Source organism: Massilia mucilaginosa (assembly GCF_011682145.1).
GTDB lineage: Bacteria > Pseudomonadota > Gammaproteobacteria > Burkholderiales > Burkholderiaceae_D > Telluria_A > Telluria_A mucilaginosa.
The window spans coordinates 55,524-111,349 of the sequence record NZ_WHJH01000015.1 but is presented as its reverse complement, the minus strand read 5'-3'; the positions used below and the strand labels follow the sequence as shown (position 1 = coordinate 111,349).

General features: G+C 65.7%; 51 protein-coding genes and 1 pseudogene (1 of these 52 only partly in view). 23 read left to right on the top strand and 29 right to left on the bottom strand.

The window, feature by feature from the left end:
* Positions 1-97 precede the first annotated feature (97 nt).
* The 3 genes from F2P45_RS14905 (at position 98) to F2P45_RS14895 (ending at position 3,259) form a co-directional block, all read left to right on the top strand.
* The gene (locus F2P45_RS14905) at positions 98-1,096 is read left to right on the top strand and encodes a formylglycine-generating enzyme family protein (RefSeq protein WP_166876342.1); all 999 of its coding nucleotides are present in this window, start codon (positions 98-100) and stop codon (positions 1,094-1,096) included.
* Positions 1,097-1,125: 29 nt separating this feature from the next.
* Positions 1,126-2,259: a sensor histidine kinase gene (locus tag F2P45_RS14900; RefSeq protein WP_166876339.1), complete on the top strand. Its 1,134-nt coding sequence runs from the start codon at positions 1,126-1,128 to the stop codon at positions 2,257-2,259.
* A gap of 511 nt (positions 2,260-2,770) precedes the next feature.
* Entirely contained in the window at positions 2,771-3,259 is a 489-nt protein-coding gene (locus F2P45_RS14895; protein ID WP_166876336.1) for a hypothetical protein, read from the top strand.
* Between the two features lie 21 nt (positions 3,260-3,280).
* Here the strand turns inward: F2P45_RS14895 and F2P45_RS14890 are convergent, their stop codons facing one another.
* Positions 3,281-4,867 (bottom strand): methyl-accepting chemotaxis protein, encoded by a 1,587-nt coding sequence (locus F2P45_RS14890; RefSeq protein ID WP_166876333.1) that lies wholly within the window; start codon positions 4,865-4,867, stop codon positions 3,281-3,283.
* A 272-nt stretch (positions 4,868-5,139) separates the two neighbouring features.
* On the opposite strand from F2P45_RS14890, the gene F2P45_RS14885 reads away from it, so the two are divergent.
* The gene (locus F2P45_RS14885; RefSeq protein WP_166876331.1) at positions 5,140-5,571 is read left to right on the top strand and encodes a cupin domain-containing protein; all 432 of its coding nucleotides are present in this window, start codon (positions 5,140-5,142) and stop codon (positions 5,569-5,571) included.
* A 20-nt stretch (positions 5,572-5,591) separates the two neighbouring features.
* The gene (locus tag F2P45_RS14880; protein ID WP_229505093.1) at positions 5,592-6,662 is read left to right on the top strand and encodes a redoxin family protein; all 1,071 of its coding nucleotides are present in this window, start codon (positions 5,592-5,594) and stop codon (positions 6,660-6,662) included.
* Here F2P45_RS14880 and F2P45_RS14875 read toward each other — a convergent pair.
* Both F2P45_RS14875 and F2P45_RS14870 read right to left on the bottom strand, forming a co-directional pair.
* On the bottom strand, positions 6,641-7,996 hold the full coding sequence (locus F2P45_RS14875) for an ATP-binding protein (RefSeq protein ID WP_370663255.1): 1,356 nt from the start codon (positions 7,994-7,996) through the stop codon (positions 6,641-6,643). The genes F2P45_RS14880 and F2P45_RS14875 overlap by 22 nt on opposite strands.
* Positions 7,993-8,733 carry a response regulator gene (locus F2P45_RS14870; RefSeq protein WP_166876325.1) on the bottom strand — a complete coding sequence of 247 codons (741 nt, stop codon included), beginning with the start codon at positions 8,731-8,733 and terminating at the stop codon, positions 7,993-7,995. Before F2P45_RS14870 ends, F2P45_RS14875 begins: the two co-directional genes overlap by 4 nt.
* 218 nt (positions 8,734-8,951) lie before the next feature.
* Between F2P45_RS14870 and F2P45_RS14865 the strand changes: the two genes are divergently transcribed.
* Entirely contained in the window at positions 8,952-9,353 is a 402-nt protein-coding gene (locus F2P45_RS14865; RefSeq protein ID WP_166876322.1) for a RidA family protein, read from the top strand.
* An 18-nt stretch (positions 9,354-9,371) separates the two neighbouring features.
* Here F2P45_RS14865 and F2P45_RS14860 read toward each other — a convergent pair whose 3' ends face one another.
* The 12 genes from F2P45_RS14860 to F2P45_RS14805 form a co-directional block, all read right to left on the bottom strand.
* Positions 9,372-10,259, bottom strand: a complete 888-nt coding sequence (locus F2P45_RS14860) for a LysR family transcriptional regulator (protein WP_166876320.1) — start codon at positions 10,257-10,259, stop codon at positions 9,372-9,374.
* Between the two features lie 108 nt (positions 10,260-10,367).
* Positions 10,368-10,817 (bottom strand): hypothetical protein, encoded by a 450-nt coding sequence (locus tag F2P45_RS14855; RefSeq protein ID WP_166876317.1) that lies wholly within the window; start codon positions 10,815-10,817, stop codon positions 10,368-10,370.
* Between the two features lie 12 nt (positions 10,818-10,829).
* Positions 10,830-11,513: a hypothetical protein gene (locus tag F2P45_RS14850; RefSeq protein ID WP_166876315.1), complete on the bottom strand. Its 684-nt coding sequence runs from the start codon at positions 11,511-11,513 to the stop codon at positions 10,830-10,832.
* Between the two features lie 64 nt (positions 11,514-11,577).
* A complete protein-coding gene (locus tag F2P45_RS14845; protein WP_223164748.1) occupies positions 11,578-11,931 on the bottom strand; it encodes an acetolactate decarboxylase in 354 nt (117 codons plus the stop codon).
* Between the two features lie 127 nt (positions 11,932-12,058).
* Positions 12,059-13,519 carry a sigma-54-dependent transcriptional regulator gene (locus F2P45_RS14840; protein WP_166876313.1) on the bottom strand — a complete coding sequence of 487 codons (1,461 nt, stop codon included), beginning with the start codon at positions 13,517-13,519 and terminating at the stop codon, positions 12,059-12,061.
* Position 13,520: 1 nt separating this feature from the next.
* Positions 13,521-14,219, bottom strand: coding sequence for a two-component system response regulator KdpE (kdpE, locus tag F2P45_RS14835; protein ID WP_166876310.1), 699 nt, complete (start codon positions 14,217-14,219; stop codon positions 13,521-13,523).
* The gene (locus F2P45_RS14830) at positions 14,212-16,914 is read right to left on the bottom strand and encodes a DUF4118 domain-containing protein (RefSeq protein ID WP_166876308.1); all 2,703 of its coding nucleotides are present in this window, start codon (positions 16,912-16,914) and stop codon (positions 14,212-14,214) included. The genes kdpE and F2P45_RS14830 overlap by 8 nt, the downstream gene beginning before the upstream one ends.
* Before the next feature lie 20 nt (positions 16,915-16,934).
* Positions 16,935-17,513, bottom strand: coding sequence for a potassium-transporting ATPase subunit KdpC (gene kdpC / locus F2P45_RS14825; RefSeq protein ID WP_166876305.1), 579 nt, complete (start codon positions 17,511-17,513; stop codon positions 16,935-16,937).
* 13 nt (positions 17,514-17,526) lie between these two features.
* On the bottom strand, positions 17,527-19,626 hold the full coding sequence (kdpB, locus tag F2P45_RS14820; RefSeq protein WP_166876302.1) for a potassium-transporting ATPase subunit KdpB: 2,100 nt from the start codon (positions 19,624-19,626) through the stop codon (positions 17,527-17,529).
* Between the two features lie 19 nt (positions 19,627-19,645).
* On the bottom strand, positions 19,646-21,427 hold the full coding sequence (kdpA, locus tag F2P45_RS14815) for a potassium-transporting ATPase subunit KdpA (protein WP_166876299.1): 1,782 nt from the start codon (positions 21,425-21,427) through the stop codon (positions 19,646-19,648).
* Positions 21,427-21,513, bottom strand: coding sequence for a K(+)-transporting ATPase subunit F (gene kdpF, locus F2P45_RS37255; protein ID WP_166876405.1), 87 nt, complete (start codon positions 21,511-21,513; stop codon positions 21,427-21,429). Before kdpF ends, kdpA begins: the two co-directional genes overlap by 1 nt.
* 199 nt (positions 21,514-21,712) lie before the next feature.
* A complete protein-coding gene (locus tag F2P45_RS14805; protein WP_166876298.1) occupies positions 21,713-22,435 on the bottom strand; it encodes a TorF family putative porin in 723 nt (240 codons plus the stop codon).
* Between the two features lie 132 nt (positions 22,436-22,567).
* Between F2P45_RS14805 and F2P45_RS36210 the strand changes: the two are divergent.
* Positions 22,568-23,777, top strand: a pseudogene (locus F2P45_RS36210) (serine hydrolase domain-containing protein).
* Between the two features lie 161 nt (positions 23,778-23,938).
* Positions 23,939-25,726 (top strand): tetratricopeptide repeat protein, encoded by a 1,788-nt coding sequence (locus F2P45_RS14790; RefSeq protein ID WP_166876290.1) that lies wholly within the window; start codon positions 23,939-23,941, stop codon positions 25,724-25,726.
* 97 nt (positions 25,727-25,823) lie between these two features.
* Here F2P45_RS14790 and cueR read toward each other — a convergent pair whose 3' ends face one another.
* Both cueR and F2P45_RS14780 read right to left on the bottom strand, forming a co-directional pair.
* A complete protein-coding gene (gene cueR / locus F2P45_RS14785; protein WP_166876402.1) occupies positions 25,824-26,213 on the bottom strand; it encodes a Cu(I)-responsive transcriptional regulator in 390 nt (129 codons plus the stop codon).
* Between the two features lie 5 nt (positions 26,214-26,218).
* Complete coding sequence (locus F2P45_RS14780; protein WP_166876287.1) at positions 26,219-28,408, bottom strand: heavy metal translocating P-type ATPase; 2,190 nt, start codon at positions 28,406-28,408, stop codon at positions 26,219-26,221.
* A gap of 138 nt (positions 28,409-28,546) precedes the next feature.
* Between F2P45_RS14780 and F2P45_RS14775 the strand changes: the two genes are divergently transcribed.
* Genes F2P45_RS14775 through F2P45_RS14750 form a run of 6 tightly spaced genes read left to right on the top strand, consistent with a single transcriptional unit; the run spans position 28,547 to position 32,823 of the window.
* On the top strand, positions 28,547-28,744 hold the full coding sequence (locus F2P45_RS14775) for a heavy-metal-associated domain-containing protein (protein ID WP_166876284.1): 198 nt from the start codon (positions 28,547-28,549) through the stop codon (positions 28,742-28,744).
* Between the two features lie 44 nt (positions 28,745-28,788).
* Complete coding sequence (locus tag F2P45_RS14770; RefSeq protein ID WP_166876281.1) at positions 28,789-29,145, top strand: hypothetical protein; 357 nt, start codon at positions 28,789-28,791, stop codon at positions 29,143-29,145.
* A gap of 56 nt (positions 29,146-29,201) precedes the next feature.
* On the top strand, positions 29,202-29,546 hold the full coding sequence (locus F2P45_RS14765; RefSeq protein WP_166876278.1) for a hypothetical protein: 345 nt from the start codon (positions 29,202-29,204) through the stop codon (positions 29,544-29,546).
* Positions 29,547-29,548: 2 nt separating this feature from the next.
* The gene (locus F2P45_RS14760) at positions 29,549-30,958 is read left to right on the top strand and encodes a TolC family protein (protein ID WP_166876275.1); all 1,410 of its coding nucleotides are present in this window, start codon (positions 29,549-29,551) and stop codon (positions 30,956-30,958) included.
* 13 nt (positions 30,959-30,971) lie between these two features.
* Positions 30,972-32,366, top strand: coding sequence for a multicopper oxidase family protein (locus tag F2P45_RS14755; RefSeq protein WP_166876272.1), 1,395 nt, complete (start codon positions 30,972-30,974; stop codon positions 32,364-32,366).
* A gap of 28 nt (positions 32,367-32,394) precedes the next feature.
* Positions 32,395-32,823: a nuclear transport factor 2 family protein gene (locus F2P45_RS14750; protein ID WP_166876269.1), complete on the top strand. Its 429-nt coding sequence runs from the start codon at positions 32,395-32,397 to the stop codon at positions 32,821-32,823.
* 1 nt (position 32,824) lies between these two features.
* Here the strand turns inward: F2P45_RS14750 and F2P45_RS14745 are convergent, their stop codons facing one another.
* The 6 genes from F2P45_RS14745 to F2P45_RS14720 form a co-directional block, all read right to left on the bottom strand.
* Entirely contained in the window at positions 32,825-33,346 is a 522-nt protein-coding gene (locus F2P45_RS14745; protein WP_166876267.1) for a GNAT family N-acetyltransferase, read from the bottom strand.
* Positions 33,347-33,386: 40 nt separating this feature from the next.
* A complete protein-coding gene (locus F2P45_RS14740; RefSeq protein WP_187367174.1) occupies positions 33,387-34,280 on the bottom strand; it encodes an SMP-30/gluconolactonase/LRE family protein in 894 nt (297 codons plus the stop codon).
* A gap of 7 nt (positions 34,281-34,287) precedes the next feature.
* A complete protein-coding gene (locus F2P45_RS14735) occupies positions 34,288-35,655 on the bottom strand; it encodes an MFS transporter (RefSeq protein WP_166876264.1) in 1,368 nt (455 codons plus the stop codon).
* A gap of 86 nt (positions 35,656-35,741) precedes the next feature.
* Positions 35,742-37,322, bottom strand: coding sequence for an aldehyde dehydrogenase (NADP(+)) (locus F2P45_RS14730; RefSeq protein ID WP_166876262.1), 1,581 nt, complete (start codon positions 37,320-37,322; stop codon positions 35,742-35,744).
* 35 nt (positions 37,323-37,357) lie between these two features.
* Positions 37,358-38,269: a 5-dehydro-4-deoxyglucarate dehydratase gene (kdgD, locus tag F2P45_RS14725; RefSeq protein ID WP_166876260.1), complete on the bottom strand. Its 912-nt coding sequence runs from the start codon at positions 38,267-38,269 to the stop codon at positions 37,358-37,360.
* A 202-nt stretch (positions 38,270-38,471) separates the two neighbouring features.
* Entirely contained in the window at positions 38,472-39,227 is a 756-nt protein-coding gene (locus tag F2P45_RS14720; protein WP_166876257.1) for a FadR/GntR family transcriptional regulator, read from the bottom strand.
* A 96-nt stretch (positions 39,228-39,323) separates the two neighbouring features.
* Here F2P45_RS14720 and F2P45_RS14715 point away from each other — a divergent pair, with 96 nt between their 5' ends.
* Complete coding sequence (locus F2P45_RS14715; RefSeq protein ID WP_166876254.1) at positions 39,324-39,590, top strand: YkgJ family cysteine cluster protein; 267 nt, start codon at positions 39,324-39,326, stop codon at positions 39,588-39,590.
* Positions 39,591-39,728: 138 nt separating this feature from the next.
* On the opposite strand, the gene F2P45_RS14710 is transcribed toward F2P45_RS14715, so the two are convergent.
* The gene (locus F2P45_RS14710; protein ID WP_229505091.1) at positions 39,729-40,196 is read right to left on the bottom strand and encodes a hypothetical protein; all 468 of its coding nucleotides are present in this window, start codon (positions 40,194-40,196) and stop codon (positions 39,729-39,731) included.
* 147 nt (positions 40,197-40,343) lie between these two features.
* Here F2P45_RS14710 and F2P45_RS14705 point away from each other — a divergent pair, with 147 nt between their 5' ends.
* On the top strand, positions 40,344-40,658 hold the full coding sequence (locus F2P45_RS14705; RefSeq protein ID WP_166876087.1) for a hypothetical protein: 315 nt from the start codon (positions 40,344-40,346) through the stop codon (positions 40,656-40,658).
* Positions 40,659-41,036: 378 nt separating this feature from the next.
* On the top strand, positions 41,037-43,682 hold the full coding sequence (locus F2P45_RS14700) for a TonB-dependent receptor (RefSeq protein WP_166876249.1): 2,646 nt from the start codon (positions 41,037-41,039) through the stop codon (positions 43,680-43,682).
* Positions 43,683-43,762: 80 nt separating this feature from the next.
* Here the strand turns inward: F2P45_RS14700 and axe2C are convergent, their stop codons facing one another.
* From axe2C to F2P45_RS14675, 5 genes are read right to left on the bottom strand one after another with little or no spacing between them, the layout of a single operon-like run.
* The gene (axe2C, locus tag F2P45_RS14695) at positions 43,763-44,812 is read right to left on the bottom strand and encodes a bifunctional acetylxylan esterase/glucomannan deacetylase AxeC2 (RefSeq protein ID WP_166876246.1); all 1,050 of its coding nucleotides are present in this window, start codon (positions 44,810-44,812) and stop codon (positions 43,763-43,765) included.
* A gap of 3 nt (positions 44,813-44,815) precedes the next feature.
* Entirely contained in the window at positions 44,816-45,559 is a 744-nt protein-coding gene (locus F2P45_RS14690) for a GDSL-type esterase/lipase family protein (RefSeq protein WP_166876243.1), read from the bottom strand.
* Positions 45,560-45,565: 6 nt separating this feature from the next.
* Entirely contained in the window at positions 45,566-46,774 is a 1,209-nt protein-coding gene (locus F2P45_RS14685; RefSeq protein ID WP_187367173.1) for a glycoside hydrolase family 27 protein, read from the bottom strand.
* A 19-nt stretch (positions 46,775-46,793) separates the two neighbouring features.
* Entirely contained in the window at positions 46,794-48,131 is a 1,338-nt protein-coding gene (locus F2P45_RS14680; protein ID WP_166876240.1) for a glycoside hydrolase 5 family protein, read from the bottom strand.
* Between the two features lie 6 nt (positions 48,132-48,137).
* A complete protein-coding gene (locus tag F2P45_RS14675; protein WP_166876237.1) occupies positions 48,138-50,378 on the bottom strand; it encodes a glycoside hydrolase family 3 C-terminal domain-containing protein in 2,241 nt (746 codons plus the stop codon).
* A gap of 369 nt (positions 50,379-50,747) precedes the next feature.
* On the opposite strand from F2P45_RS14675, the gene F2P45_RS14670 reads away from it, so the two are divergent.
* The 6 genes from F2P45_RS14670 to recQ form a co-directional block, all read left to right on the top strand.
* Positions 50,748-51,767 carry a LacI family DNA-binding transcriptional regulator gene (locus F2P45_RS14670; RefSeq protein ID WP_166876234.1) on the top strand — a complete coding sequence of 340 codons (1,020 nt, stop codon included), beginning with the start codon at positions 50,748-50,750 and terminating at the stop codon, positions 51,765-51,767.
* A 106-nt stretch (positions 51,768-51,873) separates the two neighbouring features.
* The gene (locus F2P45_RS14665) at positions 51,874-53,082 is read left to right on the top strand and encodes an AGE family epimerase/isomerase (protein WP_166876230.1); all 1,209 of its coding nucleotides are present in this window, start codon (positions 51,874-51,876) and stop codon (positions 53,080-53,082) included.
* A 1-nt stretch (position 53,083) separates the two neighbouring features.
* Entirely contained in the window at positions 53,084-54,028 is a 945-nt protein-coding gene (locus tag F2P45_RS14660; RefSeq protein WP_166876227.1) for a carbohydrate kinase family protein, read from the top strand.
* A gap of 26 nt (positions 54,029-54,054) precedes the next feature.
* Positions 54,055-54,801 carry a YoaK family protein gene (locus F2P45_RS14655; RefSeq protein WP_166876225.1) on the top strand — a complete coding sequence of 249 codons (747 nt, stop codon included), beginning with the start codon at positions 54,055-54,057 and terminating at the stop codon, positions 54,799-54,801.
* 139 nt (positions 54,802-54,940) lie between these two features.
* On the top strand, positions 54,941-55,774 hold the full coding sequence (locus tag F2P45_RS14650; protein ID WP_166876395.1) for an undecaprenyl-diphosphate phosphatase: 834 nt from the start codon (positions 54,941-54,943) through the stop codon (positions 55,772-55,774).
* Positions 55,771-55,826: the 5' portion of a DNA helicase RecQ gene (gene recQ, locus F2P45_RS14645; RefSeq protein ID WP_370663257.1), read on the top strand. The gene runs 1,771 nt beyond the window's last position; 56 of the gene's 1,827 nt are visible here — the first part of the coding sequence; it begins with the start codon at positions 55,771-55,773; its stop codon lies off the right edge, out of view. Before F2P45_RS14650 ends, recQ begins: the two co-directional genes overlap by 4 nt.

Here is a 55,826-nt window from a genome sequence, read left to right as displayed (position 1 = left end):
GATTCGTCGCCGCGCCTGTCGATCCGTCGCGGCGGGCATGCGCGCGCGCTCGCCCCCTGCCATCCTGCGTGCATCTCAACCCACCCTCAGGCACGCCATGTTCAAGCGACCCACCCTGGCCGTTTCCCTTCTCCTTCTCGCCAACGCCGCCGTGGCGGCGCCGATCGAACCGCAGATGGTCACGATCAAGGGCGGCGAATTTCTGATGGGCAGCGTGCGCACCGCCTATACGCAACCGGTGCGCAGCGTCGCGCTCAAGGCGTTCAGGATCGGAAAATATGAAGTCACCGCCGCCGAATTCCAGCGTTTCGTCGAGGCCACCAAATACAAGGCGCCGCGCATGTGCCTGCAAATGGCGTCGAAGCGCTGGTTCACCAGCGTACCCAACGAGTTCGTCGACGGCGCCACCCTGCAGTCGCTCAGCAAGTTCGAACCGGCCACTTGCATCGGCTGGAACGGCGCCCAGGCCTACGTCGCCTGGCTGGCCAAAGAGACCGGCAAACCATACCGCCTGCCGAGCGAAGCGGAATGGGAATACGCCAGCCGCGCCGGCAGCAGCGGCCGCTACTTTTTCGGCAACGAGGAAACCGCCGCCTGCCGCTACGCCAACCTGGCCGACCGCTCCGCCGAGGCGGCCATCCGGCGCGACTTCGACGGCCTCGAATCGCGCGAGCACGTGGGCGTGATGCCGTGCGACGACAAGGCCGGCTACGCCAGCATCGTCGGCATGTACGAAGCGAACGCCTTCGGCCTGCACGACACGCTCGGCAATATCGCGGAATTCGTCCAGGATTGCGATCACGAGACCTACGCCGGCGCGCCCGCCGACGGCAGCGCCTGGGTCGATCCCGCCTGCAAGGCGCGCGTGGTGCGCGGCGGCAGCTGGCACTGGCGCGGCTATCACGCCAGCCACCGCGGCGCCATGCCGGCCGACTTCATCGGTGCGCTGGAAGGCTTCCGGGTGGCGCAGGATAGCGGCGGCCCGGCCGGCGCCGATGCCGCCCCCGGCCCCTTCGACCTCGAACTGGCCGAGGCGCAGAAGAAGGAGCGCGCGCGCCGCGCCGCGCTGGCCGAGATCGCGCGCCCGAAAAGCTGAGCCGGCGAAGCTGCTACACTCTTTTCCCCATGGATATCCGCCCCACCTTACAGCAAGCCTTGCGCAATTTTCCGATCCTGAAAAAGCGCCGCGAGGAGCCATGGTGGGCACGCCTGCTGGCCGCCATCGGACTCGCGCTCGCGGTGACGCTGGTGCTGATGCTGGTGTCGGTGTTCCTGATGGCGAAGGCCGAGCTGGCTTGGTGGATCAGCTCGCTCTCCAACAATCTCCTGTTCGGCACCTGCGCCGCCGCCAGCATGCTGCTGCTCATGCGCGCCTGCGAATGGCTGCTGCCGGATGCGTGGATCGAGGCCCTGTCCGCCATGCAGGGCTGGGGCCCCGTCGCACTGATGAGCGCGATCCTGTTCGCCGGCGCCGCGCTCGGCGTGCGCGCCGGCTACGCCGTGCTGGGGCAGGTGTACGCGGTCAATGTCTGGCACAAACTGGCGGCCGCGCCCATGGTGCAGCTCAAGTTCGCCATTTTCGCGCTGCTGATCCTGGCCGCCAACTGGGTCTGGTGGCAATTCCGCGCCAAGGAAAAGGCGCTGGCGCAGCAAGCCGCCGAATCGCAGTTGCGCATGCTGCAGGCGCAGATCGAGCCGCACTTCCTGTTCAATACCCTGGCCAATGTACAAAGCCTGATCGCCACCGACGCCGCGCGCGCGCAGCTGATGCTGGAATCCTTCACCGACTACCTGCGCGCCAGCCTCGGGCAGATGCGCGCGAGCGACAGCAGCCTTGGCGCCGAGCTGGAAACGGCCCACAACTATCTGCTGCTGATGCAGATCCGGATGGGCAGCCGCCTGGCGTTTTCCATCGACGCCAGCGACGCCGCGCGCCAGGCGCTGATGCCGCCCCTGCTGTTGCAGCCGCTGGTCGAAAACGCCGTGCAGCACGGCGTCGGCCCCAGGCTGGAAGGCGGCCACGTGCGCATCAGCGCAGCGGTGCGCGAGGGCGTGCTCGAGATCGTGGTCGATGACGATGGCGTCGGCCTCGGGCACGCGCGCCGCAGCGCCGGCAATGGCGTGGCGCTGATCAATATCCGCGCGCGCCTGGAGACCGGTTTCGGCACGCGCGCCGCGCTGCTCATCGCACCGCTGGCGCAAGGAACGCGGGCGACCATGAGCATGCCGTTCCGGGCGGCGTTCCAGCAAGCCGGCTAGCGCGTCGCGTAGTGCGCTGCCATGCGTCGTGGCCGCGCAGTGTCGATGAATTCCCTACGGTTCGGAAAAGGGCGGGACGCTCTTTTCCTCCCCCGGCTTCAGTCCCCGGACGTGCTCAAAGATTTTTACATACGAGCGGTCAGCAAGCATCCTGGCGGTGCCAATTGGTTCTGGGGATGGCGTCATCACCGTCGTCTTTCCGTGCTGATTTTCAACTGGGAGCACGCGCTCCTGACATCCTGATATCGTTTGAATAGCGCAGAGTGCAATCGACGTCAGCACTAAAAAATTCTCATTGACCTTTCCTGGGTGACCGTACTGGTGTCGGCTGGCGCTCTTCCTGTTGTATCGAGAACATTAGTGGGTACCGCCCATTTGAGCACACTGGGCAGCACGCAGTTTACACGCGATGACAATTTTCTCCGTCCAGGAGCAGCGAGCGCGGATAAGCCTCGTGCAAACGACATTGCCATCACCGAGTTCCACTGACACGCACGAGCCGAGGCGAGCAATGAACCATCCCGTCGAATGTCCGCTTACCTGCGGCCGCTACCACCTCAATTTTGTTGCCACGATGAAGTTGCTACTGCTTGTTGCGATGTGTTGCTTAAGCGCTTCTGTCGCTCAAGCCCAAACTGTTCCCGCTACGCTGAACTTGAGTGAAACAGTGACCGCCGATGTCGTGCCTGGCATGCGTTCCCTCGATTTAACGTTCAGCGTCGCCGGCGCCGACACCCTTGGATTCGCCCTGATCGTTCCGGTGCAGGGCACTACCTTCACCTTGCTTGATCCGGGCGGGAACCCGGTACTATCCTCCAGCGATGCTCGCCTGAGCTTCGAGCCCGGTAGCGAGCGCTTCCCGCCGTTGTCGGGAGGTGTGTTTCAACTGAACGCGTTAGCTGCCCCGGCAGATGGCAACTGGACCATCCGCCTCCAGTTTCCACCCGCACCGACCAAGATGGTTGTCCGGGCGACCATTTTCACGCGCTCGCGCTATTGAAAGCACATGCCGCAAAAGTGACTACTGAGCACCAATCAGCAGCGGCCGCGCCGCATCGGCCTGCCTTCCGGTCTGGAAATACGCCACCATGCGCGCCAGTTCGCGCGCCTGCCCGCGCATCGCGCCCGACGCCGCCGCCGCTTCGTCCACCAGGCTGGCGTTCTGCTGGGTCACGCCGTCCATCGCCCGGATCGCGCTGCTGACCTGGCCGATGCTGTGCTCCTGCCCGCTGGTGGCCATGCTGATCGCGCCCATGATCGTGGTCACCTTCTGCACCCGCAGCATGATCTCGTCCATGGTGGCGCCGGCCGCTTGCGCCAGCTCGCTGCCGTTGACGATCTTGGCCGACGAATTGCCCAGCAAGGTATGGATATCGCGCGCCGCCGCCGCCGAACGCTGCGCCAGGCTGCGCACTTCCGAGGCCACCACCGCAAAGCCCCGGCCCTGCTCGCCCGCGCGCGCCGCCTCCACCGCGGCGTTGAGCGCCAGGATGTTGGTCTGGAACGCAATGGCGTCGATCACGCTGGTGATGTCGGCGATTTTCTTGCCGAAGTCGTTGATGTGCGTCATCGTGTGCATGACTTCGGCCACCACCCGGCTGCCCTCGCGCGCCACGCTTTCGGCCGATTCCGCCAGCGCGTTGGCCAGGCGCGCGTTGGCGCTGTTCTGGCGCACGGCGTCGGTCAGCGTTTCCATCGACGAGGCCGTTTCTTCCAGCGCGGCCGCCTGCTGCTCGGTGCGCCCCGACAGTTCAAAATTGCCTTCCGCAATCTCGCGCGATGCCAGGTCGATCGCCAGCGCGCCTTCGTGCACCTTGCCGACCGTGCTGGCCAGGCGCGCCGACATGTCGGAGAGCGCGGTAAACAACTGGCCGATTTCATCGGCGCGCGCATGCTCGATCGACATGCGCAGGTCGCCTTGCGCCACGCGCTCGGCCAGCCCCACCGCGCGTTTCAGCGGCGCCACGATGCCGCGCGTGAGCATCCACGACAGCAGGGCCGCCACGGCCAGCGCGGCCAGCCCGAGTCCGACCAGCAGGTTGCGGCTGCGGTGGAACTGCAGCACCGAGGCCGCCGCCAGCGCCTGCGACTGCGCGCTCTGGTACTGCAAGGCCGCTTCCATCGCCGCCACGTAGGCGTTGAAGGTCGATTCGAGGGTGGTCCCGGCCAGGGTGGCGACATCTTGCGTGCGCCCGATTTCCTTGAACCGGAATACCTCGCCGCGTACCGCCGCGTAGGCTTGCTTGCGCTGCACCACGCTCTGCCACAGCTGGCGCTCCTCAAGTCCGGGCGAGAGCGCGGCCAGGCGTTCTTCGGTTTGGCGCAGCGCCTTCTCGCCCGCGTCGAGCTGGGCCTGGAAGTAGTCGGCCACTTCCAGGCTGTCGCTGCGCGCAATGGCCGAGGTGCGCGAGCCGTTCAGGCGCGCCGTCGCCAGTTGCTCCGACAATACCTGCTGCTTGGCCAGGTGCACATCCACCAGGCTCGTCATGGCCAGTTCGGCCGCCTGCTGGCGCCACAGCGAGGCGCCGGTCATGCCGGCCATGATCAGCAGCACCAGGGAAAACGAGCCGACCACGCGGGTGCCGGTGGAAAAATGGGGAATCTTCATGGATGTCTCACACAACTTGCGAATTTGCAGGGACATCATGCACGCGGACTATGACAGCATAATTACCTCATAGAAATTACAATGATCAAAAACACATGAATCACCCATGGATTTGTGTCGGATTGTTTCCAGTGCCGCTTTGGACACGCAGAGCGCGATCTGGGGCCCTTTCCCGACATCGGGCGGAAACACCGAAAAGGTCTAATGGTTCCTGTCGACGCAGCAAGCCACCCTGGCCTGGTGCGCATCGGCAAACTCAAAGGAGAATCACCATGAACGCCATCCACAAGCACATCCGTCCATCGTTCGTACGCAACGCGGCCTGCGCCATGCTCATGGCGGGCGCCGGCTTGTTGTCGACGGCGGCCGGCGCGCAGCAGTTCGACGCCAAGGGCCTCGCCCGCACCGAATCGGTCCGCCACGACTTCGACGGCAAGCGCGAGGCGATCCAGGTGCGCGTCGATTTCGCACCGGGCGCTGCGGCCCCGAAACACGTGCACCCCGGCGTGGAAATCGCCTACGTCCTCGAAGGCACGGTCGAATATGAAATGAACGGAAAGACCATCCGCCTCAATGCCGGCGAGTCCCTGTACATTCCGGCCGGCGCGGCGCACTCGGCCAAGAATGTCTCGACCGGTAACAGCGCGGAACTGGCGACCTATCTGGTTGAAAAGAACAAGCCCGTCTTCGTTCTCGCAAAATGAGATTGATCAAGGGAGCCGCCATGAAGCGCTATTCCATCGCCGCACTCGGATGCGTCGCCGTCCTCGGCGTGGCCGCCTTGTCGATGTCGTCCGGCAGCAGCGCCGCCAGTCCTTACCGCAGCAGCCTGCCGGTGCAGGCCAGCATGCCCGGCTTCGACGGCGCGACCACCTGGTTCAACAGCGCGCCGCTGACGCCCGCGCAACTGCGCGGCAAGGTGGTGCTGGTCGATTTCTGGACCTACTCCTGCATCAACTGCATCCGCACGGTGCCGTACGTGCGGGCCTGGGCCGACAAGTACCGGGCCCAGGGCCTGACGGTGGTCGGGGTGCATTCGCCCGAGTTCAAGTTCGAAAAAGACCTGACCAACGTCAGCGCCGCCGTGAGCCGTTTCAAGATCGATTTTCCGGTGGCGCTCGACAGCGACCACCGCCTCTGGCAGGCCTGGGGCAACAACGCCTGGCCCGCGTGGTATCTGGTCGACGCCAACGGCAAGATCCGCTACCGCCAGGTGGGCGAAGGCGGCTACGACAAGCTGGAACGGGCGATGCAGTCGTTGCTGGCGGAGGCGCGCGGGGCGCCGGTCGATGCCGCGCTGGTCGATCCGCCAAAGCCGGCGGAGCAGATGGCGCCCGACCTGCGCGAACTCGATTCGGCCGAGACCTACGTCGGCTATCGCCAGGCGACCGGCTTCAATTCGCCCGAAGGCGTGCGCAGCGACGTGGCGCACCAGTATTCGGTGGGCCAGCTTGGCCTGAACCAGTGGGGGCTGTCGGGACGCTGGACCGTGCACGCCGAAGCGGCACGGGCCGAACTGGCGGGCGGCGCCATCGCGCACAAGTTCCGGGCGCGCGACCTGCATTTGGTGATGGGACCCGGCCAGGGCGGGCGTCCGGTGCGCATCAAGGTCAGCGTCGATGGCCGCGCGCCGGGTGCGGACCACGGCGCCGACATTGATGTCGACGGCAACGGCATGGTCACGGCCACGCGCCTGTATCAGCTGGTCAGGCAGTCAGGTTCGGTCGAACAGCGGCGCGTGGAGATTCGTTTTCTCGACAGCGGCGCCGAGGTCTACGCGTTCACTTTCGGCTGAACCGCGCGCAGCACCAGCCGCGCTTCCAGCCCGCCGCCGGGCCGGTTGTGCAGGGTCAGGCCGCCGCCGAGCGTGAGTGCCAGCTGGCGCGCGATGGCGAGCCCCAGGCCGGTGCCGCCGGTGTCGCGGTTGCGCGAGCTCTCTAAGCGGTAGAACGGCTCGAAGACCTGCTCCAGCGCCGCCTCGGGGATGCCCGGCCCGCGGTCGAGCACCCGGATCGTGATGAGCTCCGGCGCCGCGCGTTCCATCTCGATCCGCACCTCGCTTGCATACTTCAAGCCGTTGTCGACCAGGTTGGTGACGACGCGGCGCAAGGCGCCCGGACGCGTGCAGAAAGGAGTGAGCACCGGCGCGCCGCCCGCGCTGGCATAGGCCACATCGGCGCCGCTGTCGCGGTAGTCGAGCGCCATGGCGTCGAGCAGGTCGTTGGGGTCGATCGCGCGCGCCGCTTCCAGCTGGCCGTGCATGGCGCGCGCATAGCCGATTCCCTGGCGCGCCAGGTCTTCGAGGTGCTGGAGATCGTCGATCAGGCGTTGCTGCTGCGGCGATTCGTCCATCAGGTCGACGCGCAGGCGCATGCGCGTGATCGGCGTCTGCAAGTCGTGCGAGATCGCCGCCAGGATGCGCAGCCGTTCGTCGACGTAGGCGGCAATGCGCTGCTGCATGGCGTTGAAGGCGCGCGCGGCCGCCACCACTTCGGACGGGCCTTGTTCGGGCATGCGCACCGGGCGCAGGTCGGGCCCGAGCGCGTCGGCCGCCTGCGCCAGCGTGCGCAGGGGGCGAATGGCCAGCCGCACCGCCAGCCAGCAGGCCAGCGCCACCAGCGCCAGCTGCGCCGCCAGCATGTAGGGCAGGCGCTCCGACAGCGGCAGGCCGCGGCGCGGACGGAAGTCGACCGTCAGCGGCTGCCCGTCAGCCAGCGGCACATGCACCTGGAAGCGTTCGGCATCGCCGGCGAGCGCGTTCGCGTTGAAGGCATGGCCGGGCGTGAGCGCGCGCCTGACCGAAGCGAGCAGGCGCAGCGAGTGCGGCGCCGTCACCGGCGGGCCGGCCTCGCCGGCGCCAAGCGCATAGCGGTAACCGCCGCGCTGGAGGCGTGGCAGCCAGGCCGCGCGCTCGTCGTGCGGCAGGCGGTCGAGCAGGGCGACGGCGGTGCGCAGGTCGACTTCGACATAATCGATCATCGCGCCCATGCTGGCGTCGTTGCGTTCTTCGATAGTCAGCATCGCGGAGAGAAACTGGGCCGCTGCCAGTCCCGCCAGCAAAATCAGGGTCAGGCGCGCGAACAGGCTGTCCGGCGCCAGTGCGCGCAGGCGCGCGGCGAGGCGTTTCACGCCGTACCCGCCAGTGGCGTGACGGGGCAGGACAGCACATACCCTTCGCTGCGCAGCGTCTTGATGTAGCGCGGCTCGCGCGGGTCGTCGCGCAGGCGCTGGCGCAGGCGGCTGACCAGGATGTCGATCGAGCGGTCGAAGGCCTGCGCATCGTGGCCATGGGTCAGTTCCAGCAGTTGATCGCGCGTGAGGACCCGTTGCGGATGGTCGAGGAAGACCCGCAGCAGCCGGTATTCGGCGCTGCTCAGCGCGACCGCGACATCGTCCTCGGCCAGCAGATGGCGCGCCACGAGGTCGAGGCGCCAGGCGCCGAAGCCGATCAGGGACGCCGTTTCGCTCGCCTGCATGTTGGGCGGCAGCATGCGCGTGCGGCGCAGCACGGCGCGGATGCGCGCCAGCAGTTCGCGCGCCGCGAACGGCTTGGACATGTAGTCGTCGGCGCCCAGCTCCAGGCCGACGATGCGGTCGGTTTCATCGTCGCGCGCGGTGAGCATCAGGATCGGAATGGCGCGCTGCTTGCCGGAGCGGATCTCGCGGCACAGGGCCAGCCCGTCGTCGCCGGGCAGCATGAGGTCGAGCACGATGACGTCGGGCGTGGCCCGTTGCAGCGCCAAGCGCATCGCGCGGCCGTCTTCCACCGCGGTGCAACTCAGTCCCTGTTTTTCGAGGTAGGCCTTGACCAGCTCGCGAATGTCGCGGTCGTCATCCACGATCAGGACATGGTCGATGTCTGCCACTGTATTTCTCCTCTCAGCTTGGCCGCTGCCAACGTTGCCCCAATTGCAACTCGTTTATCTAGCTTAACAGAAACTTTCTACCTGCATTTGGATTGTGCGCGATGGTGGATAGTGATGGCATGAATCGCGTATTTTGTTCGCGCTTTGAATCCAATAAGATGATTGCCGGCTTGATGCAGAGCACCAGCCGCCATCCCTCCACCGAACCAAGGAACACCATGAACAAGCCCGAATTTTTCGTCACGCCCGGTTACGGCGAGCGCCAGCTGGCCAATATGCACTACGCGCAAGCGGTCAAGATCGGCAAGCGCATCGACACCTCGGGCCAGGGCGGCTGGAGCGACGACTGGCAGTTTCCGGCCCTGCTGGAAGACGAAATCGCGCAAGCCTTCGATAACCTGACCCGCACCCTGGCGGCGGCGGGCGCCGGCTGGGAGCATGTGGTGCACGTCAATTCGTACCACGCGGGCGGCTTCGGGCCGGGCGTGAACGAGACGATGGTCAAGCTGTTCCGCCAGTACATGCCGGCCCAGGCGCCGATCTGGACCTCGCTCGGCGTGGCCGCGCTGGGCGACCCGGCCATGCGCGTGGAAATCCGCGTCAGCGCCATCGTTCCCTGATTGACGCGGCGGGCCGGGTTAGGGCGTGCGCGGCGCGTCGCCGAAGGTGCGCATCACCCAGTCGATAAACACCTTCAGCCTGGCGCTCTGGTGCCGGTTGGGCGGGTAGATCACATGCAAAGGGAAGGCGGGGCGCGACCAGTCCTCCAGCAGGGGAACCAGCTGCCCCGCATCCAGATACGGCTGCACGATGCGCCTGAAATGCTGGCCCACGCCCAGGCCGGCGACCAGCATCTCCTTGAGCCCATTGCCGTCGTTGGTCGAAAACACGCTGCGATGCATCTCGACGCGCTCGCCGCCCCGTTCGAAAATGAGCGGCTCCGGCTTGCCGCTCGCGCCAAAGAAGTACGCGGCCTGCACATGCCTGGCCTGCAGCTCGTGCGGAGTGGACGGCGTGCCCATGCGCGCCAGATACGCCGGCGTCGCGCAGGTGACGTAATCGAGATCGGCCAGTTTGCGGCCGATCATGCTGGTGTCATCGAGGCGGCCGGCCCGGATCACGCAGTCGACGCCCTCGCCCACGATATTGACGTGGCGGTCGCTAATGCCGAGGGCGATGGTGACATCCGGATAGGCGCGCTGGAAATCGGGCAGCGCCGGGATCAGCAGGCAGTTCGCGAACGAGGCCGGCGCATCGATGCGCAGATGCCCGCCGGGTTTCAGGGTCTTACCGCGCGCGGCGTTATCGATATCGTCCACTTCGGCCACCAGCCGCAGCGCGTGGCGATAGTATTCCAGCCCGTCCGCCGTGGCGGCGACCGCGCGCGTGGTGCGCTGCATCAGCTTGATGCCGAGATGCTTTTCAAGATCGGTGACCAGCTTGCTGACGGTCGAGCGCGGCAGCGCCAGCTGGTCGGCGGTGCGGCTGAAAGAGCCGGTCTCGACCACCCGGACAAAGGCGCGCATTGCCAACAATTGATCCACTGCCGTTCACCCTTGAATATGCAAACCGGCTCGATTGTACATGGATCTGCACAATGAGCGCATAACCGCGCCTGTGCGGCAGATCCACGCTCAAGAGGCTCTGTTGAGCTTGACGTAATCGGGATTGAGCACGCGGGACGCTTCCGCGGAGGCGCAGATGTCGAAAAATTCGGCCAGGCTGCCGGCGACAAGCAGCGGCTCCTGCGCATCGTCGCAGTAGTCGATGTAGACTTCACTGCGCGTGTCATCGACCGCCTTGACCGTGAAATTCCAGCAACTTATCATGTAGTCGGAAAACTGCACTCCGGCGGCGGAGCGCTTGACGTTTTGCTTGATAACTTCGTCCAGCGGCCACAGGCGAAAGAACGCATTGTCCATATCATCCATGCCGCCGAGCTTGCGGTACAGGGCCAGCACGTCCGCGGCGGGCGTGGCGCCGGCGCTGGCAAACGCCATGTGCACCTTCAGCGCGGACTCACCCGGCAGCAGCGCGATACCTTGCGCTTCCCAGCGCGTCTTCAACAGGTCGATGCTATCCATGGCTCGCGTCTTTCACTGCGCTTTTTTATAGACGCCCGTCGACAGGCCCGACGCCTCATCGGGGATCAAGCCATCCTTGCCTACCGTCAATTCCATCGAGGCGAACCCGGTCATGGCCGAGATCTGGTTCGTCAGCCGGAAACCGGCGATGCGGGTGCTGGCGCGCGCTGGAGGAACCGCCACCCATTGCCACTCATCCTTGCTGCCCTTGCGCCGCAAGCCGGTGCGCACCCACACCTCGCTGGCAGGCATCTCGGCAATCGCCTCGCCGGTTTTGGGAACGGTACCGCTCACCGTCACACTTTTTCCCGACTGGGCTTCGAATTTGACCTCGACCTCTTTGACATAAAAATCGTCTGCGCGAACGACCGCGACCCATGTGCCGGGCTGCGGCTCTTTCTTTGGCGTGAAATCGGTTTCCTTTTCCAACCTGAACAACATCGGCCCCGGTACCGACGTCAACACCACACGATCCTGCTTGACCTCCCAGACACCCTCGGTTCCCTGGTCGAGATTGCCATAGGCGAGCATGTACTGGAATTTGCCATTTTTGCCGAGCCATATCTCGGAACCGACTTCCCTCACCCCTTTCAAGAAATAGTTCCCAGGCAAGGTATCTTTGTCGATTGTCTGGGCGGACGACGTGAGGCAGGCGGTGCCCAGGACCAGGGCGGACAGGAGAGCAATTTTACGCATGGCAATGGTTCCATTGTATTGACAGAAAGCCTATTTTACGCCAGCGGCATGCCGCGCTTCGGAATCAGGGCTTGTGCCCGCCGTCCTTGTCATGCTGCGCGCTCTCGACCTTGCGCAGTCCGGCGGCGCGGTCCTTGTCCTGGTCGGCCCTGGCAAAGTCCTCGTTCAGCGGCAGCTCCACTTCCAGCCGGCGAAGCTGCGCTCGTCCGGGATGAAGTGCCAGTGGTAGCCCGGCACGCTGCCCCTTGCTCAGGCTCGGACTGTGGATGCCGGCCAGGGCGCCCGCCACGGCGGCGTGCGTGAACACGTCCTGCGACTTCGACACCTCGGCCAGCGGCCGGTACGGCCGGACCTGGGCGGGAATGGCGCGCGTGGAGATGCCGCTAACGCGGCCCTTGATTTGGAGCGCGTAGAACATGTTCTTGTTGCCGAGCTGCTGGCCGGCCAGCGCTACGAGCGCCGCCAGGCCAGCGGCGCCGTCAGCGTCGGCACGAACGGCAGCACATAGGCCAGCGGCGTGCGCTCGCTTGGTGGGCGCGCCCGCTTCACAACACGTTGGCGGCGGCGCGCCCGCGCAAGTAGCGCCGCAGCGCTTCGCTCGGGGTCTTCAGGGCGGCGGCGCAGCGCCCGGCGTCGCCGCCGTGGCTTGCCAGCGCCGCCTCGATCTCGGCCGGCGCAATCTGGCCGATCTCGCGGATCGCCGGATGCGCTTCCATCAGCTTGTACATCGACGGGCGCGACACGCCCAGCGCCAGCGCCGCGTTGCGGATCAGCCAACCGTTGGCCTCCAGCGCGTCGAGCACCGCCTGCGGAGCCAGCCTGTTGGGCCGGGTGCGCGCCGGCCGGTTCGCCACACCCGGCACCAGCGCGTCGACATCGAGCGGCTGGCCGGCCTGGACGGCGCTCATGGCACGCTGCACCACGCTGCCGAGCTGGCGCACATTGCCGGGCCAGTCGTGATTGCACAACTGGCTCATGAACGCGAGCGGCAGCTCGGGGGTTTTGCCGGTGCGCGCGCTCCAGGCCTGCATGAAATGCAGCGCCAGCACGCCGATATCGCAGCGCCGCGCGCGCAGCGGCGGCAGGTGCACCACCAGCGCTTCCAGGCGGCGCAGCAAGGCCTGGTTGAAACTGCCGTCGTGCAGGTCATGGTCGCTGGCGGCGATCAGGCGCGCCTTCGCCGCTTCCTTCATGCGCGCGCCGGACGGGCGGTACTCGCCCGTTTGCAGCACGCGCCGCAGCATCGCCTGCACCACCGGCGGCGCACAGCCTATTTTGTCGAGAAACACGATGCCGTCGCCGGCCCTGGCGAAGGCGCCCGTGCCGGCCCCGAACAGGTCGGTCTCGGCCAGCGACTCGCCGACGGTCGCCATGTTCACGGTGTGCATCGGGCTGCGGCAGCGCGCGCTGGCCTGGTGGATCGCCTGCGCCGCCAGCTCCTTGCCGCTGCCGGCTTCACCGAGCAGCAGCACCGGCAGGTCGGTCGCGGCCACCTGGCGGATCAGCTCGCGCACGCGGATCGCGGCGCTGCCGACCCCGACCAGCGACCCGATGGCGCTCGGCTGCGGCAGCCGGTCCATCCAGTGCACGCACAGCAGCACCACGCCACCGAGGCCGATCACCAGGCCGCAATCGACCTGTTCGGGCGTGCAGCGCGTCTCGGGCGCGGCCAGCATGGCGCCGTTCAGTTCCACCCGCATGCGGCTTTGCGGCAGCAGCAGGCTCACGCCATCGTCGCGATGGCGGCGCAGGCGCAGCGAATCGCGCGCGATGCGGCGGTGAGCGAGCGGCGCGCCGTCGCCCGCCAGGGCGCCGAACAGGGGCGCCAAGCGGTTCACGGCAATGTCGGCCGCGCGCGTGGGGGCGATGAACTGCTGGCCGATGCGCGCCGGCTCGGGATGCCAGAGGATGGTCAGCGCCAGCATCTGGGCGGCGCGTCCGGCCGGCACGGGCACCGGCGAGGCCAGGGTGTTTTCGGCGTCGAGCAGGGAAAAGGGCGCGTGCATGTCAGTCCTGCGCCAGCAGGCGGTAGCCGACGCCGGTTTCGGTCAGCAGGTAGCGCGGCTGCGCCGGATCGTCTTCGAGCTTGTGGCGCAGGTGGCCCATGTAGATGCGCAGGTAGTGGCCATCTTCGGCGTGCGACGGCCCCCACACCTCGCGCAGCAGCTGCGGATTGGTGACCACCCGCCCCGCATTGGCGACGATCACCGACAGCAGGCGGAACTCGGTCGGGGTCAGGTGCACGTGCTGGCCGGCGCGGGTGATGCGGCGCGCCTGCAAGTCCACGCTGACGTCGCCGAAGCGCACCAGCGCGGCGGGAGCGGCGCCGCTCTTGCGCTGGCGGCGCAAGGTGGCGCGCACGCGCGCCTGCAGCTCGCCCACGCCGAACGGCTTGGTCAGGTAGTCGTCGGCGCCGGCGTCGAGCGCGCGGATCTTGTCGGCCTCGCCCACCCGCGCCGACAGCACGATCACCGGCACCGACGACCAGGTGCGCAGGTCGGCGATGAAGGCGATGCCGTCGCCGTCGGGCAGGCCGAGGTCGAGCACCACCAGGTCGGGCGTGCGGGTGCCGGCGTCGATCAGGCCGCGCTGCATGGTGGCCGCCTCGAACACCACCCAGCCCTCGTCTTCGAGCGCGGCGCGCACAAAGCGGCGAATCTGCGGCTCGTCTTCGACCAGCAGGGCGGTGGGGGCGGGATCAGTCATCGGGCAAGTCGGGGCTTTCTGGTTCGGGGCCGGGCGGTGGGGTCCCGAGCGGCAATGTCATTACAAGGGCCGCGCCGCCGGTGGGCGACGCGCCAGCCTCGATTTTACCGCCATGTGCCTCGATGATCGCGCGGCAGATCGCCAGGCCCAGGCCGACGCCCGGTTTGGCCGACTCGCGCTCGCCGCGCGCGAACTTCTCGAACAGGGTCTCGGCGCGGCCTGGCGGGAAGCCCGGACCGTCATCGCAGACGCTCATTTGCAGCCAGGCGCCATGGCGCGCGCCGCCGATCACGATGGCCGAACCGGGCGGCGTGTACTTGGCCGCGTTCTCCAGCAGGTTGTACAAGACCCGTTCGATCAGCACCGCGTCGAAGCGCACCAGCGGCAGGCCGGGCGCCAGTTCGGTGCGCACGCTGTGCGCGCGCAGCGGCGCGGCGCAGGCGCGCAAGGCGCTGCCGACCACTTCTTCGAGCGGCTGCCACTGCATGTTGAAGGTGATCTGGCCGCTCTGGATGCGCGCCATCTCCAGCAGGTTGGCCACCAGGGCGCTCATGCGCAGCGCTTCCTCGTGCAGGATGGCGGCCATCTCGCGCTGCGGCGCGGCCAGCGCGGGGGTGGACGAGGCCAGCGCTTCCGACAGTCCGACCAGCAGGGTCAATGGCGTGCGCAGGTCGTGCGAGAGCGCCGCCAGCAGCGAATTGCGCAGGCGCTCCGATTCCATGTTCACCAGCGCGTCCTGCGCCACCTCGATGTAGTGCACCCGTTCGAGCGCGATGGCGGCCAGCGCGGCGAAGGTGTCGAGCTGCTGGCGCTGCTCGGGTATGAGTATCGAGCGCTGCCGCTCGGGGGCGATGGCCAGCACCCCGCGCGTGCGCATGGGGGCCACCAGCGGCAGGTAGAACAGGGGGCTGGCCGGCAAGGTGCCGGTGCCCAGGCCCGCGCTCTGCGCATGGTCGAAGGCCCACTGGGCCACGCCCAGGTCGGCGCTGGCGCCTGGCGGAGCTTGCAGGCGTCCATCGGCATCGGGCACCAGCAGGGTGGCGGACGCGCGGAAGGTGCGGGCGATGGCGTCCTTGGTGGTGTCGACGATCTGTTCGGTCTGGAGCGCGCCGGAGAGCTCGCGCGCGAATTCGTACAGCGCGCGCGAACGGCGCTCGCGGTGCGCCGCCACGCGCGCCTGGAAGCGCAGGCCGGCCGTCAGGTGGCCGGTGATCAGGCCCACCGCCAGCATCACGCCGAAGGTGATCAGGTATTCCAGGTCCGAGACGTTGAACGTGAAGCGCGGCGTGACGAAGAAAAAGTCGAAGAAGGCGACGCACAGGCAGGTGCACAGCACCGACGGTCCGCGTCCGAAGCGCACCGCCACCAGCAGCACCACCAGCAGGAACAGCATGGCGATGTTGGCCAGGTCGACGTAGCCGACCAGGGGCGAGAGCAGCAGCGCGGCGGCCAGGCTGGCCGCGCCCGACCAGGCGTAGGCCGCGGCGCGCCGTTTGCCGCTGTCGAGGGCGAGGGTGACGGTGTTGGTTTCCGGCGCCGTGGCGGCCGGGCGCGGCTTGCCGGCGCCGACTTCGATCAGGTCGATGTCCGGCGCGGCGCCGGCGATGCGGGCGTGGTGCGAACGGCGCCACGGCCAGGACGGCTGCGCGCGCGCCAGCACCAGCTTCGACACATTGTGCTCGCGCGCATAGTCGACGATGGTGGCGGCGACGTCGCGCCCCGCCAGCACCGCCGTGCCGGCGCCCAGTTCCTGCGCCAGGCGCAGCGTTTTCAGGATCAGTTCGCGCTGCGCCGGCGGCTTGCGCTGCAGGGCCGGCGTTTCGACGTACACGGCGTGCCAGTCGGCGCCCAGCTGGCCGGCCAGGCGCGCGGTGCTGCGCACCACATGCTCGGCGTCCGCGCGCGGCCCCACGCAGGCCAGCAGCGCGCCGCCGGTCTTCCAGACCGTGTCGATGGACTTTTCGATGCGGTAGGCGCGCACGTCGTCCTCGACGCGGTCGGCGGTGCGGCGCAGGGCCAGCTCGCGCAGGGCGATCAGGTTCCCTTTGCGGAAGAAGTTTTTCGAGGCGCGTTCGGCCTGTTCCGGCTGATACACCTTGCCGCTGCGCAGGCGCGCCAGCAGTTCGTCGGCCGGCAGGTCGACCAGCACCACTTCGTCGGCGTTGTCGAACACGGTGTCGGGCACGGTTTCGGCCACGCGCACCCCGGTGATGCCGCCGACCACGTCGTTCAGGCTGTCCAGGTGCTGCACGTTGACGGTGCTGAACACGTCGATGCCGGCCGCCAGCAGCTCCTCCACATCCTGCCAGCGCTTGGGGTGGCGCGAGCCGGGGGCGTTGGAGTGGGCCAGTTCGTCGACCAGGATCAGCGCCGGGGCGGCGGCCAGGGCGGCATCGAGGTCGAACTCGTGCAGCGTCTTGCCGCGATGGGACAAGGTGCTCTGTGCGAGGCGGGGAAGGCCGTCGAGCAGGGCGGCTGTGTCGGCGCGGCCGTGGGTTTCGAGCACGCCGACCAGCACCTCGAGGCCATCGGCGCGCAGCTTGCGGGCGGCGGCCAGCATGGCGCAGGTTTTGCCGACGCCGGCCGAGGCGCCGAAGTAGATGCGCAGCTTGCCGCGCGCCGCCTTGCGTTCCTCGGTCCGGACCTGGGCCAGCAGGACGTCGGGGTCGGGGCGTTGGGGATCAGTTGGGGACATGGCCGCCTTGGTTACACACTTTACCGAGTATACGCCGCATCGAGCGCCAGGTTCAGCGCCAGCACATTGACGCGCGCCTCGCCGAATACGCCCAGCATCGGCACGATCGCCTTCTCCTTGATGATCGACTCGACCCGCTCGCGCGGTATCTTGCGCGCGCTCGCCACCCGGCCCGCCTGATACTGCGCCGCCGCCAGGCTGATCTCAGGATCGAGTCCGCTGGCCGATGCCGTTACCAGGTCCACCGGCACCAGGGCCGTGTTGCCCGGGTCTAGCGCCCGCAGCGCGGCCACCCTGCCCTTGACCGCCTCCACCAGCGCCGGATTGAGCGGCCCCTGGTTCGAGCCCGAACTGCCAGCGGCATTGTTGGCCATCGGCCCGGTCGCCGACGGCCGGCCCCAAAAATACCCGGGCGATGAAAACGACTGCCCGATCAGGCGTGAACCGACCGTCTTGCCCTCACTCGTCACCAGGCTGCCGCGCACCTGGTCCGGAAAGGCGACGTACCCGATCCCGGTCACCGCCAGCGGATAGAGTACGCCCACGGCCAGGGTCAGTGCGCCGAACAGCATGATGGCGGGGCGAAAAGTGGTTTGCATGAAGGTGTCCTTTCTAGACCAGGTGAAGCGCCGACAGCAGCATGTCGATCAGCTTGATGCCGATGAACGGCAGCACAATGCCGCCCACACCGTAAATGAGGATGTTCCGGCGCAGCAGGGCCGCCGCGCCAATGGCCCGGTAACGCACGCCCTTGAGCGCCAGCGGAATGAGCACCACGATAATCAGGGCATTGAAGATCACCGCCGACATGATGGCCGAATCGGGGCTGGTCAAGCGCATCACGTCCAGGCTTTTGAGCTGCGGATAGGTGCCCACAAAGGCCGCCGGAATGATCGCGAAATACTTGGCGATGTCGTTCGCGATGGAGAACGTGGTGAGCGAGCCGCGCGTCATCAGCATCTGCTTGCCGATTTCGACAATCTCCAGCAGCTTGGTCGGATTCGAATCCAGGTCGACCATGTTGCCCGCTTCCTTGGCGGCCTGGGTGCCCGAGTTCATGGCCACCGCCACATCGGCCTGGGCCAGCGCCGGCGCGTCGTTGGTGCCGTCGCCGGTCATCGCCACCAGCCGGCCCTCGGCCTGGTAGCTGCGAATCAGTTTGAGCTTGTCTTCGGGCGTGGCCTCGGCCAGGAAGTCGTCCACCCCCGCTTCGGCGGCGATCGCGGCGGCGGTCAGCTTGTTGTCGCCGGTGATCATGACGGTCTTGATGCCCATGCGGCGCAGTTCCGCAAAGCGCTCGCGGATGCCGCCCTTGACGATATCCTTCAACTCAACCACGCCCATCACGCGGCCGTCGTCGACCACCACCAGCGGCGTGCTGCCGCGGCGCGACACATCGTCGACGGTGCGCGCCATCTCGGGCGGATACGGCAGGCCGAGCGCCTCCACATGCTTTTTCACCGAATCGGCCGCGCCCTTGCGCACCTGGCGCGCGCCGATATCGACCCCGCTCATGCGCGTGTTGGCGCTGAACGGGATGAAGCTGGCCTGCAGGCTGGCCATGTCGCGCTCGCGGATGTTGAAGCGCTGCTTGGCCAGCACCACGATGGAACGCCCTTCCGGGGTTTCGTCGGCCAGGGAGGCCAGTTGCGCCACGTCGGCCAGTTCCTGCTCGGCGACGCCCGGCGCCGGGAAGAAGCCGGCGGCCTGGCGGTTGCCGAGCGTGATGGTGCCGGTTTTGTCCAGCAGCAGCACGTCGACGTCGCCGGCCGCTTCCACCGCGCGGCCCGAGGTGGCGATGACGTTCGCACCCATCATGCGGCTCATGCCGGCCACCCCGATGGAAGACAGCAGCGCGCCGATGGTGGTCGGGATCAGGCACACCAGCAGCGCGATCAGCACCGTGACGCTGACCGGTTTGCCCGCCCCGGCCGCCGCCACGCCGAACAGCGAAAACGGCAGCAGGGTCACGGTGACGACCAAAAACACGATGGTCAGCGCCACCAGCAGGATGGTGAGCGCGATCTCGTTGGGTGTTTTCTGGCGCTTGGCGCCTTCGACCATGGAGATCATGCGGTCCAAAAAGGTCTCGCCGGGATTGACCGACACGCGCACCACCAGCCAGTCCGACAGCACGCGGGTACCGCCGGTAACGGCCGAAAAATCGCCGCCCGATTCGCGGATCACCGGCGCCGATTCGCCCGTGATGGCGCTTTCGTCGACCGAAGCCACGCCTTCGATCACTTCGCCGTCGATGGGAATGACGTCGCCCGCTTCGACCAGGATGGTATTGCCCTTGCGCAGATCGGCGCCGGGGACCGGCAGCCAGGTGGTGCCGTATTTGGGCGTGGCCAGTTGCTTGGCGCTGACGGTCTGCTTGAGACCGCGCAGGGACGCGGCCTGCGCCTTGCTGCGCCCTTCGGCCAGCGCTTCGGCGAAGTTCGCGAACAGCACGGTGAACCATAGCCAGACGGCGATCGCCAGGATGAAGCCGCTGTCGGCATCGCCCTTGCCGGCGACGGCCTGGAAGTACATCAAGGTGGTGAGGATGCTGCCGACGTAGACGACGAACATGACGGGGCTGCGCAGTTGCGTGCGCGGTCCCAGCTTCATGACGGCGTCGAGGATGGCCGGGCCAATCAGCGCCGAGTCGAACAAGGTGAGCGTCTTGCGGGTGGTCGCTGCCGGTGGCAGCGGGATTGCTTGCGACATCATGGGCTCCGATGTGGGTTTATTTGGTGTAGAGCTGCAAATGCTCGACGACGGGACCGAGCGCCAGCGCCGGGACGTAATTGAGCACGCCGACCAGCATCACCACCCCGACCAGCAGGCCGATGAAGATGGGGCCGTGCGTGGGCATGGTGCCGGCGTTCTCTTTCAGGCGCGGCTTGGCGGCCAGCGCGCCGGCAATCGCCAGCACCGGCACGATCACGCCAAAGCGTCCGAACCACATGGCGATGGCCAGCATGGTGTTGTAGAACGGCGTATTGGCCGACAAGCCCGCAAAGGCGCTGCCGTTGTTGTTGGCGGCGGAACTGAAGGCGTACAGAATCTCCGAGAAGCCATGCGCGCCCGGGTTGGCGACGCCCGCACGGCCCACGTCCAGCATCACCGCCAGCGCGGTTCCGCTCAAGACCAGCAGCGGGGTGACCAGAATGGCGATCGAGGTCATTTTCATCTCAAAGGCCTGGATCTTCTTGCCCAGGTATTCCGGCGTGCGGCCGATCATCAGGCCGGCGATGAAGACCGCCATGATGGCGAACACCAGCATCCCGTACAGGCCCGAACCGACCCCGCCGAACACCACTTCGCCCAGTTGCATGAGCAGCATCGGCACCATGCCGCCGATGGGCGTGAACGAGTCGTGCATGGCGTTGACCGCGCCGCACGAGGCGGCCGTGGTCACGGCGGCGAACAGGGACGAGGCGGCGATGCCGAAGCGCGCTTCCTTGCCTTCCATATTGCCGCCGGCTTGCAAGGTACTCGCGCCCTGGTCCACGCCCAGCGCCGCCAGTTGCGGATGCACGGCTTGTTCGGCGTTCATCACCACGCTGGTAGCGAGCACGAAGATCAGGCTCATGGCCCCCAGCACCGCCCAGCCCTGGCGCAGGTCGCCGACCATGCGTCCGAAAGCGAAGCACAGCGCGGCGGGAATGAGGAAGATCGCCAGCATCTGCGCAAAGTTCGACAGCGCGCTCGGGTTTTCGTACGGGTGGGCCGAGTTGGCGTTGAAGAAGCCGCCGCCATTGGTGCCAATCAGCTTGATCGCTTCCTGCGAGGCGACCGGCCCCATGGCGATGGTCTGGGTGGTGGCGACTTTGGCTTCGGTCACGGCCTGGCCATCGGCGCCTGGCGTGGCGACCGAATACGCGACCGGATCGATCAGCTGCACCTCCTGGTAGCTGTCGAAGTTCTGGACCACGCCCTGCCCCATCAGGAACACCGCGAACACCAGCGACAGCGGCAGCAGCACGTACAGGGTCGAGCGGGTGATGTCGGCCCAGAAGTTACCGATCGACGCGGCCGAACGCGAACTGAAGCCGCGGATCAGCGCAAAGGCGACGGCGATGCCGGTGGCGGCCGAAAAGAAGTTCTGGCCGGTCAGCGCGACCATCTGCGTGAGGTAGCTCATGGTCTGCTCGCCGCCGTAGCCTTGCCAGTTGGTGTTGGCCACGAAGCTGACGGCGGTGTTGAACGAGGAATCCGGGCTGACATTGGCCAGCGCCTGCGGGTTGAGCGGCAAGTACGCTTGCAGGCGCTGCACGCCGTACACGAACAGCGCACCGAGACCGTTAAACACCAGCAGCGCGACGGCATACGATTTCCAGCCCATTCCCGTTTCCGGGAGCACGCCGCCCAGGCGGTACAGCAGCCGCTCCACGGGTGCCAGCCAGCCCAGGCCGGGCACGGCGCCGCCCTCGCCGACCTTTGCCAGCAGACGCCCAAGCGGCCAGGCCAGCGCCAGCAGCACGACCAGGAAGGCGCCCAGCAGCGCCATCGATTGCATGGTCATCACAGGTCCTCCGCGTTGAGCAGCGCATGGACCAGGTAGGCCAGCAGGCCGGCGGCCACCAGGCCGGCGATGTAGACGGGTTCCATTATGTCTTGTCCCCCAGGGTGGCGCAGCCGGCTGCGAAAGCGCAGGCCAGGCCGAAAAAGAGCAGGAGCGCTCCGATGAAAATCAGGTCCATATCACCCTCGAACGAATTGGTTTTGTTATTGATGAGCGTATCGGCAAGCGTCTAAAAACGGTGTAAAGAGTTGCCGCGCCGGTGTAAACAAAGCGTAAACGCCGCCCTTAGAACGTCTTGCTGACGGTCAGTTGCAAGGCCGTCTTGCCGAGGAACTTGCCGTTGGCGGGCGAGGCGTAGGCGGCCTTGCCGGCATTGGTGCCGATGGCGGCCAGCGCCACGCTCGCCCCGCCGACGTCGCGCGTCACGCCGATCTTGACGTCGGTGTAGCTGGCGGCGCCGTTGCCCGCCACGCGCTGGCGCCCGGCGTGCAGGTTGAGCACGAAGCCGTTGCCCAGATCCGGATTGGCGGCCAGGTCGAGATAGCCGCTGTGTTTGCTGTCGACGTAGCCGAACAGATTGGTCAGCGCGTGCGAATACTTGAGCAAGGCCACGCCGTACGACAGCTGGCCATAGACCTCGGTGGTGTTGGCGTTGGCGAAGCCCGCCACGTGGCCGAGCCGGTTGGATGGGTAGGCGTAGGTCAGCACGCCGGCGTCGTAGCCGATGCCGCCCGCCAGCGCGCCGCGCTGGCCGGCGTAGACGTCGAGTTCGACCTTGCCGTCGCCGCCGGCGTCGCCGGTCCACTTGATGGCCGAGGCCCACACGCCGGCGTACCAGCCGGATGGCTTGTGCACCAGGTCGGCGCCGCCCTGCACGGCCGGCTGGAGGCGGGTTTGCGAGATGCCGCGATAGCGGTAGTCGCTGGTGAGGGCGGCGTTGGTACTGAACTCGGTCGCGCCGTGGGCGGAGAACGACAACAGGGCGGCTGCGACAATGGCGATCTTCATGGTGCTTCTTTCTTGGCTGTGGTGGAAAACGGAGACACGGCAAATCGTATCGGCGCAGCCATAAAAAATTTCTAAAGAGTTGGCACGTTGTCGTAAAGGAAATGTAAAAATGCCGTATTTGAACGAACGGGAATGTCGATGAGACGATTACTCCTGGCCATGCTGCTGGCCTGCTGCACCGGCGCGCAGGCGCAGCCGGACCACCAGGCCCTCACCGGCGAGCTGGAGGCGCTGCATCGGCGCGCGGGCTTTACCGGGTTTGCGGTGGCGAGCGTGACCAAGGATGGGGTCGCATACCGGCACGGTTTCGGCTATGCCGATATCAAGGCAAAGCGGCCTTATCGGACCGATACCGTGCAAAACGTGGGCTCGGTCAGCAAGACGGTGGTGGGGGTGGCGCTGGCCAAGGCGGTCGAGCTTGGCTATTTCACGCTCGATACCGAGATCAATGCGGTGCTCCCGTTTCGCGTGGATAATCCGCATCCGGGCGCGGGGCCGATCACCATCCGCCATCTGGTGACGCATACCTCGGGCATTGTCGATGACGATGAGGTGTACGGGCACTCGTACTACCTGAATGCCTATTCGGACCGGCGCAGCCCCTTGCTCAAGCGCTTCGTGCGCGAGTTCACCGTGCCCGGGCGCAGCGACACCTCGCTCGATGGTTTTCTGAAGAATTACCTGGCGGCCGAGGGGCGCACCTTCAAGGCGAGCAACTTCGGCAAGGCGCCGAGCGGCAGCAGCTACGCGTATTCCAACATCGGGGCGGCGCTGGCGGCCTATCTGATCGAACTCAGGAGCGGGCAGCGTTTCGATGCGTTTTGCCGGACGCATATTTTCCAGCCGCTGGGCATGCGCCATACCAGCTGGGCCATCGACGACGCGCTGGCGGCGCCATGCGCGCCTGTACGACATCGAGAAGCGGGCGTATCCGCTGTATTCGCTCATTACCTATCCGGACGGCGGCTTGATCAGTTCGGCCGACGACCTGGCGATCTACCTGGTGGAAATGATCAAGGGCTATCGGGGCGAGTCCGCCTTGCTGGGCAAGGCATCGTTCAGGCTGCTGTTCGACAAGCAGTTCGCGGACGATGCGATTCCGGCCGACAGTCCGAAAAGCGAACCGAACGGCGGCCTGTTCTGGCGCCATTCGGCCAACGGGCAGATCGGCCATTCGGGCAGCGATCCGGGCGTGAGCACCTTCATGGCGTTCGACCCGGTGACGGGGACCGGAAAGCTGTTCTTGATGAACAGCGACATGGGTGGCGCGGACGAGGATCGTTTTGCACGCCGGATGCAGCAATTCGAGCCGATCTGGTCCGCGCTGGAGCGGCAACCATGAACGCCGCGACGACGCCACGGATGCGCACGGCGGGCTTCGGGTAGAAACATTTCCTAAAGCAACATCATCACGTATGCTATTGCTACGGGAACAGTTCATTTTTGAGGATGCGATGACGGCACAGTTGGACCCATTGATCTGCCAGGGATGCGGCGGCCAGCTTGCAAGCATTGCAATGCGATTATTGCGAGACGGTGACGCCGATTCCGCGCGCCGCACCGACGGCCGGCAAGACGGGGCAACGGCTCATTCCGCTCTCGGTCGACGACAAGGCCTTCGCATGCGGGGTGCTGCGGTACTTGTCGTTGAACGATCTGGTGCCGGACGACATGGTCGAGCGCGCCGTGCTGTCCGTCAAATCTTCCTACCTGCCCTGCTTTGCCCACGCCGTGTCGTACACCGCGTCGTGGACAGCCTCGTTCGGCTACAGCCGGACCGAAACCTATGTCGACCATGTGAACCGCCAGGTGGATGGCCAGTCGCAGAGAGTGGCGGTGACCAAGACGCGCACTGTCGTCGACTGGCGCCCTGCCAGCGGCCAGGACGCCGGCAAATTTACCCTGCTCGACTACGGAGGCAACAGCCTGCCGGCGGCAGCCTTGCCGTTGCTGGAACGTTTGTACTGCATCATCCTGGCCACGCCGTTCAAGAGCGCTTATCACAGTGGCGTGGAAATCGAGCCATACTCGCCGACACCCAACGCCGCCGCGTTGCCCAGCGCCGCGCAGCGCGCGGACGAGGTGATCGGGACGCTAGTGAAGCGTCACGCGCAAGGCGACAGGCAGCGCGACTGGCACTGGAACGCCAGCACCAGCTGGGACACCTCGGCAGTGTATGTACCGGTCGGCCATGTGCTCATCGCGTACGGCGGCAAGCAATACAAGGCCTGGGTCGACGGCACCAACAACGCCAATATGGTGACCGACGCGCTGCCGCCCAACAAGGTAAAGGGAAACCACATGGTGCGCGGCAGGATCGCGCCGTTGCTTGCCACGACGGCGCTGATGGTCGCCGGCCTGGCGTCCACCAGTTTTCTTCATGAAATGAAGATGGAACGTTTTGCGGCGGTCGGCGTTCTATTGCTGCTGGCCATTTGGCGCGATAACCGGCGCATCAAGCGCTCGCAGCGCACCCGCCAGACGGCACTTGCCAGGCGCGCGCCGCAGTACGGCCAGCCGGCGCCCACGCCGGCACCGGAACAGGCGTCCCAAGACAATGGCCCGGACCTGGTCTCGCTGGCGATCTCGCTGCTCTCGACGGTCATCGTTTGCGCCTTGCTGTACAAGCTGGTCAACGACCCGGCCGCGCCGCCCACACCCGTGCCGGCTGCCAGGGCGGCGGCGGCAGCGGCGGCACCGCTTGCCCCGGTCAAGGTGCACGTCAACCAGCCCTTCAAGCCGCTGCCACCGATCCTGCTTGCCGTCAATGCCAAGGATTGGGAGACGGTGCGTACCCTGATGGCGCAAGCCAAGCCCCGGAAGCCGGCGTTGGACATCGAAATGACCACATCGGCAGGACTGTTGGAACAAGGCACCAAGGATTTACTCGACAAGCAAAGTTATATGGCCATCCTGTCATTTAGCCTCGCGGTCCAGCTCAATGGCGCCAACATCGAAGCCCGCAGCAAGCTCGGCACCGCGCTGATCGGCGCCGGCGACTACGAGGGTGCGCGCGAGGCGCTCGGCGACCTGCTCGACGCCGCGCCCGACCACCTGGAGGGCTGGAGAAACATGGCCGAGGCGGCCGCACTGGCCGAGCAGCCGGACCAGGCCGACGCCAGCCTGCGCATGCTGCTGCACTTGAGCAAAAACCGCAAGGAGACCATCGATGAGCTGAAACAGCGCGCCGCCGCGGGCGAGCCGGACCGGTTCGGCGAGACGGTGGCAAGGGTGCTCAAGCCCGCCGTCAAAAAGAAGCCGCGCAAACAGGTCATTCGCACGGCCCTGTGACGGCCGGGTGCGGGCAGGCTTGCGCGTCAAGAAAATGCCGGGCCACATGCCAGAACCATGCTGCATGCAACGCGCGAAGCGCTTGTCGACACCGGGCTCACCCAAGCGACAAATCATCGAGGATCGGGCAATCCGGCCGTTCGTCGCCATGGCAGGCGCCGGCCAGCTTTTCCAGGGTGCGCTTCATGGCCTGCATATCGCCGATTTTGCGGTCCAGCTCGGCGATATGCTGCCTGGCCATCGCGCGCACATCCTTGCTGGCGCGGTGCTTGTCCTGCCACAAGGCCAGCAGGGTCTTGATCTGTTCCAGCGAAAAGCCCAGCTCGCGGCTGCGGTGGATGAACTGCAGCACCTGCACATCCTGCGGCCCATACACGCGATACCCGGCATCGGTCCGCTGCGCCTCGCCGATCAGCCCGATCGATTCGTAGTGCCGGATCATCTTGGCCGACACGCCCGAGGCCTTGGCCGTCTCGCCGATGTTCATTGTCGTCATGCCGTTCCTCCCGCTACCCAGCGCTTGAGCAGCAGCGCATTGCTGACCACCGATACGCTCGAAAATGCCATCGCCGCCCCCGCAATCATCGGGTTGAGCAAGCCGAACGCGGCCAGCGGCACGCCGATCACGTTGAACACAAACGCCCAGAACAGGTTCTGGCGAATCTTGCTGTAGGTGCGGCGCGAGATGTCGATGGCGTCGACCAAGAGGCGCGGATCGCCCCGCATCAGCGTCACGCCGGCCGTGTGCATCGCCACGTCGGTGCCGCTGCCCATGGCCACGCCGATATCGGCCGCCGCCAGGGCCGGCGCATCGTTGATGCCGTCGCCCACCATCGCCACCCGTTCGCCTTTGGCGCGCAGGGCCGCGATGATCGCCGCCTTGCCCTCCGGCAGCACCTGCGCGTGCACCTCGTCGATGCCGAGCTGGTCCGCGATATGGCGCGCGCTGCCGGGATTGTCGCCGCTCAGCATCACCGTGCGGATGCCGGCCGCGTGCAGCCGCTCGATCGCTTGCCGGCTGTGCGGCTTGAGCGCGTCGCCGAAGGCCAGCATGCCGAGCAGGCGCGGACCCTCGGCCAGCCACGAGACCGTCTCGCCGGACGCCTCGCGCGCCTGCCCTTGCGCGGCGAGCGCGGCGATGTCGACGCCGTGCTGGCGCATCAGTGCGGCGTTGCCGAGCAGCAGCGCGCGCCCATCGACCGTGGCGGCAACCCCCAGCCCGGCCAAGGCACGCGTGCCGGCCGCCGGCGCCGGGGTGATGCCCGCCGCCCGCGCCGCGTCGCCCACCGCGCGCGCCAGCGGATGTTCGCTGCCCTGCTGCACGGCGGCCGCCAGCGCCAGCAAGGCTTGCTGGTCGCCGTGCGCGGGGACATACGCGGTCAGGCGCGGCTTGCCGGCGGTCAGGGTGCCGGTCTTGTCGAACGCGACCACGGTGACGCCATGCAAGAGTTCGAGCGCTTCGGCGTCCTTGATCAGGATGCCGTATCCGGCGGCCACGCCGGTGCCGGCCATGATCGCCGTCGGCGTCGCCAGCCCCAGCGCGCACGGGCAGGCGATCACCAGCACCGCCACCGCGTTGAGCAGTGCCGCGCTCCAGTCGCCGTTGGCCAGCCACCAGCCGAAGAAGGTAGCGAGCGCGATGACCACGATGGCCGGCACGAACACGGCGCTGACCTTGTCCACCAGGCGCTGGATCGGCGCCTTGGCCGCCTGCGCATCCTCGACCGCGCGAATGATGCGCGCCAGCACGGTTTCGGCGCCGATGGCGCTGGCGCGGGCGAGCAGCAGGCCTTCGCCATTGACCGCGCCGCCGATCACGCGCGCGCCCACGTCTTTGCTCACGGGCAGGCTTTCACCGGTCAGCATCGATTCGTCGGCGTGGCTGGCGCCTTCGATCACGTCGCCATCCATCGGAATGCGCTCGCCGGGACGGATCACGACCTCGTCGCCGACCTTGAGTTTGCTGATCGGAATGTCGCTTTCCACACCGTTGCGGCGCACGCGCGCCGTCTCCGGGCGCAGCGACTGCAGGGCGCGAATGGCTTCGGTGGTCTGGCGCTTGGCGCGCGTTTCCAGCCATTTTCCCAGGCGCACCAGGGTGATCACCACGGCGGACGCCTCGAAATACAGGTGCGCGCCATGCTGCTGCGGCTGGCCCAGCCACTGGTACAGGCTCAGGCCGTACGCGGCCGTGGTGCCGAGCGCGACCAGCAAGTCCATATTGCCGCTCCTGGCCAGCAGTGCTTTCCAGGCGGAACGGTAGAAGCGCGCGCCGATCCAGAACTGCACCGGCGTGGCCAGCAGCCATTGGACCCAGGCCGGCAGCATCGCGTCGATGCCAACAGCGGCCAGCAGCATGGGTGCGAGCAAGGGCATGGTGAGGGCGGCGGCGATCGCGATCTCGGCCGGTTCCGACAGTCCACGCGCCGGCGCCGGCGGCGGCGCTGCCTCGGCGGGCGCGCTGGCCGAATAGCCGGCGCGTTCGACCGCCGCGATCAGCTGGGCCGGATCGAGCGTTGCGCCGGTAATCAATACTTTCTCGGTGGCCAGGTTGACGGTGGCGCCCTGCACGCCAGGTACCGCGCGCAAGGCTTTTTCGACCCGTCCGGCGCACGAGGCGCATGTCATGCCGCCCACCTCAAGCGTGGTTTCGGCGGCGTCCTGCATAGTAATAGTCGTCATTTCAAGCTCCTTTACAACTCCAATGCCACCATGCTCAAGCTTCCCATTATAGTAAGGTCAAGCGAAAAAACCGCTTGACCTTCCCACGGTGGGAACGTCGACAATGGCGCTATTCCATTCACCAACAGGAGTTCCACCATGATCAAGCTGAGTATTCCCGAGATGAGCTGCGGCCATTGTGCCGGCGTCATCAACAAGACCGTCAAGGAGCTCGACCAGGATGCCGTCGTCACGTTCGACATACCGGCGCGCACCATCGAGCTGAACACGACGGCGGCGCAGGACGAGGTGCTCGCCAGCCTGGCCGAGGCCGGCTATCCCGCCAAGGCCGCTTGATCCGCACGGCGCGGCCCCGATTTTCCATGTGCTAGACTTTGTCCATGAAATGCTTCCGAACATTGCTGATGTGGCTGATGCTGCTCGCGATTCCCTTGCAGGGTTTCGCAGCGGCATCGTCGGCGCTGTGCGAAGCGGCCACCGCGCCGCTCGCCAGCCATGCCGCCGCCGCCAGCATGGACGAGGGCCACTGCGACGAGCCGGGCAGCGCCACGCCGGACAGCGCCGCCAAGTGCAGTAACTGCGCCTTCTGCTGCGTGGGCATGGCCATCGCCCCGGCATGTCCCGCACCGGGCACCGCGCCCCCGCTCGCCTCCGAATTGATTGCCTACGCCCCCATGCATGTGACGGCGCACATCCCGGGCGGCCTGGAACGTCCTCCTCACTCCCCGATCGCCTGAATGCCCTTGGTCCGTCCACGGACCAGCGTCTTTTAACCAACACGATTGAGGTTGTCATGAATTCCCTTCGCCTGATATGGCCGCTGCTGCTTGCCGCCGCCATGCCGCCGGCGCTGGCGCAAACGAGCGCCGCTCCACTTGCCTACGACTCGGCCTTTGCCGGGTACCGCACCTACCGGGAGCCGCAAGCGGCATCCTGGAAGGACACCAACGAACAGCTGCTCAAACGGCCCGGCCAGATGGGCCACATGGGTCACATGAACCACAACATGGACGCCGCCAAAAAACCGGATGCGCCCAAGCTTGACGATCCCCATGCCGGGCACGATATGAGCGGCATGAAAAAGAGCGCGGAGCCGGCCAAGCCCGCCCCGCACCACGGCCACCAGCACAAGGAGTGACGATGCGACGATTATCCACTCCGCTGCGCCGCATCGCGCTCGCTGGCATCTGCGCCTTTGCTGCCGGCTGCGCATCGTTCGCGCCCGACGGCGGCTACGCCGAGGTGCGCCAGCTCGCGCAGCAGCGCACCGGCGACGCCATTCCCGCCGGCGCACCGGGCACCGGCAATGTCGAACAGCAGGTCACGGCCTTGCTGTCCAGGCCCTTGTCGGCCGAAGACGCGGTCACCATCGCCCTGCTCAATAACCGCAGCCTGCAAGCCGGCTATGCGGAACTGGGCATCGCCGAGGCGGACCTGGTGCAGGCCGGCCGCATCGCCAATCCGGTGTTCAGTTTCGGCCGCATGAAGAGCCACGAGGGCGTCGAGATCGAGCGCAAGCTGATGCTGCCCGTGATCGGCCTGTTGACCATGCCGGTCGCCACCCGCCTCGAACGGCGCCGTTACGAACAGGCGCAAATGCGCGCCGCCGGCGAGGTGCTGCGCACCGCCGACGCCACCCGGCGCGCCTGGTACGGGGCGGTGGCCGCCCAGCAAAGCGCCGAGTACATGGAGCAGGTAAAGAACGCCGCCGAAGCGAGCGCCGAACTGGCGCGCCGCATGGCGCTGGCCGGCAACTGGAGCAAATTACAGCACGCGCGCGAACAGGCGTTCTACGCCGATTCGGTGGCGCAGCTGGCGCGCGCGCGCCAGGCCCGCACCCTGGAGCGCGAAAGGCTCACGCGCCTGATGGGCGTCTCGAATCCGGCCGCCTTCACCCTGCCCGTACGCCTGCCCGACCTGCCGGCGGCGCCACGCGAGGTGCAGGGTGCCGAAGCCCAGGCCATGGGCAACCGGCTCGACATGCTGATGGCGCAAAAGGAACTGGCCGGCCTGGCATCGTCGCTGGGCCTGACCCGCACCACCCGCTTCGTCAACCTGCTCGACCTGAGCTACCTGCGCAACACCGGCGAAACCGGCGAGCGCGCCACCGGCTACGAAATCGAACTGCAGATCCCCCTGTTCGACTGGGGCGGCGCCAGGGTGGCCAAAGCCGAGACGATGTACATGCAGGCCGTGCACCGCGCCGCCGGCCTGGCTGTCGATGCGCGTTCGCAGGTACGCGAAAGCTACGCGGGCTACCGCACCGCCTACGACCTGGCACGCCACTACCGCGACGAAGTGGTGCCGCTCAAAAAACGCATCGCCGACGAACAGCTGCTGCGCTACAACGGCATGCTGATCAGCGTCTTCGAACTGCTGGCCGACGCGCGCGAGCAGGTCGTTGCCGTCAACGCCGCCATCGAAGCGCAGCGCGATTACTGGATCGCCGACGCCGCCCTGCAGGCCGCGCTGACCGGCAGCGGCGACGCCGTAGCCGCCATGCCACGCGCCGGCAGCGCAGCGCCCAGCGCCGCTCCGGCCCAACATTGAAAGGACATGCAAGATGGTCTCACGTAGAAATTTCTTCACTGGCGCGGGCGCGCTTGCGGTCAGCACGGCGCTGGTCTCGCGCGCCGGCGCCGCATCGCTGCCGGAAGCGGTCATCATGGACAAGGCATCGACCCAGCCGCCTTTGACGCCGCCCAACGGCCGCCCGTACAACCCGGTGGTCACCCTCAACGGCTGGACCCTGCCGTGGCGGATGAAAGACGGCGTCAAGGAGTTCCACCTCGTGGCCGAGCCGGTGGTGCGCGAAATCGCGCCCGGCATGAAGGCCAACCTGTGGGGTTACAACGGCCAGTCGCCGGGACCGACCATCGAAGTGGTGGAAGGCGACCGGGTACGCATTTTCGTCACCAACAAACTGCCCGAGCACACCAGCGTGCACTGGCACGGCCAGCGCCTGCCGAACGGCATGGACGGCGTGACCGGCCTGACCCAGCCCGGCATCGATCCGGGCAAGACCTTCGTCTACGAATTCGTGGCGAAGCGTCCCGGTACCTTCATGTACCACCCGCACGCCGACGAAATGACGCAGATGGCGATGGGGATGATGGGCTTCTGGATCACCCACCCCAAGGACCACAACTTCATGCGGGTCGACCGCGACTTCTGCTTTTTGCTGAACGCCTACGACATCGACCCGGGCAGCTATACGCCCAAGGTCAACACGATGCTCGACTTTAACCTGTGGACCTTCAACAGCCGCGCCTTTCCCGGCATCGACCCGATGGTGATCGCGCACAACGACAAGGTGCGCATCCGGGTCGGCAACCTGACCATGACGAATCACCCGATCCACATGCACGGCCACGAATTCACGGTCACCGGCACCGATGGCGGCTGGACTCCGCCGGCCTCGCGCTGGCCGGAAGTGACGACCGATATCGCGGTCGGCCAGATGCGCGCGATCGAGTTCGTCGCCAGCGAGCCGGGCGACTGGGCCTTCCACTGCCACAAATCGCACCACACCATGAACGCCATGGGCCACGACGTGCCGACCCTGATCGGAGTCGACCAGCGCGAGGTGCTCGGCAAGATCAACAAGCTGGTGCCGGGCTACATGGTCATGGGCGACAAGGGCATGGCCGACATGGGCGAGATGGAGATGCCGCTGCCGGACAACACGCTGCCGATGATGACCGGCTACGGTCCGTTCGGCGGCATCGGCATGGGCGGCATGTTCACCATGATGAAGGTGCGCAAAGGCCTGGCGCGCGGCGACTACAAGGACCCGGGCTGGTACAAGCATCCGCCGGGCAGCGTGGCATACGAGTGGAAGGAAGGCGGGATTGCCAGGCCGGAGCCGGTGCGTGCCCCGGATGCCGACAAAATGGCGGCAAAACCGGGCGAGAAGGTGCTGCAAGTGACCAAACCGGGCAAAAATCATGCACACTGACGCTTTTTTCAACCATTGAAAGAAGCTGATGCGCCAATTCGTTCTGCTTGCCGTCATCGCACTGGCGTCGCTCCAGGCCCGGGCGGCGACGCCCAGCGAAACGCTGGCGGCCTTCCACGCCGCCCTGCACGCGGGCGACGAGGCGCGCGCGATGACGCTGCTCAGTCCCGAGGCCGTCATTTACGAGGCCGGTCACGTGGAACGTTCGCGCAGCGAGTACGTGGATCACCACCTGGCCAACGACATTGCCTTTGCCAGGGTGACCACGCGCAGGGTGGTGCGCCATAAGGAACGGCTCGAAGGCAATGTGGCGATCCTGCTCGACGAGGTCGAAACCAGGGGAGCCTTCAAGGGCAAGGCCATCAACGCGGTGGGCACCGAGACCGCCATCCTGGAGAAAAAGGGCGACGGCTGGGTGGTGCTGCATTTTCACTGGTCGTCGCGCAAGGCCAAATAGCTCAGTCCAGGTCCGCCAGTGCGCGCCACATGTGAACCTTGGACAGATAGCGCTCGCCGAGCGCGATGGCGTACGGTTCAACGCCAAAGACGGCGAAGCCGAGCCGCTGGTACAGGTCGCGGGCAGCCGCGTTCTGTTCGGTGACCGTGAGCTGGATGATTTTTGCATGCGGACGCGCGCTGGCGTAATCGAGCGCGGCGTTCATCAATTGCGCGCCAAGGCCCGCACGGCGGCAGCGCGGCGTGATGTACATGCCGAACAAGGTGACCTTGTGGCGGCCCTTTTCGCGCGCTTCAAACGACAGGCCGGCCGTGCCGACGAGCGCGCCGTCGTCGTCGAAAGCGCCGAGCACCACTTCGTTAAAGTCCGGATCGGGGTTCAGGCGCGCCTCCCACCATGCTGCGGGACGCAGCGCGCGTTCTTCGGCGCTGGAGGTGTAGGCGTCCGGATGCAGATCGAGCGCTTCGAGCGTGATCGCACGGTATGCCGGGGCGTGGGCTGGATTGAGTCGTTGGAGCTTCATGCTCCCATCTTAGCGAAAAACCGGGCCCGCAGGCCCGTATTCATGCGCGAAACGCGGTCTCCGGCATGCCCTGCACGCCCGGGCGCACCAGCAGCACAGCGCCCGATTCGCTGTCTTCGGGCAGTCTGCCGGCCGCGATCGAGGTGACCAGCAGGGTGTCCATGCCGGGGCCGCCGAAGCTGCACATCGACGGTTTGAGCAGCGGCAGGTCGATGGTGCGATCGAGCTTGCCCTCGGGCGTGAAGCGCAGCAGGCAGCCGCCGTCGTTCCCGCAAATCCAGTAGCAGCCGTCGACATCGACCGCCGCGCCGTCGGGACGGCCGCGATGGGCGTTCATGTCGACCAACATGCGCTGATTGGTCGGCGTGCCGCTGTCGGTGTCGTAGTCGAAGGCCCAGATCAGCTGGCGCGATACGTGCGAGTCGGACAAATACATGGTGCGCCCGTCCGGCGAAAACCCGAGGCCGTTCTGCACCACCAGGTTCGATACCAGCGGCGCCGAAAAGCCCTGCTCGCGCGTGTAGCGGTACAGGCTTCCCTCGGCGCGCAGTTCAGGCTTGTCCAGGTACAGCGTGCCGCTCCAGAACCGCCCCTGCCGGTCGCAGCGGCCATCGTTGAAGCGCATGCCCTGTTTCATGCCGGGCAGCGCAGCGAGCAGCGCGGCGCGGACATGCACCTCGATGTCCATGGTGAGCTCGAACACGCCGGTTTCCATCCCGGCCACCAGGCCGCCGCTCTCGGTGAGCGCGATACAGGCCGGCATTTCGGTGGTGAACCAGATACGCTGTTCGCCGCTTGCGGCATCGAGGCGCCAGATGCGCCGGCCCAGGATGTCGACCCAGTACCAGGCGCCCTCCGCGGCGCTCCACAGCGGGCTTTCGCCCACCGCGCAGTGCACGTCCGGTACTTTTTCGATGCTCGCTTGCGTGCTCATAATGCCCTTACAGATCGGTGATTTCGCGGTAACGCGGCACCAGTGTTTTCATCATCATCCATGCCGCCAGGTAGGCCAGCGCGCAGATCGAGAACATGATCATGTAGCCGGTACTGATCTGGCCCAGCGCACCATAATAGTCGAACAGCCAGCCACCGAGCTTGGTCAACAGAACGCCGCCCATGCCGCCGAACATGCCGCCGATGCCCACCACCGAACCGACGCTATGTTTCGGGAACATGTCGGACACGGTGGTGAAGATGTTGGCCGACCAGGCCTGGTGCGCGGAGGCGCCAATGCCGATCAGGATCACCGGTACCCAGAAGCTGATGTAGCCGAACGGCTGCGCCAGCAACACCACCAGCGGAATGAAGGCGATGCACAGCATGGCCTTCATGCGGCCGTCGTAGGGATTGTCGCCGCGGTTGATGAACCAGGTCGGGAACCAGCCGCCGCCGATACTGCCGACCATGGTCATGCTGTACAAGACGGCCAGCGGCACGATGATGTCGGTGCCTTTCAGGCCATAGGTCGCGGCCAGGTACTTGGGCAGCCAGAAAAGGAAAAACCACCAGACGCCGTCGGTCATGAATTTGCCGAGCGCGAAGGCCCAGGTCTGGCGGTAGCCGAGCAGCTTGAACCACGAGGTCTTCGGCTTGACGACACCGGCAACCGGCTCGGGCACCACCGCGCAGTCGCTGTTGATGTAATCGAGTTCCGCCTTGCCCATGCGCTTCTGTTCGGCCGGGGTATCGTAGAACACCATCCACAGCGCCATCCACACAAAACCGATGGCGCCGATGATGATGAAGGCCATCTGCCAGCCCCACGCGGCGGCGATGACCGGCACCGTGAGCGGCGCCAGGATCGCGCCGACGTTGGCGCCGGAGTTGAAGATGCCGGTGGCGAACGAGCGTTCCTTCTTGGGGAAGTATTCGGCGGTGGCCTTGATCGCGGCGGGGAAGTTACCCGCTTCGCCCAGCGCCAGCACCGCGCGCGACATCATGAAGCCGGCGATCGACACCGGCACCACGGTCATGCCAAGGCTGGTCAGGACGCCGTTGATGCCCTCGCCCACGCCAATCGCAAACGCGTGCATGATCGCGCCGAGCGACCAGATGGTAATGGCCAGCACGAAGGCGCGCTTGGTACCGAGTTTGTCGATCACGCGGCCGGCGAACAGCATCGAAAACGCGTACACAAACTGGAAGGCCGCCGTGATGTTGGCGTAATCGGTATTCGACCAGCCGAATTCTTTGGACAGGTCGGTGGCTAACAGGCTCAGGACCTGGCGGTCCAGATAATTGATGGTGGTGGCGAAGAACAGGAGGGCGCAAATGGTCCACCGGTACTTGCCTATGACTTGCTGGTTCATCGGTCGCTTCTTTATGGTTGTTTTTAGAAACAGCGCGCTGCCGCCAGGCGTCTCCACACCTTGTATCGACGGCAGCGCGACCAGCCTTACTTGGGTTGTTGCATGCCTCCGTCGACAAGGCGGGTCAGGCCCAGTGGATTATGGTCGGCCAGCGCCTCCGGAAGCAAGTCCGCCGGCACGTTCTGGTAGCACACCGGACGCAGGAAGCGGTCGATGGCGGACGCGCCCACCGAGGTGCTGCGGCTGTCGGAAGTGGCCGGGAACGGGCCGCCGTGGACCATGGCATGCGCCACTTCGACGCCGGTAGGGTAGCCGTTGAACAGGATGCGGCCCGCCTTGCGTTCCAGGACCGGCAGCAGCGCGGCGGCATGGGCGCGGTCGGCGGCCAGGGCGTGCACGGTGGCGGTCAACTGGCCTTCGAGGTGTTCGGCAACCTGCTGCATTTGCTCGGCGTCGCGGCAGCGCACCAGCAAGGCGCACGGCCCGAAAATCTCGGATTCCAGCGCAGGGGTGGACAGGTAGGTGGCCGCGTCGCACACGTACAGCGAGGCTTGCGCCGCGCAGCCGGCGCCATCTTCCTTGCCCTGCGCGACCAGGGTCACGCCGTCGATGCCGGAGAGCTGCTCCACGCCGCCGACGTAGGCCTTGTGGATGCCGGGGGTGAGCATGGTGCCGGCGCCCTTGGCTTGCAGCGCGCTTGCTGCCGCTTCGACGAACTGGTCGAAATGGTCGCCCTTGAGGCCCATGACCAGGCCCGGGTTGGTGCAGAACTGGCCGACGCCCAGGGTCAGCGAATCGACGAAGCCTTGCGCCACGGCGGCGCGGTCGCTTGACAAGGCCGCCGGCAGCAGGAACACCGGATTGATGCTGCTCATTTCTGCGTACACGGGGATCGGTTCCGGGCGCAGGGCCGCGGTGCGCATCAGCGCCAGGCCGCCCTGGCGCGAGCCGGTAAAGCCAACCGCCTTGATGGCCGGATGGTCGACCAGGCGCTGGCCGATCTGGCGGCCTTCGCCGAACAGCATCGAGAACACGCCTTCGGGCAGTTTGCAGTCGGCCACCGCTTTTTGAATGACCTTGCCGACCAGTTCCGAGGTGCCGAGGTGGGCGCCGTGCGCCTTGACCACGACCGGGCAACCTGCGGCCAGCGCCGAGGCGGTGTCGCCGCCGCCGACCGAGAAGGCCAGCGGGAAGTTACTGGCGCCGAACACGGCGACCGGTCCCAGCGGGATCTTGCGCAGGCGCAGATCGGGGCGCGGCGGCACGCGATCCGGCAGGGCCGAATCGATGGTGGCGTCGATGAAGTAGCCGTCGCGCGCGACCTTGGCGAACAGGCGCAGTTGATTGACGGTGCGGCCACGCTCCCCCTCCAGGCGCGCGGTCGGCAGGCCGGTCTCCAACGCGGCGCGTTCGATCAAGGTGGGGCCGAGATTGAGGATGCCTTCGGCGATGGTCTCCAGGAAGACCGCGCGCTGTTCCAGCGTGGTGCCGCGGTAGGCGTCGAAGGCGCTTTGCGCCAGGGCGCAGGCGGCATCGACGTCGGCGTCGGTGGCCAGGCCGAAGTCCGGGCCCATCGCGTCGTTGCGGGACGGGTCGATCGCGCGCACCACGCCGGCCGTGCCGCGCAGGGTGCGTTGGCCGATGACCATTTCTCCATTGATTTGCATATCTTTGATCTCCAAAATCGGTTCCTCGATCGGGATTATTGGGCGCCCTGGGCGCTGATCAGCTTCTCCAGCATCGCGTCTTCTTCGGCCGTCAGGTCGGTCAATGGCGCGCGTACCGGGCCGGCCGAGTGGCCTACCAGGCGCGCGCCGGCCTTGACGATACTGACTGCGTAGCCGGCCTTGCGGTTGCGGATGTCGAGGTAAGGCAGGAAGAACTGGTCGAGCAGGCGGTTGGTGGTCGCGTGGTCTTCGGCGGCAACGGCGTGGTAGAAGTCCATCGCCATTTTCGGCATGAAGTTGAAGACGGCCGACGAGTACACCGGGGTGCCCAGCGCCTTGTAGGCCGCTGCGTAGACTTCGGCAGTAGGCAGGCCGCCCAGGTAGCTGAAGCGGTCGCCCATGCGGCGCCAGATCTGCACCATCAGTTCGATGTCGCCGATGCCGTCCTTGAAGCCGATCAGGTTAGGGCAGCGCGCGGCCAGTTTTTCGAGCGAGTCGGCGGTCAGGCGGCACTGGCCGCGGTTGTAGACGACGACGCCGAATTTGACGGAAGCGCAGACCGCTTCGACGTGGGCGATCAGGCCATCCTGGCTCGCTTCGGTCAGGTAGTGCGGCAGCAGCAGGATACCGTGGGCGCCGAGGCGCTCGGCTTCCTGGGCCAGGGCGATCGCGGTGCGGGTCGGGCCGCCGGCGCCGGCCAGGATCGGCACCTTGCCACGGCAGGTGTCGACCGCGGTGCGGATCACGTCCGAGTATTCGCTTGGGGTCAGGGAGAAGAACTCACCGGTGCCGCCGGCCGCGAACAAGGCGCTGGCGCCGTACGGAGCAAGCCATTCGAGGCGCTCGGCGTAGGTGCGCGCGTTGAAATTGCCCTGGTCGTCGAAGTCGGTCAGCGGGAACGACAGCAGGCCGGACGACAGGATGTGTTTGAGTTCTTGCGGATTCATGGGGTCTCCAGATATAGGCGGGTTGTTTGGCACTAGTGATACGTCATCGTACAACTAGTCTTCGACATAAGCAAGCACAACGTTGAGACGGATGGCGGAGGCGCCGGGGCGGACTGGGAAGGCGGAAAGCGGGAGGGAAGCGCAGATCAGCGGGAGCGCCGGCGGGCAGGCTCCCGTGGGGGCAATCGGTGGGCCGGCGGGATCAGGCCCCGTTCGACTCGAGTTGCTGCTGCGCCTGGCGCAGGCGTTCGCGGCTGTTGCTCAGGTGGGTGCGCATGGCGGCGCGCGCCGCTTCCGGGTCCTTGCGCAGGATCGCGTTGAAGATGTCTTCGTGCTCGCGGTTGACCCGTTCCAGATAGGCGGCCGGATCGTCGTGCCCGAGCTGCGGCATGTTGATGCGCGCACGCGGGATGATGGTGGTGCCCAGCTGGCTCAGGATATCGACGAAATAGCGGTTGCCGGTGGCCTGCGCGATCAGCAGGTGAAACTGCACATCGGCGTCAACGGCGGGGCTTCCGCGCGCGACGCTGCGCTGCATGGCGCCCAGTACCTTGGCCAGTTCGGCCACCTGCGCTTCGCTGCGCCGGGCCGCCGCCAGCCAGGCCGCTTCGGCCTCCATGCTGATGCGCAGTTCCAGCATCGCCAGCACGTCCATGACGGTGACGATGCTCTCGGCGTTGATCGCCAGGCCCGCGTTGCTGCGTTCGATGACGAAGGTGCCGATGCCGTGCCGGGTCTGCGCCCAGCCGGCCGCCTGCAGGTGCGAGATGGCTTCGCGCACCACGGTGCGGCTCACGCCGTGCTGCTCCATGATGGCCGACTCGGTCGGCAGCTTGTCGCCGGGCTTGAGCACACCCTGCTGGATGCTGCCCGTGATGTGCTCGACCACGCCTTGGGCAAGGGTGCGGTGTTTCTTGCGGGGTGGCGGCAGCGCCTGGGCAGGTGTGGATGGTGTCATGCGCATATTATACAACTTGAATAGTTGTACGACATCTTATGATTGGATGGGGTGTATACTTGGGCGACGTAGAATCACCCACAGAAATGAGATGGCATGAATTGCCGTGACAATTGCGGCGCCTGCTGCACCGCCCCTTCCATCACCAGTCCGATTCCCGGCATGCCCCATGGCAAAGCCGCGGGCGAGCGCTGTATCCAGCTTGGCGCGGACAAGCGCTGCCTGATTTTCGGCAAGCCGGAACGGCCGGCGTTCTGCGGCGGCTTGCAGCCGTCGGAAGAGATGTGCGGCAGCAGCCGCGAACATGCGATGCAGTGGCTGGGGGCGCTGGAGCGGGCGACCGCACCGGGGTGCAATGACTGATCTTCAGCCAGGCGATCTCCTCACAAAAGAGACAGCACCGCACCCGGCTTGATGGCCAAGTGACGACGAGCCTTGCAGTAAGTATCCGGTATACGCACCGGACGCCCAGCCAATACCTGCCCCACTTGCCGCGCGAACCTATGTCAAAAGACGCTTTCTGGGCTTACGCTTGAACGCCATCGCATCCCGTCTTGCAATGGCATTGTCATATTCCTGATCCGATAAGAGATGCTCGCCAATAGGAAGGAACCATCCCTCCACACAGCCAGGATCGCACAGGGCAACCTGAATATGCGTTCCTTTGCGAAAGCCGGATTTCGGCGCCATCTCGGCACCTTGCGGGAAGGCGCCACGCACTGCTTGAAACGGTGTCAATGGTGGATCGTGGTTCGCACGAACGTGATGAATAAACGTGAACACGGCATTGTCGAGTCTGCGAAGAATGACATCGGTATCATCTTCACCAGCGGCGCGATTTTCAGGCATCGGAATGCCAACGGCTGCCATGCCGGTTAACATGCCTTGATAGGCCTTGTCGAACTCGTTGATTCCCGCCTGGGGCGTCATGTCCAGCCAACTCTGCACCCGGAGGATGGCGCCGACCACGGCTGGCGTACCAATTGGCCTCGCGGTGTACATCTTTTCGGGATTGCTATGGGAAGCGTTTGCGAACAGGTCCGCTCTCTCACAATCGCCTTCAAAGAAATAGACGCCAGGTCCACGCCAGTCATAGGAATTTTGACTAGGATCAAGATGGACAAGTCTCCCACTGACCAGATCGTCACGCGTCGTGATATCGCATCCGTGATAGGCCAGCAGCAGCTGACCGGCAATCACCTGAAAATACGCGCAAGCCGCCCTTTGGCCGTCACGATCCCGTCCCGTCGAAGTGCCTTTGCCGCCTCCTGTGGCGACATGGCATACGGGTTATCTGCTACGGGGTTCGCAATCTTTGACGGAATGCGAACGGGTAATGTTGCGTTCTTCGGCACCGCATTGGTTCTCACCTTTGATTTAAGCGCTTTCATTGTTTTATCCTCAGACGCCACGTTCGATGCCGCAAAATGAAGCTTCTGCCACGACAGGCAAAAGCAGCAGGTATATGGATGTTAGACCTGAGCGACAAGCATTCGGTTCAAACTATGTCGTTCGCGGCCAAATGGAGGCGAATTCATTGCGCATAACTGGTCTGCGTGCTCCCCACCCTGTTTAGTAAATCCCATGAAACTCCCCGAGGTTTCAGGGAATCGTTTGACCCTCCGATTTTTCGAGTGCAATACTCGATTCAGTCGATTCGTCCATACACGCAAGGCTGCATCGCTTGCCACAGCTGGCGGGTCACCACTGTGTTGCATATAAACGCCAAGCGGGCTCGCACAAGCCGCGCGCACATATTCCAAATGGAAAACAGGAGACAAGATGCGATTCACAACGACACGGACTCTCATGAGTCTGGCGGTCGCCAGCGCGTTCGGCTGTGCGGTCCTGCCAGCACACGCGCAAACCGCCAGCGCCGCCGACAGCACCATCCCCGCCAGCAACGACCCGAACCAGATCCAGGAAGTCAACGTCACCGCCACCCGCCATTCCACCTCGCTGCTGCGCACGCCGCTGGCCGTCACCGCCCTGAGCCAGGACCAGCTCACGCGCAAGGGCGCCACCAGCCTCAGGGACCTGGCCGGCGACATTCCCAACGTCGTCATCCAAAACACCGGCCTCGATTCGGCGGTGCAGATCACGATCCGCGGCATCACCTCGACCAACTTCACCGAAACGGGCGATCCGGCGGTCGGCTTTCACGTCGACGGCCTGTACTCGCCGCGCCCGCAAGGCGCGCAGGCGCTGATGTTCGACATCGACCAGCTCGAAGTGCTGCGCGGCCCGCAAGGCACCCTGTTCGGCCGCAATTCAACCGGCGGCAGCGTCAACGTCATCTCGGCCAAGCCGGACTTTTCCGGTAACTACGGCAAGGCCAATCTGGAACTTGGCAACTACAACAAGAAACAGGCCAACATCGTGCAGAACGTCGTCGTCAACGACATGCTGGCCCTGCGCGCGACCTACATGACAGTGCGGCGCGACGGCTATGCCAACCAGCTGCGCGACCTGAGCGAAGCGAATGCGCCGGCCTACGGCTGGATCCCCGACGGCATTCCCGATGTCGACCAGCGCTTCAACCACAAGGTGGGCAAGAAGGACTTCTACACCAACCAAAACCAGTGGGCCGCGCGCGTGGCAGCCGCCCTCAAGATCAACAAGAACCTCACGGCGCGCCTGGTGTACGAAGAGTTCCAGGACTCCGGCGCCGGCGGGTCCACCTTTCGCGACTGCGACGCGGGCGCCGGCACGCGCTACGCCTGCACCGGCGGCAAATGGGACATCAACATCAACGTGCCGGGCGAGACGAACCTGAACATCCGCACCGTGCGCGCGGGCGTGAACTGGAATTTGAGCGACACCGCCAGCGTCGACTACCACTTCCAGGTCGCCGACCAGCGCCGCAAGGAAACCACCGACGACGACAGGGGCATGCAGCACCCCGCTCCGTTCCAGGTCAACGGCAAGTACCCCAACGTCGCCGGCGGCGACTACGGCACCTGGCCGCTGACCGACATCTTCCACCGCACCATGGACTCGCGCTACCTCTCCACCGTGCACGAGGCGCAGCTCAAGCAGACGCTCGGCCCGGTGCAGTACGTGGCGGGCCTGTTCTGGATGCACGAACGCAACCGCATCGACTATGAAATCACCAATGTGATCCAGAAGCCGTACGGCGATCCGGGCAGCGTGCTGTATCACCAGCCGAACCGCCAGGTCGACGCCAAGGCCGCCTTCGCGCAGGCCGACTGGAAGTTCATGCCCACCTGGACCGGCACCCTGGGCGCGCGCTTTTCGTCGGACAGCAAGGAAGACAAGGGCGGCGAAGTGTATGGCCGCAACTGGATCGGCGACACCGCCTACTACCGCGGCTGGTACAACCGCGGCATCCCCGGCACGCCGGGCTTCCGGGTCCACAACGGCACCGACCTGTCGACCGACATGGGGGCCGGCGGCGGTCTTGGCGCGTACGCAGGCTACCCCGCGCCGACCTCCAACGATCACAAGGAAACCTGGAAGAAAACCACCTGGCGCATCGGCCTGCAAAAGCAGATCAACCCCAACCAGATGGCCTACGCCTCGGTATCGACCGGCTACAAGGCCGGCGGTTTCGCCGACAAGACCGACTCGTGCAACTACCGCCTGTGCGCCGACGGCAAGCCGGGCGTGGAGACCTTTTTGCCGTACGATCCCGAAACCATCACCAACTATGAACTGGGCTACAAGGGCAAGTTCCTCGACAACCGCCTGCGCCTCTCGGCCACCGCCTTTTTCATGAAGTACAAGGGCATGCAGCTGACCGGCACCTACTTCATCAACCAGATCATTCCCGAAAACGGCCAGCCCTGCCCGGCCGACCAGCCCAAGTGCGATGTGTACGACGCCTGGCGCACCATCAACGTCGGCAAGGTCGATATTCCCGGCCTCGAGATCGAAGCGGACTGGCGGCCGTGGCGCGGTGCGCGCATCGGCGGCGGCTTCGCCTACATCAACACCGAGGTGCACAACTTCAAGGAATTCAGCGACGAGTACCAGTGCGGCGACCTGCGCGCGGAACTGGGCATCGAACCCTGCCCCGCCATCTACAACGGCCCGGACAAAGCGCTGATCGGCCGCCGGCTGTACAACATCGATGGCAACCACCTGCCCAACACGCCCAAGTACCAGGTCAACCTGAGCTTCTCGCAGGAGTTCGAACTGGCCGGCGGCTACCGCGTCACGCCGTACGTCAAGGTGAACTGGCGCGACAAGGCCTACTTCGATCTGCGCAATTCCGAGTTCGCGCATATCGGCCGCTATCAGAAGGCGTATGCGATGGGCGATGCGTCGGTGCGGCTCGATTCGCCGGACGATAAATGGCATGCCGAAGCCTTCGTGCGCAATGTCGCCAACAGCCACGCCAAGACCAGCGGCGACTCGGTGTTCGGTGGCTTCATGCAGGCGAGCTTCGTCGAACCGCGCATGTTCGGCGTGCGCGTGGGCATGACTTACTGAACCTCTTTGTTACTGATCCCATTTAGCTGGGTGGCTTGGGCCGGTCTGCCGCGAACGATGTTGCGGCGCACCGGCTCTTTTTATTCCCAGCCAGTGACGGCGCGAAGCTGGGGAACCAGTTCGCGCGCCATCGCCGCGTGCTGCGCTTTGGTGGGATGCGCATCGGTCACGTCGCCGGAATGGTGCAGCGACGCCGCCGCATGCACCCGGGGACTGCCGACACGTTCGATGGTCTGCGCGATGTAGCGCGTCAAGGCGGCCTTGCGCTCGCCATTGAGGATGGCGCCTTCGGTCAGCACGATCTGCGCCTGCGGATGATTGCGCAGCAGCGTGCGCACCAGCTTCTCGTAGGCCTTCACGTAGGCCGCGCGCGCCGGAATACCGGGGCTGAAATCGTTGGTGCCGATCGCGCTGACGATCAGATCGGGATCGTAGCCGGCGTGGTCCCAGCGCACCGGCCGGCCTTCGCTGGCGATGGCCAGCTCGTAGAAATCGGGAAGGTTGTCGTCGGCAGTGCGGCCGTTCCAGCTGCGCACCAGTCCCCGTCCGCCGTGGCACACCAAATGAACCTGCGCGTCGAGCGCCTGCGCCGCCAGCATGCCGTAGGATGCGCGCGGATTCCACCACGACGAATCCTTGTCCTTGCCCTGCACCCGGTCGATGGCTTCGCCGCAGGTGACCGAATCGCCCAGAACGAGCATCTTGCGCTGCGGGAGCGCCGGCGCGGCAAGCAGCACGCCGTCGGTGACAAAGCGGGCCAGCGTCACGACGCCGTGCCAGCTTTCGGAGCGGTGCAGGATGTCGACGCGGTGAACGCCAGCCTGGCACTCGTTCACCAAGCCGATGGCCTGCGGCGTTGCGGACAGGCGGATGATGCGCGCGGCCCCGCCGTCGACCACGACTTCAAGATAACTGCGCTCACCGCTGGCGGCGGCGTCGACCGACAGCGTCTTGCCCTCGAACGACAGCGACAGCCGCACCCCGGGATACGCGAAGCGCAGGCTGCCGTCGGCCTGCGCCACGGTCCTGCCCATGCGCGCGATGCGCGAGTCGTCCGCGCGCACCGGCGGCTCGGCCCAGGCCTGGCCAACAGCAAGCATCAGTGCCATCGCCAGCGCGCTGCGGCTCATGATTTACTTCATCAGCTTTTTCACGTCGGGCAGCATGGTGTCGGCCCAGATGGCGTAGCCCTTTTGGGTCAGGTGCAGATGGTCGCCCATGATGTCGGTGCCGATGCTGCCGTCGGGCCGTACGAAGGATGCGCCGTAGTCGCGGAAAACGACGTGGCGGCCGTCGTCCAGGGTCGCCACCATCTTGTTGAGCGCAACGACATTCTGGCGCCGTTCGCTCTTTGCCAATTCGCCGGCCGGCAGCACGGCATTGAGCAGGATGCGCGCGTCCGGATACTGCTTGCGCAAGGCCGCGACCACCGCCTTGATGCCTGCGAAAACCTGCTCCGGTTTCTCGTCGCACAGCCCGAAGTTGTTCACGCCGATGAGCAGCACGATCGCCTTGGGCGAAAGCCTGGCCATGCGCTTGTCCTGCAAGCGCCACAACACATTGCCGGTATTGTCGCCGCCGATGCCGAAATTGCCCGCCTTGTAGGCGCCGAAACTGGCGTCCCAGATGTCGCGCGGCCAGCCTTCGGTGATCGAGTCGCCAAGGAACATCAAGTCCACATTGCCCTTGTCGGCCAGCGCCAGCTGATCTTCATGCATGCGCTTCCAGCGCATGATCGACATCCACGGGTATTCCTGCGCACGCGGCTTGATGTTGAGCGCGCAGGTCTGCACGCCTGCCGTAGCGGGAGTTTGCGCGTGCGCGAGATGGCCGGCCAGGGCGCCGGCCATCAGGATGGAAAGAATACGCAAGTTCATGAACGGTCACTTTACTTTCAGGTGAAGCATCGCCACGCTGTGCGATGCAATGGTGAGGTCGAGGGCCCTGGCGGTATCGCCCGTCTTGCCGCTCCAGGCCTCAAGCCAGCGGTAGGCGGTCTTGTTGATATCGAGTTCGCGCTTGCTCAGGTCATCGCCGATCTTGTGCTTTTTCCAGTCTACCTTGAAGTTGATGGCGCCGGCGCCCCGGTTCAGGATCATCAGCGCCCATTCGTTATTGGCGAGCGGTTTGGCCCACAGCTCCAGCGTCCCTTCGGACATGAATTTCCACGCCTGCACGCCAAGCTTGTCCTGGTTGATGGCGATGACGTCCTTGTTGGTCAGGATCTTGCGGGTGGACTCGGGCATCGAGCGCAGGTCGTTGCCCGAGATGAGGGGCGACGCCATCATGGCCCAGATCGAGAAGTGGGCGCGGTCTTCGTCCTCGGTCATGCCCATGCCGACTTCCATCATGTCCATGTCGTTCCAGTGCCCCGGACCGGCGTGCTTGCGGAGGCCGGCCTGCTTGTCGAGAATGCGCAGCACGCCGAAGGCGGACCAGGAGCCGTGATTGATCTCGCAATCCCAGCACGGATAAATGTCGCCGGTGGTGCGCCACGAATGGCCGATATCCGCGCCCCACTCCCACGGCTTGTTGTCGCCCCACTCGCACATGCTGAACAACATGGGCCGCCCGGCGCTGCGGATGGCGTCGCGCATGGTGGTGTAGGCGGCGGCCGCGTTCAGGCCCTTGGTATCGCACCAGTCGTACTTGACGTAGTCGATGCCCCAGGCGGCGTAGGTGATCGCATCCTGGTATTCGTGACCACGGCTGCCCGGACGGCCGCCGCAGGTGGTGGCGCCGGCATCGGAATAGATGCCCAGCTTGAGGCCTTTGGCGTGCACGTAGTCGGCCAGCGCCTTCATCCCCGACGGGAAGCGCTCGGGATCGGGCTCGATGTTGCCGTTCTTGTCACGCTTGCCGTGCCAGCAGTCGTCGATGTTGACGTACTCGTAGCCGGCGTCCTTCATGCCGATCCTGACCATGGCGTCGGCCGTTTCGCGGATCAGTTTTTCATCGATATTGCAGGCGAATTTGTTCCAGCTGTTCCAGCCCATTTGCGGCGTCGCCGCGAGGTTCTCGAACTTCTGCGCATGGGCGTTCGCGGCCAGCAGCAGTCCCGCCGGGATCAACAGCGTCTTGATGATGTTCATGGTCGTCCTCTCGACAGGCTTACTTCTGGAGTGAGCGCAGTTTGTCGGCGTGGTCCTTGATCAGCGCCAGCGAGCTGGCATCGGCGTCGAACACCGAGTACAGGCCCTGCTCTTCCTGCGGCGGGTCGCCCATGAAGTCGTTCCCCTGCTTCCACCAGTAGTCGGCGTTGGCGGCGCGTCCGGCGCCGCCCCAGGCCCAGAAGTTCCAGCCTGCGATCGGGTCGCCGGCGGCGGCGCGGCGGCCGATCAGCTCAAAAATCTCGCCGTAGAAGCGGTCGCGGATTTTGGTGCCGGCCTTGATGTCGAAGGACGCGCCATCGCGGTCCAGGCCAAATTCTTCCAGCACGATCGGTTTGCCCATTGTCCTTGCCATGTCGATGTGCGAGTTCAGATAATCGCGGCTCTTGGCGATCGCCCCGTTCCAGCTCTCGACCGGCTTTTTGGAATCGAACCAGCCCCAGTTCTTCGGCCACAGGTGGTACGTCAGGTAGTCGATGTGCTTCGACGAATGCGAGGCCATGAACAGTTTGGCGTCCTGCGCCGAGCCGGCCAGGCCTTCGCTGCCGCTGCTGACCAGGTGGTTCTTGTCGAGTTCATGGATGTACTGCGCCGTTTCGGCGATCCATGTGGTATAGATCGCCTTTTCCTTGTCGCTGGCCTTGCCGTTGCCGGGACGCGGCTCGTTCGCCAGTTGCCACGACATGATCACCGGATCGTCGCGGTAAGGCTTGCCGTTGATGGTGTTGACGCGCTGGACGATCTTTTTGATCGTGCCGCGATACTCCTTCTGCGCCTCCTTGTTGGCGTAGAAGCGCGCCGTCCTGGCCATGTAGTCGTCGTAATCCTTGGTCACGTTCGGGTCGAGCGCCGGCGTGCCTTCGAACCAGTTCAGGTACTGCGTCATCCCGCCCGACCATTGCCAGAAGTTGTTCAGGTAAAGCACCACGGTCATATCGCGCTTGCCCAGTTCATCGACCAGGAAGTCGAGGCCGGCCAGCAGGTCTTCATCGTACTTGCCCGGGCCGTTGGTGGTGGCCGGGCGCACGGCGCTGCTCATGTCGGTTTTTTCGGAGACGGCCAGCACGCGCACGTTGTTGATGCCGATCGCCTTCATGGTGTCGAGCTCCTTGCGCAGGCGCGCGCGCTCGCCCACGCCGGACGGCGAACCCAGATAGCCGCCGTACCAGAAATTGGCGCCAGCGATGTAATACGTTTTGCCCTTGCGCGCGAAGTGCGTCTTTTTGACCGTCACGAACTCGCTCTTTCCCGCCGTGCTCACCGGCGCCGCCGCTGCCGCCGCGCCACCGACCAGACCCGCCATCGCCAATGCCGCAACCACTTGGTTCATCTTGATCATCGCGTTCTACCTTTTCACGTTTGAAGGAAGTGCTTTGCCATGAAGGTCGAGCGTGCGCGCGGGCAGGTCGACCATGATGCTGCTTTCACCGGTGCCGGCGGCATCCTGCGCCAGTATCAGCTTGTATTTGCCCCTGGCGATGCGCCAGGTCTTGGACGGGCCATCGAGCACGGCCAGCATGCGCGGCTCCACCGTCAGGGTCACGTCGCGGCTTTCGCCCGGCTGCAGGTCGACCTTGTCCCAGCCGGCCAGGCGCTTGGGCGCTTCCCAGCGAGCGCCGACTGGCGCCACATACAGTTGCGCCACGTCCTTGCCGGCCACCTTGCCCGTGTTAGCCACCTTGAAGCGCACCTGCAGCTGGCCGTTCTTGTACTCGCCCGCCAGGCCTGAATACGCAAACTGCGTGTACGACAAGCCATGCCCGAACGGGAACAGCGGCTTGTGCTTTTTGAGGTCGAACCACTTGTAGCCGACCGCAGCGCCTTCGTGATAATCGACCTTGAACTGCATCTGCGGCTTGGCCGGGTCGCCATCGAGCACGGGGCGCGGCAGTTGGGCCAGCGATGCCGGGAAGGTGGCCGGCAGGTGACCGGACGGATTGACGTCGCCGAACAGCACGCGCGCGATCGCCTCGCCGCCGCGCGTGCCCGGGTACCAGGCTTGCAGCACCGCCGCGGTCTTGTCGAGCCACGGCATCAGGACCGGCCCGCCCGTTTCCAGCACCACCACGGTGCGCGGATTGGCGCTGGCGACGGCGTCAATCAAGGCATCCTGCTTGTCCGGCAGCGACAGATCCACCGCATCGTTGGCTTCACCAATCCAGTGGGTGCCGAAGACAATGACCGCATCCGCCGTGGCGGCCAGTTGCGCCGCCACGGCAGGATCGGCGCCGCTGTCGAAAACGACCCTGGTTGCGGGCGCCAGCTTGCCGATTTCGGTCACCGGCGCGGAGGGGTGGTACACCACGGGACCGGGCCACGTGGCCGGCAGCAAACCCTTGACCGCGCTGCCGCCAATCGGATACACCTGCGACGACCCGCCGCCGGACAAAACACCCTTGTCGGCGTAGCCACCGATCACTGCAATCGTTTTCACGTCCTTGCGCAAAGGGAGCATTCGATTCGCGTTCTTGAGCAGGACCATGCTCTCTTCAGCGCCCGCGCGGCTGATCAGGCCATGCCCGGCGAAGTCGATCGCGCCATCGGGCTTGACCGGATGATCCACCACGCCCTTGTCGAACATGGCGAACAGGATGCGGTGCACCATATTGTCCAGGCGCGCCTGCGGCACGGCCCCGGTCTTGACCGCTTCTTCCAGCGCGCCCGCAAAATACGGCGACTTGTCGAATTCGGAGCCGGACTGCTGGTCCAGCCCATTGTTGGCCGATGCCACGGTGCTGTGCACCGCGCCCCAGTCGGACATCACATAGCCCTTGAAGCCCCAGTCCTGCTTGAGCACTTCGTTAAGCAGCCACGCGTTCTCGCACGCGTACGGACCGTTGACGCGGTTGTAGGCGCACATGACCGAGCCCGGGTTGCCCTGTTCGATCACCAGCTGCATGGCCAGCAGGTCGCTGGTGCGCGCCGCCACGTTGCCGATGCGCGCATCGAGTTCGGTGCGGCCGGTCTCCTGGTTGTTCAGCGCATAGTGCTTGACGGTCGAAATCAGATGGTTGGACCCGATGCCCTTGACCGCCTGCCCCACCATGATCCCGGACAGCAGCGGGTCTTCGCCGGCGTATTCGAAGTTGCGGCCGTTGCGCGGATCGCGCATCAGGTTCACGCCGCCGGCCAGCATCACGTTAAAGCCCGAGGCGCGCGCTTCCGCTCCGATCATCGCGCCGCCCTGGTAGGCCAGCGCCGGGTTCCAGGTGGCCGCCGTGGCAAGGCCCGACGGCAGCGAGGTGCGCTCGCGCGGATTGGCGCTGGCCTGCGAGGCCACGCCAAGTCCGGCGTCGGTTTCGAACAGCGCCGGCAAGCCAAGACGCGCCACACCCGGAATGTAGCCGGCCGACGACGGCAGGGCGGCGGCGATCTTGACGGTTTTCTTGGGTGCGAAGTCGGCGCCGAAATAGCCGTACACCCATTGCAGCTTTTCTTCCTGGGTCATTTCCTTGAGCGCCAGGGTGGCGCGCTGGCCGGCGCCAAGCGCCGGGTCCAGCCAGGGCTTGGGTGTTTCGGCGCCGGCCAATAGAGGCAGCGCGGCCGCAATCGCCACGGCCAGGGCGTGTTTGGTCAGGGTATTCATCGTGCGTGTCTCCTTTTGTATTTACCCGCTCGGCGCCTGGAAAGGTCGCCGGCCGGTTTATATGGATGAGGCGAGTGTGCATGCGGAGCATTGGCCGGTCAAACAAAAAATGGCACTTTCGACCATGTTTAGCCCTGATCGCTAAACACGCTGGAGGCCGAGCGCGGGGCGCTGTGGCTTCTCCAGCAGGCGGCGCTGCCCTGTTTAGTAAAACCCGGCTAAACTGTTTGCAAACCGGACCAATCGTTTGACCATGGACTAATCGATATGCAAGACTCTCAGCATAAAAAGGCATCTGCCACTGGAGAACCTTGTGACGCATCCGACCCCGTACCGCTTGACCGCGCGCTGCCCGAACGTCCCGTTCCGATGAGCGCCGCCAGCCCATCGAACGTCACCATCCGCGACATCGCCAAGTTTGCCGGCGTCTCGGCGGGGACCATTTCGCGCGCGCTCAAGAACGAGCCGGGACTGACCGAGACCACGCGCCAGATGGTGCTGTCGGCCGCCCATACGCTGGGCTACGATTTTGCCAACCTGCGGCGCAAGCGCATGCGCCGCCTGACCTTTCTGCTGCACCGCCAGCACAACACGGCCGCCAGCAGCCCGTTCTATTCGCCGGTGCTGCACGGTGCCGAGGAAGCCTGCCGCAAGCAGGGCATCGTGCTCTCGTTCATGGCGGTCGGCCCGGCCGACGGCGTGACCGAGCAGTTGCGCATGCACGCGCCGGACGCGGTGGTGTGCGCCGGCTTCTTCGAGCCCGAGCTGCTGGGCGCCCTGCGCGCGGGCGGCAAGCCGCTGGTCCTGATCGACATGAAGCTGCGCGGTTACAGCTCCGTCAATCCGGATAATTTCATGGGCGGCTACCTGGCCACCAAACACCTGATCGGCCTGGGGCGCACGCGCATCGGCATGATTTCGGGTTCGCTCGGCCACTACAGCGTGCGCGAACGGAACAAGGGCTACCGCCAGGCCCTGTTCGAATCCGGCATGCTGGCCGACCCGCGCCTGGAAGCGAGCCTGCCGGACGGCGTCGACCTCGAAACCGGCGCCTGCGAAGCGATGCAGTCGCTGCTGGCCCTGCCCAACCCGCCGGACGCGGTGTTCTGCTACAACGACAGCGCCGCCCTGGTGGCGATGCGCTGCTGCCTGGCGGCCGGCCTGACGGTGCCGCACGATGTGTCGATCGTCGGCTTCGACGACATCTCCAGCGCGGTGCTCGGACACCGTCCCCTGACCACCCTGCGCATCGACAAGAAGCAGCTCGGTGCGATGGGCGTCGAGCTGCTGCTGCGCGACCATCAGGAACCGCCCGTCGAGCAGGTCGCGCCGGTGGAGCTGATCGTGCGCGCCAGTACGGTGTGCGACGACTTCGGGCCGCACAAATAGAGCGAACTTACTTCACCGACTGAGCAAGCGACGCGCCAGCGCGCCCCTGCCGGCCCGCGTCCGCACGCATATTTTTACACCCTGTTTTTTACGACGAGACTTGACGATGGCCCCCGATTTCCGTTCACGCGACACCCTGCTCGACCACATTCGCCACACCAAACGCTTTTACGATCCGTGCTGCGTCGATCCGAGCGGCGGCTTCTATCACTTTTACAAGGACGACGGCACCGTCTACGACGCCCACACGCGCCACCTGGTCAGCAGCACGCGTTTCATTTTCAATCATGCGATGGCGTTCCGCCAGTTCGGCGACCCGGCCGACCAGCAGCGCCTCCTGCACGGCCTGGACTTCCTGCGCGCGGCGCACCGCAACCCGGCCACCGGCGGCTATTGCTGGCAGTTGCGCTGGGCCGACGGCAAGGGCGAAGTTCTTGATGCCACCAACCACTGCTACGGCCTGGCCTTCGTGCTGCTGGCGTACTCGCATGCGCTGATGGCCGGCGTGCAGGAAGCGCGCCAGCATATCGAAGAGACCTTCGCGCTGATGGAGCACCGCTTCTGGGAGCCGCAACATGGCCTGTATGCCGACGAAGCGAGCGCCGACTGGTCGCAGCTGGCCCAATATCGCGGCCAGAACGCCAACATGCACGCCTGCGAAGCGCTGATCAGCGCTTTTGAAGCCACTGGCGACAAGATCTACCTGCACCGCGCCGAAACGCTGGCCCACAACATCACCGTGCGCCAGGCCGCGCTGTGCGCCAACACCGTGTGGGAGCACTACCACGCCGACTGGTCGGTCGACATGGAGTACAACCGCCACGACAGCACCAACATCTTCCGCCCGTGGGGATTCCAGCCGGGCCACCTGACCGAGTGGAGCAAGCTGCTGCTGATCCTCGAACGCCACCAGGCGCACCTGAACGGCGACAGCAAGTGGCTGCTGCCGCGCGCCTCCGCGCTGTTTTTGCAGGCGATGGACAAGGCCTGGGATGCGCGGCACGGCGGCATCTTCTACGGCTTCGCGCCCGACGACAGCATCTGCGACGGCCACAAATACTTCTGGGTGCAGGCCGAGAGCCTGGCCGCGGCCGCGCTGCTGGGCGCGCGCACGGGCGAAGCGGTGTACTGGGACTGGTACCAGCGCATCTGGGAATACAGCTGGACCCACTTCGTCGACCACCGGCACGGCGCGTGGTACCGTATTCTCAGCCCTTCCAACGCCAAGCTGAGCGACGAAAAGAGCCCGGCCGGCAAAGTCGACTATCACACCATGGGCGCCTGCTACGAAGTTCTCACTGTACTCAAGGACTGACATGAACGCACCGATGTTCCCTGTTTTTGTGGCCGCCGGCGAAGCGCTGACCGACATGATCGCCGAACCGGGCCAGCAACAGTGGCGCAGCCAGGTGGGCGGCTCGACCTGGAACGTGGCGCGCGTGATGGCGCGCCTGGGCGTGCCGAGCGCCTTCGCCGGCGCGGTCAGCTGCGACGTCTTCGGCGACCAGCTGTGGGACGCCAGCGTGGCGGCCGGACTGGATATGCGCTTCGTGCAGCGCGAGGCGCGCTCGCCGCTGCTGGCGATCGTCTACCGGACCGACCCGCCCAGCTATTTTTTTGTGGGCGACGACAGCGCCGACCTGCACTTCGACGCCGCGCGCCTGCCCGATGGCTGGCGCGCGCACTGCAAATGGGTGCACTTCGGCGGCATCAGCCTGGCGCGCGAGCCGCTGGCGGGCAAGCTGCTGGCACTGGCCGCCTCGCTCAAGGCCGATGGCGTGAAGATCAGCTACGACCCGAACTTCCGGGCGCTGATGGACCAGCGCTACGACGCCACCTTGCAGCGCATGACGGCGCTGGCCGACGTGATCAAGGTGTCCGACGAAGACCTGGCCGGACTGTTCCGCACCAGCGACCTTGAGAACGCGTTCGCCACGCTACGCGGCTGGAACCCGGGCGCCACCTATCTGTACACGCGCGGCGCGCAAGGCGCTTCGCTGCACATCGGCGCGGATGGCTGGCACGCGGCCTCGCCGCGCATTACCATCGTCGACAGCGTCGGCGCGGGCGACGCCAGCATCGCGGCGCTGGCCTGGAGCTTCTTGCACCAGCCGCGGCGCGCGCCGGGCGATCATCTGCGCTTCGCGGTGGCCGCCGGCGCAGCCGCATGCCAGTCGGCCGGCGCCGCGCCGCCGTCGCTGCAGGCGATCGACAGCTTGTTGCAGCACCAGGCGCCAGCGGGGCCGGCCGCGCTACAATGAGGGACCGGTTCCCGAGAAAGCACCGCATGCCCGTCAACTACGCCAGAAGGCTTACCGCGCCAGGCCGCTCCAGCGACGCCAATGCACACCTGGGTTACATGCTGGCGTTCGTGGCCGGCGCCATCAACGCCGGCGGCTTCCTGGCGGTGCAGCGCTACACGTCGCACATGACCGGCGTGGTGTCGGCCATGGCCGACGACCTGGTGCTGGGCGCGCACGCGCTGGTGCTGACCGGCCTGGGCATGCTGCTCGCATTCATGGCCGGCGCGGCGTGCACCGCGATCATGGTCAATTTCGGCCGGCGCCGCGCGCTGCACAGCATCTATGCACTGCCCCTGATGCTCGAAGCACTGCTGCTGCTTTGCTTCGGCCTGCTGGGCGGGCGCCTGGCCCCGGCTGGTGCGCTGCCGATATCGGCAACCGTCATGCTGCTCAGTTTTATCATGGGATTGCAGAACGCCCTGATCACCAAACTCTCGCATGCCGAGATCCGCACCACCCACATTACCGGCATCGTCACCGACATCGGCATCGAGCTGGGCAAGATGATGTACTGGAACCGCACGGCGCCGGCGCCGGTCCAGGGCAATCGCCAGCGCCTGGCCGTGCTGTCCATGCTGGCCTCCTGTTTTTTTGTCGGCGGCATCGCAGGCGCCTTCGGCTTCAGCCATCTGGGCTACGTAGCGACCGTCCCGCTCGCTCTCGCACTGATGACCCTGGCGATCACGCCGCTGCTGGACGACGCCAAGAGTATTGCAACAAAAAAACAATAGCGCCCATCCGCCACGAAAAACAGCGCGCCACTTGCGGCGCGATCACAAGCCGGAGGCGTGCTCGTGGTAAGCTTCGACCCCGCACCGTGCCGTCTTCCGGTGCGATTTCCCCGTCAACAATACAAACTGCTTAATGGAAATAACTCTCGCTCTCGCGCTCAAGGCCATCATCATGGGCCTGGTGGAAGGATTCACCGAATTCCTGCCGATTTCCTCGACTGGCCACCTGATCCTTGCGGGCAGCCTGCTCGACTTCACCGACGACAAAGCGAAAGTGTTCGAAATCGTGATCCAGGCCGGCGCCATCATGGCGGTGTGCTGGGAATACCGCGCGCGCATCGCCTCGGTGATGAGCGGATTGACGAGCGACCCGAAGGCGCGCAAGTTCATGCTCAACCTGATCGTCGCCTTCCTGCCGCTCGCGCTGCTCGGCCTGGCCTTCGGCAACCAGATCAAGTCGGTGCTGTTCAAGCCCGTGCCGGTGGCGATGGCCTTCATCATCGGCGGCATCATCATCCTGTGGGTGGAGCGCCGCAACAAGCTCAATCCGCCGGTGGTGCGGGTCGAAACGGTGGACGACATGACCTTGCTCGACGCCTTCAAGGTCGGCTGCGCGCAAGCCGTGGCGCTCATTCCCGGTACCAGCCGCTCGGGCGCGACCATCATCGGCGCGATGATGTTCGGCCTGCCGCGCAAGGCCGCCACCGAATTCTCCTTCTTCCTCGCGATCCCGACCCTGCTGCTGGCGACCGTCTATTCGCTGATCAAGGAACGCGATGTGCTGTCGATGGCCGACCTGCCGATGTTCAGTATCGGCTCGATCGCGGCCTTTATCTCGGCCTTCCTGTGCGTGCGCTGGCTGCTGCGCTACATCAGCACCCATGACTTCACGGTCTTCGCCTGGTACCGCATCGTGTTCGGCATCGTGGTGCTGGCCAGCTCGCACTACGGATGGGTCGTTTGGGCGGAATGATGGATCCCGACCTCTCGGCACGCGCACTCGACCAGCTGCAAACGGTCTTCGG

Bases quoted from the DNA above. Each gene is read 5' to 3' on its own strand.
- F2P45_RS14665 (WP_166876230.1), top strand. From the start codon at position 51,874: ATGGCCCCCGATTTCCGTTCACGCGACACCCTGCTCGACCACATTCGC.
- F2P45_RS14715 (WP_166876254.1), top strand. From the start codon at position 39,324: ATGAATTGCCGTGACAATTGCGGCGCCTGCTGCACCGCCCCTTCCATC.
- F2P45_RS14855 (WP_166876317.1), bottom strand. From the start codon at position 10,817: ATGGATAGCATCGACCTGTTGAAGACGCGCTGGGAAGCGCAAGGTATC.
- F2P45_RS14780 (WP_166876287.1), bottom strand. From the start codon at position 28,408: ATGACGACTATTACTATGCAGGACGCCGCCGAAACCACGCTTGAGGTG.
- F2P45_RS14660 (WP_166876227.1), top strand. From the start codon at position 53,084: ATGAACGCACCGATGTTCCCTGTTTTTGTGGCCGCCGGCGAAGCGCTG.
- F2P45_RS14880 (WP_229505093.1), top strand. From the start codon at position 5,592: ATGAAGCGCTATTCCATCGCCGCACTCGGATGCGTCGCCGTCCTCGGC.
- kdpB (WP_166876302.1), bottom strand. From the start codon at position 19,626: ATGTCGCAAGCAATCCCGCTGCCACCGGCAGCGACCACCCGCAAGACG.
- F2P45_RS14680 (WP_166876240.1), bottom strand. From the start codon at position 48,131: ATGATCAAGATGAACCAAGTGGTTGCGGCATTGGCGATGGCGGGTCTG.
- F2P45_RS14705 (WP_166876087.1), top strand. From the start codon at position 40,344: ATGGACAAGTCTCCCACTGACCAGATCGTCACGCGTCGTGATATCGCA.
- F2P45_RS14905 (WP_166876342.1), top strand. From the start codon at position 98: ATGTTCAAGCGACCCACCCTGGCCGTTTCCCTTCTCCTTCTCGCCAAC.
- F2P45_RS14885 (WP_166876331.1), top strand. From the start codon at position 5,140: ATGAACGCCATCCACAAGCACATCCGTCCATCGTTCGTACGCAACGCG.
- F2P45_RS14755 (WP_166876272.1), top strand. From the start codon at position 30,972: ATGGTCTCACGTAGAAATTTCTTCACTGGCGCGGGCGCGCTTGCGGTC.
- F2P45_RS14700 (WP_166876249.1), top strand. From the start codon at position 41,037: ATGAGTCTGGCGGTCGCCAGCGCGTTCGGCTGTGCGGTCCTGCCAGCA.
- F2P45_RS14760 (WP_166876275.1), top strand. From the start codon at position 29,549: ATGCGACGATTATCCACTCCGCTGCGCCGCATCGCGCTCGCTGGCATC.
- kdpE (WP_166876310.1), bottom strand. From the start codon at position 14,219: ATGACTGATCCCGCCCCCACCGCCCTGCTGGTCGAAGACGAGCCGCAG.
- axe2C (WP_166876246.1), bottom strand. From the start codon at position 44,812: ATGAGCCGCAGCGCGCTGGCGATGGCACTGATGCTTGCTGTTGGCCAG.
- F2P45_RS14900 (WP_166876339.1), top strand. From the start codon at position 1,126: ATGGATATCCGCCCCACCTTACAGCAAGCCTTGCGCAATTTTCCGATC.
- F2P45_RS14750 (WP_166876269.1), top strand. From the start codon at position 32,395: ATGCGCCAATTCGTTCTGCTTGCCGTCATCGCACTGGCGTCGCTCCAG.
- F2P45_RS14720 (WP_166876257.1), bottom strand. From the start codon at position 39,227: ATGACACCATCCACACCTGCCCAGGCGCTGCCGCCACCCCGCAAGAAA.
- F2P45_RS14850 (WP_166876315.1), bottom strand. From the start codon at position 11,513: ATGCGTAAAATTGCTCTCCTGTCCGCCCTGGTCCTGGGCACCGCCTGC.
- F2P45_RS14745 (WP_166876267.1), bottom strand. From the start codon at position 33,346: ATGAAGCTCCAACGACTCAATCCAGCCCACGCCCCGGCATACCGTGCG.
- cueR (WP_166876402.1), bottom strand. From the start codon at position 26,213: ATGAACATCGGCGAGACGGCCAAGGCCTCGGGCGTGTCGGCCAAGATG.
- kdpC (WP_166876305.1), bottom strand. From the start codon at position 17,513: ATGCAAACCACTTTTCGCCCCGCCATCATGCTGTTCGGCGCACTGACC.
- F2P45_RS14840 (WP_166876313.1), bottom strand. From the start codon at position 13,519: ATGCACGCGCCCTTTTCCCTGCTCGACGCCGAAAACACCCTGGCCTCG.
- kdpA (WP_166876299.1), bottom strand. From the start codon at position 21,427: ATGACCATGCAATCGATGGCGCTGCTGGGCGCCTTCCTGGTCGTGCTG.
- F2P45_RS14860 (WP_166876320.1), bottom strand. From the start codon at position 10,259: ATGCGCGCCTTTGTCCGGGTGGTCGAGACCGGCTCTTTCAGCCGCACC.
- F2P45_RS14655 (WP_166876225.1), top strand. From the start codon at position 54,055: ATGCCCGTCAACTACGCCAGAAGGCTTACCGCGCCAGGCCGCTCCAGC.
- F2P45_RS14670 (WP_166876234.1), top strand. From the start codon at position 50,748: ATGAGCGCCGCCAGCCCATCGAACGTCACCATCCGCGACATCGCCAAG.
- kdpF (WP_166876405.1), bottom strand. From the start codon at position 21,513: ATGGAACCCGTCTACATCGCCGGCCTGGTGGCCGCCGGCCTGCTGGCC.
- F2P45_RS14770 (WP_166876281.1), top strand. From the start codon at position 28,789: ATGAAATGCTTCCGAACATTGCTGATGTGGCTGATGCTGCTCGCGATT.
- F2P45_RS14730 (WP_166876262.1), bottom strand. From the start codon at position 37,322: ATGCAAATCAATGGAGAAATGGTCATCGGCCAACGCACCCTGCGCGGC.
- F2P45_RS14735 (WP_166876264.1), bottom strand. From the start codon at position 35,655: ATGAACCAGCAAGTCATAGGCAAGTACCGGTGGACCATTTGCGCCCTC.
- F2P45_RS14805 (WP_166876298.1), bottom strand. From the start codon at position 22,435: ATGAAGATCGCCATTGTCGCAGCCGCCCTGTTGTCGTTCTCCGCCCAC.
- F2P45_RS14830 (WP_166876308.1), bottom strand. From the start codon at position 16,914: ATGTCCCCAACTGATCCCCAACGCCCCGACCCCGACGTCCTGCTGGCC.
- kdgD (WP_166876260.1), bottom strand. From the start codon at position 38,269: ATGAATCCGCAAGAACTCAAACACATCCTGTCGTCCGGCCTGCTGTCG.
- F2P45_RS14765 (WP_166876278.1), top strand. From the start codon at position 29,202: ATGAATTCCCTTCGCCTGATATGGCCGCTGCTGCTTGCCGCCGCCATG.
- F2P45_RS14675 (WP_166876237.1), bottom strand. From the start codon at position 50,378: ATGAATACCCTGACCAAACACGCCCTGGCCGTGGCGATTGCGGCCGCG.
- F2P45_RS14775 (WP_166876284.1), top strand. From the start codon at position 28,547: ATGATCAAGCTGAGTATTCCCGAGATGAGCTGCGGCCATTGTGCCGGC.
- F2P45_RS14865 (WP_166876322.1), top strand. From the start codon at position 8,952: ATGAACAAGCCCGAATTTTTCGTCACGCCCGGTTACGGCGAGCGCCAG.
- F2P45_RS14845 (WP_223164748.1), bottom strand. From the start codon at position 11,931: ATGTTCTACGCGCTCCAAATCAAGGGCCGCGTTAGCGGCATCTCCACG.
- F2P45_RS14740 (WP_187367174.1), bottom strand. From the start codon at position 34,280: ATGAGCACGCAAGCGAGCATCGAAAAAGTACCGGACGTGCACTGCGCG.
- F2P45_RS14895 (WP_166876336.1), top strand. From the start codon at position 2,771: ATGAACCATCCCGTCGAATGTCCGCTTACCTGCGGCCGCTACCACCTC.
- F2P45_RS14890 (WP_166876333.1), bottom strand. From the start codon at position 4,867: ATGAAGATTCCCCATTTTTCCACCGGCACCCGCGTGGTCGGCTCGTTT.
- F2P45_RS14690 (WP_166876243.1), bottom strand. From the start codon at position 45,559: ATGAACTTGCGTATTCTTTCCATCCTGATGGCCGGCGCCCTGGCCGGC.
- F2P45_RS14685 (WP_187367173.1), bottom strand. From the start codon at position 46,774: ATGAACATCATCAAGACGCTGTTGATCCCGGCGGGACTGCTGCTGGCC.